The following is a 56545-nucleotide window of genomic DNA, read 5'->3' as shown; positions in this document are numbered from 1 at the left end:
GGGATGGCTGGCCGTTGCCGGTGTGATCGCCTCGGTGATCGGGGCCTTCTACTATATCCGCATCGTTTACTACATGTATTTCGGCGAAGAGGGCGCGAGCCTTGATGCCAATAAATCGCCCGTTCTTTGGGGGATTTTGGTGGCCTGCGCTGCGATCATGTTGATCGGATCGGCGTGGATGTTCGGGGTCGAAGGCGCAGCGGCCGCAGCGGCAGCCACTCTTGTCAACTGACCCGAATGTAGCGGCCCCCGAGGCCGCAGGGCCCGATTGGCCCGAAGGCTACGGGCGGCGTATTTTGGCACAGGTCGATAGCACCAATGCCGAAGCCGCCCGCAGAGCTGCGCAACTGTCCGGTCCCGAATGGATTTTGGCCAAATCGCAAAGCGCCGCGCGCGGGCGGCGCGGGCGCGTATGGGCGATGCCCGAGGGCAATTTCGCCGCCACTTTGGTGATGCGCCCCAATGAGACCCCCGATAAGGTCGCGCTGCGCAGCTTTGTCGCCGCCGTCGCCTTGGACGAGGCCTTTTGCGCCGCCACGGGGCGCAGCGATATTTTCGCGCTCAAATGGCCCAATGACGTTTTGCTCAATGGCGGCAAGGTCGCCGGTATCTTGCTCGAAAGCGCGGGCACGGCGGGCGGGGCGGTGTCGCATATCGCCATCGGCATCGGCGTCAATCTGGCCGCCGCACCCGACGCGGGCCAAGTCGAAGAGGGGGCTTTGCGCCCCGTCAGCCTTGCGGGCGAGAGCGGCACGCGCATCACCCCCGAGGCGTTTTTGACCCTGCTCGCCGCCGCCTATGCCCGCTATGAGCAGCAGTTTCGCGATTATGGCTTCGCCCCGATCCGCGCCGCATGGCTGGCGCGCGCGGCGCGGCTGGGCGAGCAGATCACCGCCAAAACCATGCGTCATACCCAAAAGGGGCGCTTCGAGACGGTGGACGAGAGCGGCAATTTAGTTCTATCCACAGACACCGGCCGCCAAACCATCGCGGCGGCCGAGGTATTCTTCTGACGGAGGGCGCGCGCCCATGCTTTTGGCCATCGACTGCGGCAACACCAATACGGTCTTTTCGATCTGGGACGGGGAGAAGTTCCTATGCACCCTGCGCACCGCGACGGACCAACGCCGCACCGCGGATCAATATTACGTCTGGCTCTCGACGCTCTTGAACCACCACAAAATCCATATGGATATCAACGCGGTGATCATCTCTTCGACGGTGCCGCGGGTGGTGTTCAATTTGCGGGTTCTGTCGGACCGCTACTTTGGCTGCCGCCCCTTGGTGGTGGGCAAACCCGAATGCGCCTTGCCCGTGGGGATGCGCGTCGATGCGGGCACGACCGTCGGGCCCGACCGTTTGGTCAATACGGTGGCGGGCTATGACCGCTATGGCGGCGATTTGATCATCGTTGATTTCGGCACCGCGACGACCTTCGATGTGGCCGATCATGACGGCGCCTATATCGGCGGCGCGATTGCACCGGGTGTTAATCTGTCGCTGCGCGCCTTACATGAAGCCGCAGCGGCGCTGCCACATGTGGATGTGACAAAGCCGCCGCATGTGATAGGAACCAATACAATCGACTGCATGCAGTCGGGGGTGTTTTGGGGCTATGTGGGCCTCGTGAACGGGATCTGCGAGCAGATCAAGGCCGAGTTCGGCCGCCCCATGAAAGTCATCTCAACAGGCGGGCTGGCGCCGCTATTCCAGCAAGGGCACGCTTTGTTCGATGCCTTCGAAGACGATCTCACAATGCACGGGCTGACCGTGATTTATGACTATAACAAGGACAAATAACCGCTAATGAGCAGCGAACGTTTTATCTACCTTCCCCTTGGCGGGGCGGGTGAAATTGGCATGAATGCCTATGTGTACGGCTACGGTAAACCCGATGAGGAACGGCTGATCCTCGTCGATCTGGGCGTGGCTTTCCCCGATATGGACAGCTCTCCGGGTGTGGATATCATCATGCCGGACATCAAATGGCTCGAAGAGCGCAAGGGCCGTTTGGAGGCCGTGTTCATCACCCACGCCCATGAGGACCATATCGGCGCGGTCGGGCATTTGTATGAACGCCTTGGCGCGCCGATCTATGCGCGCCCCTTCACCGCCAATCTGGCGCGCGGCAAATTGGCCGAATATGGCATCACCGAAAAGGCTGTGCGCATTGCGGGCACTTGGCCCGAAACGGTCAAGGCCGGCCCCTTCACGGTGGGGTTTGTGCCGATCTCCCATTCGATCCCCGAAAGCGCCGGTCTGGCGATTGATACCGCCGCGGGTCGCGTGATCCATACGGGCGATTTCAAACTGGACGAGACCCCGATCGTGGGCGAGGCCTTCGATCCCGATCTATGGGCCGAGGTCGCCAAACCCGGCGTCAAGGCGATGATCTGCGATTCCACCAATGTGTTCTCGCCCCACGCGGGGCGCAGCGAAGTCACCGTCGGCCCCGAAATCACCGAAATGGTGGCCAATGCCTCGGGCATGGTTGTGGCGACGACCTTTGCGTCGAATGTGGCGCGGGTCAAAACCTTGGCCGATGCGGGTGTGGCAGCGGGGCGGTCGATCTGCCTGTTGGGCCGCGCCATGCGCCGGATGATCGAAGCTTCGATCGAGACCGGCGTGTTGAAGGATTTTCCCACGGTGATCCCGCCCGAGGACGTCAATTCCATGCCGCGCGAGAATGTGATGCTTTTGGTCACCGGCAGTCAGGGCGAGCGCCGCGCCGCCTCGGCGCAATTGGCCAATGGCAAATATATGGGCATCACCCTCAAAGAGGGCGATACCTTCCTGTTCAGTTCGAAAACCATTCCGGGCAATGAAAAGGGCGTGATCCGCATCATCAACATGCTGTCCGAAAAGGGCGTCGATGTGGTCGATGAAAACAGCGGCGGGCATTATCACGTGTCGGGCCACGCCAACCGCCCCGATCTGGAGCGGATGCAGGAGATCGTCAACCCGCAGGTCGTGATCCCGATGCATGGCGAGCACCGCCATTTGCGCGAACATGTGAAACTGTCGCAAAGCAAGGGCCGCGCGTCTTTGGTGGCGGTCAACGGCATGATGATCGACCTGTCCGGCAATGCGCCCAAAGTGGCCGAATATATCGAAACGGGGCGCACCTATCTGGACGGTTCGGTGCAGATCGGCGCGCTGGACGGCATTGTGCGCGACCGTATCCGCATGGCGCTCAACGGGCATGTGATGGTCAATGTGATCATCGACGAAGACGACCAGCCCTTGGGCGAGGCGTGGGTCGAGATCATGGGATTGGCCGAAACCGGACGCAGCCGCGCGCCGCTGCAGGATGTGCTCGAAGAAGACCTGAGCCAGTTCTTGGGCCGCGCCAATCGCAAAACCCTGCGCGATGACGAGCGTTTGGAAAAAGAGCTGCGCAGCATTGCGCGCAAATCGAGCCAGAGCGAGATCGGCAAAAAGCCCGAGGTGACAGTGGTGATCAGCCGTCTGAGCTGAGCCGTAGGGGATGACTTGGCGCGGGCCGGAGGGGTTAGCTCCCCTCCGGCCTTTTGCGTTCTTGGCGCAGGGCTTCGGCGATGGCCAGATCACGCGCCTCGAAATAATGGCTGATCTGGCGGCGCGCAAAGGGCAGATTGGTGAACATCAGGCCCATCCTGTTGCCCCGTGTCCAGCGCACCTCGGCGGCAAAGCTGCCAATGTCATGGATGCGCACCGCGCTGACGGGCATATTGTGATAATTCTGTATGCCGAAGGGCAATTCGACGCCGACACCGCCAAAGGACAGATCGCAACTCATCGCAGAGACATCATGAGCCGCGAAGCGCACGCTCACGGGAAGGCGCAGGTCGAGCCGGTTCGAACCGCGCAGATCGCTCTCGGGGATATAGATTGAGTGTCGCATCGAATGCCTCGATAAAATTTACGGATACACAACAAACGGGTGCGACTGCGCGCCCGATACCTACCGGATGGTATAGGGTGAGAATCCTAACGTTCCGTGATCTGGCGCTTATGCGCGTCAAAGTATTGCGTGAAAGTTTATTCAATTGAACGGCGCAGCGGGGGCCGTTGCGCGCGGATCTCGCGCGGGTCCCAATAAAAAACCGCCCCGATGCGCGCGGCAGCGGGGCGGTTTTATGTGTATCTTGCAAGGGCCGCTTAAGAGGTGCGGCGCTCGTCAAAGCTGAATTCGATGAAGGAGGGCATGTGATTGCCCATGCCGACGACCTTGTTGTCGCGGCCCCCGTCATTGCGGCCCGCATCGCCGCGTCCGCCGCCATCTTTGTTGCCGGAGCGGCCACGTCCGCCGCGCGAGCGGCGCGGTTTGTCGTCGCTGTTTTGCATCTCTGCGCTGTCAGTAGGGGCGGCGTCGGGCGCGGTGGATGGCTCTTGTGCCTGCGCATCCGCTTGCGCCTCTTGCGGGGCCTCGGTGTCATCCTTGCGTTTGCGTCCGCGTCCTCCGCGCGTGCGGCGGCGCGGTTTGCTCTCCTCATCGCTGCCCGCTTGGGGCGCAGCAGGGGCGTCCGGCGCTTGCGTCTCGGCCACGGTCTCGGCTTCGGGCGCGGCGCTTGGGGCGTCATCGCCAGAGGCTGCGACGATATCCGCCGTGTCCTTTGCCGCTGCGGGTTTGGCCCCCGGAGCATCGAGGCGCGGGATTTGCATTTGCACCAGACGCTCGACATCGTCGAAGTTTTTCTCGTCGCGCGGCACGCAGATCATGATCGCGGTGCCGTCCTTGCCCGCGCGGCCGGTGCGGCCGATGCGGTGCACATAGTCCTCGGCGTGGCTCGGCACGTCGAAGTTGATCACATGGCTGACGTTCGGAATGTCCAGACCGCGCGCGGCCACATCCGAGGCCACCAAGAAGCGCAGGCTGCCATCACGGAAGGCATCGAGCGTGCGCATCCGCGCCGATTGCTCCAGATCGCCATGGATCGGCGCCGCGTCCAGCCCGTATTTTTTCAAGGATTTGGCAACGGTATCCACGTCCATCTTGCGGTTGCAAAAGATGATCGCGTTGCGGCATTTGTCGCCCTCGGCCTCGATGATATCGCGCAACAGCTTGCGCTTTTCGCTGCCTTCGCGGTCCTTGCGCGAGCCTTTGAACATCACTACGCCTTGGGTGATGTTTTCCGATGCGGTCGCTTGGCGCGCCACCTCGATACGGGCAGGGGCCGAGAGGAACGTATTGGTGATCCGCTCGATTTCCGGCGCCATCGTGGCCGAGAAAAACAGCGTCTGGCGCGTGAAGGGCGTCAGCGAGAAGATGCGTTCGATATCGGGGATAAAGCCCATGTCGAGCATCCGGTCGGCTTCGTCCACCACCATGATCTGCACGCCGGTGAGCAGCAGCTTGCCGCGCTCGAAATGGTCCAAAAGACGGCCAGGCGTGGCGATCAAGACATCAACGCCGCGGTCGATCAACTGGTCCTGCTCCTTGAAGGAGACGCCGCCGATCAGCAGGGCTTTGGTCAGTTTGAGGTGTTTGGTGTAGGTGTCGAAGTTTTCGGCGACCTGCGCGGCCAATTCGCGCGTCGGGCACAGAACGAGGCTGCGCGGCATACGGGCGCGGGCGCGCCCGCGCGCCAGAAGCGTGATCATCGGCAGCGTGAAGCTGGCGGTTTTGCCGGTGCCGGTCTGGGCGATGCCGAGGACATCCTTGCCCTCCAGAGCGGGGGGAATCGCACCGGCTTGGATCGGGGTGGGGCTCTCGTAGCCAGCCTCGGCAATGGCTTTGAGGACCTTGGGGTTCAGGTTGAGATCAGTAAATTTTGTCATGCTTATCCGTGGTTTACGGACATAGCTTGGCCCGTACGTCTATTTTGGGGTCAGGCCCCTTTGGCCCGGTGGTTATCCACATCTTGCGACCCACGGCGCAGATGTAGCGAAAAGCGGCGGGAGGGTCAATGATCACAAGGGTTTGGCCGGTTTGGCGGTGCCGGCGTGCGCGGGCGGCGGGATCGGCGCGGGTCAGGCTCGGCCCCTGCGCAGGGCAGTCCGTCATAACGCCTCAGGCCGCAGGCCCGAAATGGCGCGCGCGTTTGGCGGGCAGGTCCAGCGCGATACTGCGCAGGTGGCCTTTGCGTTCAAGCGCGGCGCGCAACTGCGGGGTGGCAAGGCAGACCTCGTTGTAAAAGCTGCGCAATCCGGCTTCGCCCTCGCTCTCCATAATGGTGGCGAACAGCTGGTGCAGGTTGAGACCGGTGCCATCCTTGGCGGTATTGGCCGAGAGTTCGTCGCGGTAGCTGCCTTGGGCGTGGCGATAGCGGAAGGCGGTGATGAAATCCTCCCAGCTTTTGGCATGCAGGTGGCACAATTCGGTCTCGTCCAGCACCACCAATCCGGGGTTGGTCTCCTGTCCCAAGAACACGTTGTGGATGCGGATTTTCAACCCCTCGATGCCGGTGCGGATAAACAGCTTGCCCATGGCGTGGCTCAGGTAGCCGCCGTTGAGATAGCTGCCGTAAGTGGGGTAAAGCTTGGCGGTTTGCTTGAGGCGCAAGGGGCGCTCGCGCGCGCAGGATTTGAACCATGTGATGCCCTCGGGCGGCTCTTGGCCCTCGCTGCTGAGCGCCTCGATGGGCCAGACCCGCGCGCAGGTGGCGCTTTGCGGCAGATCGGCCAGTTGCGCGCCCAGATCGCGGGCGGGATTGAGGAATTCATCGACGTCGATATGGGTGATGAAATCGACCTCATGGCCCTTTTTCTTATAGGCGTGCATCACATTAGCGGTCTGGCGGACCTGATGTTTTTCAGGGCGCGCGCCTGCGCGGGTCCAATAGGCGTCGTCGGTGACGGTGACGCGCACCTTGGGGTGGGCTTTGAGGATCGCCTCGACCTCGGGGTTGGGCGCGTCGAGATAAAGAAACAAGCGGTGCGCGCCCAGATCAAGGTGATGGGCGGCAAAGGCGAGGATGTCTTCGGCCTCGGCCTTGATGGTGGAGACAACGGCCCATTTGGGCAAGGCGGGGGCGTCAGGCATCGGAGCGGGCCTCTATCGTGGATGGGTCTTGGCCGGATGGGTTTTCGCTGGGTCCGGCATCGTCTGTTCGGTTCGTGGGCGGGGCGGGGAAGGCGGCTTCGCGCAGCGCGTCGAGGTGCAGATCGCGGGTGAGCAACATGTCATAGGCGCGCAATCGGGCGAGCAATTCGGGCCGCGCTTCGCAAACCTCGCGAAAGAAGCCGCGCAGCGGATGGTCCAAACGGGCGGCCTCGCTATCCTCTTGTAGAAAATCAATAATATCGGAAAGGCGGAAGTTTTCGGCGCTGCGTTTGCGATAGCTGCCATGGGTCAGGCGAAATTCCATATGGCGCTCGAAGACGGGCCAGCTGGGCGCATGGGCGTGGCCGATAAGCAGATCATTGCTGGATTTGCGGCCCTCGGTGGGGGCTTCGCCCTCGAACAGCATATGAATGCCAAGCCGCGCCTGATCTATGCCCGTGCGGGCAAAGACCTTGCCGCCCAAATGCGAGATAAACCCGCCGCGCAGATGGGCGCCAAAGGTGGGGTAAAGCTCTTCGAGGACGGATTTATTTTGTCCGGCGCTGGCGGGTTTGAGCTTGAAGTGACGCGCACCGGCCAGCCCGCCAAGCCCCTTGGCAGGGGCCTTGCCGCCGCCCTCGGGGGCGAGCATTTCGGCAGGGCGCAGCACCAAGGCGGTGACATCCGCGCCTTGGCGGGCCAGTTCGGCACCGACATCGGGCGCGCGCGCGTCCTCGGCCCCTGCGCCGCGCGAGAGGATGAATTCATCCATATCGATATGGGCGATCCAATCGAGCGGCTGCGCGGCCGCGCCGGTCATCTGCGCCATCGGCAGATGCGCGCGCGCATAGCTGCGGGTGGCGTTATGGGCTTGGCGCAATTGATGTTGCTTGGGGCGGCGGCCAATGGCGCTTTGGCGCCAATAGGCGCTGTCGCAGGCGGTGACATGCAGGCGCGGATGGGCGCGCAGGGCGCGCAGCGTGCTGTCTTTGGGCGCGTCGAGATAGATCTCGATACGGGCCGCGCCAAGGGCAAGGTGATAGGCGGCGAACCGCTGCATATCGCGTAGCGGGCCTTTGAGCGTGGTCACAATGCCCCATCTTGGCGTGGCATCTGGCGCGGCGGGCATCGGGCTATTCCTCGGGTGTCGGCGCAGGGGGGGGCGGTGCGGGCGGGGGCGCGGCTTTGCGGCGGCGGGCCGGTTTTGCAGCGTCACTGGCCAAGGCTTCGGCGGCTTTCGCGGCGATCTGCTCCAGATCGGGCGCGGCGGCGTTCTCGCCGTTTTGCGCGGCTTCCTCGGCCTCCACGGCGGCGTCATAGGCGGCCATCAAGGCGCGGCGTTTGGCGGCGCGGCTGGCGCGTTGGCCGGCCAGTTGGACGCGCATGATCCGCATCCGGCGAAACACATTGCGCGTGTCCGTATTGAGCATTTCCAACAGGTTCTGCGCCAAGGGGCGGATCACCTCGTCTTGCTCCGCGTCGATCCACAAACGGCCCAAAAGCGCCACATCCAGCCCGCCATTGACGATGGAATAGGTGTCCATTTCCATCGGCAAACGGCCACGCACCTGCGTTTTGAGGCTATGGGGCTGTTTGGGCTTGGCTCCCGAATAAAGCCGCTCGGTCTCGTAGAATTTCATCGTGTTGAGCAACACCGACAGCCCAAGGCCGCAGCGGCGTTGCCCCTCGGTCAGGCCGTGTTCGGAAAATGTTGTGATTGCAGACACTTGCCAGCGGGCGTTCAAGTGTTCGAGCAGCAAATCAGCATGCTCGGCCCATAGGCGGGTGAAGAGGGCGGCGCAGTGTTCAGGCTGGCTTTGCTTGCGTAGATGCGCGATCAGCAGCGCGTGCAAATGGCAAATGCGCGGCAGGCCTTTCAACTCGCGCGCAAGGGCGCGGTATTTGACCGCATAGGCGCTGCGGCTTCTCTTGATGTCTTCGGGGATTTTTCCAATGATTTCCGTGCAATAGGGCGTAAGGTTCACGTCAATCGGAGGCAAGGCCTCGCCCGCGCCATAGGTGATCGGCGCGCGGCGTTGCTCGAGCAGTCCGAGCATTGCAAGATAGCCGCCCTCATAGGTGACCTCGGCGGGCATTTGCATTTGCGGCGCGCCTGCGTCCTGCGGTTCCTCCTCCTCGCCCAAGCTTTGCGTGATCAACGCGGTCAGGGCTTTTTGGTCCTCAGCGTGCGCAGGTTGGGCCGCGGGCGGGGCATCCTCGTGCTGCGGTTCGGGCGCGGCGGCGGATTTGTCGCTCTGCGCGGCGTCAGCGGCGGATTTTGCAACAGTATCAGGGAGTTGCGCGGCGGCTTCGGCGGCGATCTTCGCGGCTTTTTCGGCCTTTTTTGCCGCCGCTTCGGCGGCCTCGATCGCGTCCCAACGGGCGCGTTGTTCGGCGCGTTCGGTCAGCGTCTGGTCCATATCGATGCCGCGCTCCATGTGGCGGGCGTCGCGGGCGCTGCGCAAATGGATCGCCAGATCGCGCACCCAAGGCTCCGCGCTTGCGGGGGCGGCGTCATCGGGGGATTTGGGCGGGGTCGCACTCATGCCCCAACGATGCCGATTGCAGAGCCGCGGCGCAAGAGGCAGGTCGGCCTATGGTTGATAAGGCCCCAACGGCGCGGCGCGCAAAGCACACATGCCGCGCCGCGCAGCCAAGATCACACCATCATTTCCTTGGTCGCGGTCAGGCGCACATCGGGATAATCGCGCGCCACGCGGTCGATATCCCATTGCAGGCGCGTCAAATACACCGTGTCGCCATCATTGTCTGTGGCGATGTGCTGTTTGTTGGAATTGACAAATTTATCAACGGCTTGTTGGTCGCCGTTCACCCATCTTGCCGAGGTGAATTGCGAGGATTCGAACCGCACCGGCAGCCCGTATTCAAGCTCGATCCGGCTGGCGAGCACCTCGAATTGCAAGGCGCCGACCACCCCGACGATAAAGCCCGACCCGATGGCGGGTTTGAACACTTTGGCCGCGCCTTCCTCGGCAAATTGCATCAAGGCTTTCTCCAGATGTTTGGCCTTGAGCGGATCGCCCGCGCGCACGGTTTGCAAGAGTTCTGGCGCGAAGGAGGGGATGCCGGCGACGCGGATCGCTTCGCCCTCGGTCAGGGTGTCGCCGATGCGCAACTGGCCGTGGTTGGGGATGCCGATGATGTCACCGGCCCAGCCTTCTTCGGCCAATTCACGGTCGGAGGCCAAGAACAAGACGGGGTTGGAAATCGCCATGGGTTTCTTGCTGCGCACATGGGTCAATTTCATGCCGCGTTTGAAATGTCCCGAGGCCAAGCGCACAAAGGCGACGCGGTCGCGGTGCTTGGGGTCCATATTGGCTTGGACCTTGAAGACAAATCCGGAAACCTTTGATTCCTCTGGCAAAATCTCTCTTGGCAGGGCGCGTTGCGGTTGCGGCTCGGGGCCGTATTCGGCGATGCCATCCATCAATTCCTTGACCCCGAAGCTGTTGATCGCAGAGCCGAACCAGATCGGCGTCATATGGCCTTCGAGCACCGATTGCGGGTCCAGCGCGGGAAGCAATTCGCGCGCCATTTCGACCTCTTCGCGCAGCTTTTCAAGCAGATGCTCAGGCACGTGTTTGTCCAGCAAAGGATCGTCCAAGCCCTTGATTTCAATGCTATCTGCAACGCGGTTGCGGTCCGCGCGATTCATCAGTTCAAGCCGGTCATGGAGCATATCATAACAGCCCATGAAGTCTTGGCCGACGCCGATGGGCCAAGAGGCGGGGGTCACGTCGATGGCAAGGTTCTCTTGGATTTCGTCAATAATATCAAAGGTATCGCGGCTTTCTCGGTCCATCTTGTTACAAAAGGTCAAGATCGGCAGGTCGCGCAAACGGCAGACCTCGAAAAGCTTTTGCGTCTGGCTTTCCACGCCTTTGGCGCCGTCGATCACCATGACCGCCGCATCCACCGCCGTCAGGGTGCGGTAGGTGTCTTCGGAGAAATCCGAGTGGCCGGGCGTGTCGACAAGATTGAAGCGGAAGGCTTTGAAATCAAAGGACATTGCCGAGGCCGAGACCGAGATGCCGCGGTCTTTTTCCATCTGCATGAAGTCCGAGCGCGTGCGCCGCGCCTCGCCCTTGGCGCGGACCTGACCGGCCATCTGGATCGCGCCGCCGAAGAGCAAAAACTTCTCGGTCAAAGTGGTTTTGCCCGCATCAGGATGCGAGATGATCGCAAAGGTGCGACGGCGCGCGATCTCGGGCGGCAAGGCGGGGCGGTTGGAGGCGATATCTAGCATGAGGCGCATATAACGGCGCGCGCAGGGCGGCGCAATATGGCCCGTTCAGCCGCGTCGGTAAAACGTCGGTATTGCGTCGGTATCGCGTCGGTGGGGTTTTGGCTATTTCAGCATGGCTTCGACATAGCGCAGCCAAGGCAAAATCCATTCCAGCTCTGCGGGCAAGATGCCTGCGAGTTTGGCCAATGCCCCGCCGATTTGGACATGGATGGTCAGGGCCACCGCCGTATAGACCTGTTTTTCGCTTTCCTCTGCCACGCCTTTGACGACGCGGCGCAGACCGTTGAAAGTGGTATAGGCGATATTGTTGAGCAGCCCGACAGCGGCAAAATAGGCCTCCATGGATTTCGTATCGACATATTCTCGCATCCTTGCCGCAAGTGTGGGGGCAAAATGCTCGGGGTGGTTTTCAAGCTGTTCGGCGGCGCGTTGCAATTCGGCGTCGACCTGCGTTTGATGTACATCCATCTCGGGCCGCTCGGGTGCGGTCTCGCTCAGAAACTCCAACCAGTCGGGCAAGCGCGACGAGATCAGCTCTGCCGATAGCAAGGCCGCCTCCAGCGCGGCGGATTTGTCCGGCGCGTAGTCTTGCAACTCTGCGCGCGTGGCCTCGAATTGCAGGCGCAGGGCTTTGGATTGCACGCCAAAGCGGATTTGATCCATGTCGCCGTAGGGCACATCGCAGATGCTCAAGAAGCGGTCAAATGCCGTATGGAGCAGGGTGGAAATATTGCCGAAATTCCCGCTCGTTTTGAGCGCGCGCAGGTCTTCGGTGAGGTCATGGAATATCTGTTCGAGATCATCGCGCGAGGGCAGGGCAGAGGCGCTGACCGCCAGCCTGCCATCCACAAGCGTGACCGCATCGCCGTAGGGCTCTTGGTCCAATGTGTCGGGGAGCGTGTCGAACTCCGGCCAACGGGCGGGGCGGGTGAGGTTTGAAGGGATGATCGTGCCGCTGTCGCCATCCATGCTGCTAAGCTGTGTTTGTGTCAAACCCTTCACGTCTTTGAGGTCGGCGCGATGGGCGGCTTCGCCGATCTGTTCGTTTGCTCGGGTTCTTAATTTCGCCCCCTTAAGCCGTGCTCCGTTCAAATTGGCCCCCGACAGGATCGCCCCGCTCAGGTCGGCGCCCTGCAAAAGGGCTTTTTCCAAGTTCGCGCCATCGAGGTCCGCGCATTCGAGCCGCGAGTTGCGCAGGTCAGTTGCCGCGAAATTCACTTGCCGCAGGTCGAAACGGCCTTTGGTGTCGATCTTTGATTTCTGCTCGAAGCTGGCGCGAATATCGGAATCGGACAAATCCGGCCGAAATTTGAGTTTCAGCCGCCTGCGCTGCAGGTTCCACGCCGCGACGCCTTCCAAAAGCCATTCGATATGTTGGGGGTTCGCCATTGCCTTACTCTTTACGCCGCCTCATGGGCCATCATGGCGGGCGGGGTGGAAAAGTAAAGCTTGGGGCGGGCTTAGCGCGTTGAGGCGCGGCGCAAAATCTCGGCGGCGTCGGGGCGGTCGAGCAGGGTTTCGCTGACCTCAAGCCCGCTGAGCCCCGAGGCGGCATGGTTCGGGCCGAGCAGCTTGTCGGTCAATCCTTCGGGCAATGCGGGGCGGGTGCGCATATCGACCAAAAGCGTTTCGGCGGCGATGCCTTCGGCATAGACGATCTGGTGGCGGTCAAAGAGCAGTTGAAAATAATCGACAAAACCGCCGTCTTGGCGGATCACGCTGTCGCCATTGACCAGATGGCGCGCCTTGACCAAAAGCTCGCTGCGCCCTGCGCCAAGCTGGTCGGAGCGTTGATAGATGAACAGGCGGTGATCGGGGCTGAGCGTGAGGTCGTTTTCATTGTTGAGCGTGCCTGCGGCGATGACGATGGGGGCAAATTCGCCCACGGCGCGCACGGTGGTTTGCCCGATCCAGCGGATCGGCTGCGGCCCGTCATCGCGGGTCAGGACCATATCGCCGACCGTCAGCGCCTCGATCGGGACCTGCGCGCCGGAGGCCAGCGTGATATGGGTGCCGCGCGCAAAGGAGGAGCAGGCCACTTCGGCAAATTTGGCGCGGGTGTTGTCGGTGTTGATGCCCACAAGGCGGTAGTCGCGTTTGGCGGCCAAAGGCGCGAGGGGCAGGGCGTAGATCTCGTTGATATCGCCCGCCTCGTCGACCTCGACCAGAACGATGACCTCGGTGGTGGAGCCGTCGAAATCCATCAAGGTGATGCAGCAATCAAGATGCAGCGCCGCCCCCTCGGCGCCCAAGACCGTGCCCGAGGCGATGCGAAACGGCCCCTCGTCGGAGGCGATGATCGACAGGCGCTCCAATGCGGCGGCCTCGGCGATCTGATAGGTGTCGTCGAGCATCAATTCGGCGGCAAAGGAGATGCCTTCGCCCATATTCACCCCATGGCTGACGCACAGCGCGCCCGAGCGGAACACGGGAAGCGATTGGGCCGGTTTGGCAATGTCGGGCGCGGTTTGGGTCATGGCGGGTTCGATATGCTCTGGTTTGCCGGTCTTGTCTTGATCACTCTCGATCGCGGCTTGACGAGAAGCCTATGGTAGAATTGTGGCGACATCGGGTCAACGGGCCGGTCTTTTGCTGGCGCGCGCGGCGGGGCTGGTGCAAGCTGGCGCCTGAAATTGCGGCAGATGCGCCGCGCGAGCATGAGGAGATGCGCGATGGATTTGGGACTTCAAGGCAAACGGGCGCTGGTTTGCGCCTCCTCCAAGGGGCTGGGCCTTGGCTGCGCCGAGGCTTTGGCCGAAGCGGGGGTGGATTTGGTGATGAACGCGCGCGGGGCCGAGGCGCTGGAGGCGTCGGCCGATGCGATTCGCAAGAGCTACGGCGTAAATGTGGTGACCGTCGCCGCCGATTTGACCACGCCCGAGGGGCAGGCGGCGGTTCTGGAGGCGGCGCAAGGAGTTGATATTCTTGTGACAAATGCGGGCGGCCCGCCTCCGGGGATGTGGTCGGATTGGGAGCGCGCCGATTTTATCAAGGCGCTCGATGCCAATATGCTCGCCCCGATTGCCTTGATGAAAGCGCTGCTGCCGTCGATGATGGACAAAGGATGGGGCCGCGTCGTCAACATCACCTCGCAATCGGTCAAAGCGCCGATTGCGGTGCTGGGCCTGTCCAATTCGGCGCGGGCGGGGTTGACCGGATATGTGGCGGGCACGGCGCGTCAAGTGGCCGGATCGGGCGTGACGATCAACAACCTCTTGCCGGGGATCCATGCGACCGACCGCGCGGTGTCTTTGGATGCGGGCGTGGCCAAGGCGCAAGGCATCACCGCGCAAGAGGCCAAGGCACAGCGCGAAGCCTCGATCCCCGCGCGGCGCTATGGCACGCGCCAGGAATTCGGCGCGACCTGCGCGTTTTTATGCTCGCAGCACGCGGGATTTATCATCGGTCAGAATGTGTTGCTTGATGGCGGGGCGACCAACGCCACGCTTTAGGCGGCGTCTCGGCACTGGCAGGTTTGATGGCAGGGTCGGCGGCAGGGTTGGTGGCGGGGGTCGGCGGCAGGGCGGGCGCGGTTTGCAAAGCCGTTGCAAATCTGCTTTGCAAAGCCGCCGCCCTGCGCCTTTGCGCCGCGCGCGCGCCGTGATCACGCGCGCCGCAGCGCCCATCACAAACGCGTGGGGCGGCGATTTTTTCATGGGCATGGGGCCGCGCGCTTGCTAGCGCAGTCAAAACCCGATTTCGCGGGAAAGACAGGAGAGGACCCCCATGCAAGCCATTGCCATTGTTTCGATATTTGCCGCCATCATCGCGGCGAGCCTTTTGGCCGCGCCGCGCCGCGCCAGCATCGAGGGGTTTTTCGGCGGGGCCAATACGGACGGGCGCGCGCCGCAGTTGTGGGTTCTGGTTCTGAGCCAAGTGACCACGTGGATTTTTGCCCGTTCGCTGATGAATGCGGCGATTTTGGGCTATTACTACGGGATCGCGGGCACCTTGGCCTATGCGGCCTATTACGGCTCGTTTCTGACCGGCGGGTTTATCGTCGGGCGGCTGCGCGACAGCGGCGCGATGTCGGTGCAAGACTGGCTTGGCGCGCGGTTCGGGCGCATCGGCACGGGCGGCTATAATGCGGTGATCGGATTGCGGCTTTTGTCGGAGGTGTTCGCCAATCTGATCGTTGTCGGATTGATCTTTGCCGCCGTATTGCCCGGCTCGCAAACATGGGCGATTGTCTTGGTGGCGCTGGTCGGTCTGGCCTATTCCGCATGGGGCGGGTTGAGCGCGGCGCTGCGCACGGATGTGGTGCAGATGCTTGTTTTCCTTGTGGTTTTCATCCTCGCTTTCGGTTTTTTGATCACCGATAGCAGGTTTTCCTTGGGCGCGGTTTTGAGCGCGCAGGGCACGTCGGGGTCTTATAACGGCTGGGTGCTGATGGCGGTGGCCTTGCTACAGGTCTTCTCATATCCGGCCCATGATCCGGTGATGATGGACCGCGGATTTATCGCAGATCGCGCCACGACGCGGGCCTCCTTTGTGCATGCATTCTGGATTTCGACGCTGTTGATCATCGGATTTGGGTTTTTCGGCATTCAGGCGGGGATCGAGGGCGCGGCTTATGAGGGGCAATTGCTTGGCACATGGGCGCAAATCCTGCCGGTTTGGGTCTTTGCCGCCTTGATGCTGTCTTTGCTGGTCTCGGCGCTCAGCACGCTGGATTCGGCGCTGGCTTCGGCGGCGCGGCTGGTGGTCGAGGAATGGAAGCTCGCCCCGCGCAGCCTCGGCGGCGGGCGCAGTGCGATGGCGGTGTTCATGGCGGCGGGGGCGGTTTTGACGCTTTGGGGCAACCAGACCTTGTTCGACGCCGTGGCGGTCAGCGGCACGGCCTCGATGTTCCTCACGCCCGTGTTGATCGTCGGGCTGGTCATCGGGCGGCCGGTCAGCCGCGCGGGGTTCGCGGGGGCGTTTATGGCGGCGATCTTGGGCGCTTTGGCCTATTTCTTTCGCGCCGTGCCTGCGGTGGCGCAGATGCTGCCCGAGGGGCATAAATACGAGCAGCTTTTGGCGATTTGCATCGCGGTCTTGATCGCGGGATTTGCCAGCGTGCTGCTGGGGATGCGTCGCGCGCCGTGAAGGCGCGCGCATAAATGGGGGCCGCGCCGTGAAGGCGCGCGCATTTTAGGGGAGCTGCGCCGTGCAGCCTACACGCTGCGCCCTAGGGTCGCGCGGCGGCGGGGCAGGCTTGCGCAGTTTTGAGCAGGCTGATAGCAACGGCGAAAACCCGATGGTTTTCATCGGATACCGGAGCAATATGTGACCCAAGCCCCCGCCGCCACAGCAAAACCCGCCCTTCCGCCGCGCCTCGAAGTGCGCGGATTGGTGCGCCGTTTCGATGGCAAAGCGGTGGTAGATCATGTCTCGCTCAGCGTGCCGCGCGGGCAGGTGACCTGCCTTTTGGGGCCGTCGGGCTGCGGCAAATCCACGACGTTGCGGATGATCGCGGGCGTCGAGATGCAAGACGAGGGCGAGATCTACGTCGATGGCGCGCTGATCTGCGATACCAAGTATCGCGTGCCGCCCGAACGGCGCCATATCGGGTTGATGTTTCAGGATTTCGCGCTCTTCCCGCATTTGAGCGTCGCCGATAACGTCGCCTTTGGCCTGACCGGCGCAAAGGAGCAAAAACGCGCGCGGGTCGAGGAATTGCTCACCCGTGTGGGGTTGATGCGGTTTATCGACGGGTTTCCGCATGAATTGTCGGGCGGCGAGCAACAGCGCGTGGCGCTGGCGCGCGCCTTGGCCCCGCGTCCGCGCATCATGTTGATGGACGAGCCGTTTTCGGGCCTCGACAACCGGCTGCGCGACGACATCCGCGACGAGACTTTGGCGGTGCTCAAAGAGGAGGATGCGGCGGTTTTGCTGGTCACCCACGAGCCCGAAGAGGCGATGCGCATGGCCGACGAGATCGCCTTGATGCGCGACGGCAAGATCATCCAGCAAGGCGCGCCCTATAATATCTATAACGCCCCGCGCGACAAAGAGGCGGTGGCATTTTTTAGCGATATCAACGTGATACGCGGCACAGTTCAAGGTTCTCTCACCGAAACTCCCTTTGGTCAATTCCTCGCTCCTGGCGTGCCGGACGGCGGCGCGGTGGAGATTGTCATTCGCCCGCAGCACCTCAAGATCGATTTCGACCGTGCAGGGCGCGGGCCGCTGTCGACGGTGCAGGACGGCACGCCCGCGCGCGGCGTGGTGATGCGCGCGCGGTTCATGGGGTCCGAAAGCCTCGTGGAATTTCGCATGGATCACGACGGATCGATCCTCAAGGCGACGGTGCCCAATGTGTTTTTGCCCAAGGTCGGGCAGGCGCTTTGGCTGATGATCCGGCGCGACCGCTGTTTCGTTTTCCCGCTGCGCGGCTGACCCGCCCGCCGCGCGCGCTGCGCGGCATAAAATCGCGGCGCTTTGGCGCTTTGGTGCTTTAAACTGCGCGGGCTTGGGATTAGATAGATGGGATGGATTTACGGGGCGTTTCAATATGCCCCCACCGAGGGAGAGACTACTCATGCTTAACAATATCGGCCTTCCGGGCCTTCTGCTCATCGCCGTTGTGGTTTTGGTCCTGTTCGGACGCGGCAAGATCTCGTCCTTGATGGGCGAAGTGGGCAAGGGCATCACCGCGTTCAAAAAAGGCGTCAGCGACGGCACCAAAGAGCTTGAAGAGGCCTCCGCCGAGGAAAGCACTGCCGAGACGACGGCCGAAAAAGACAAGGCCTAAACGCTTATGTTCGATCTGGGCTGGACCGAGCTTTTGCTCATCGGCATCGTGGCGTTGATCGTCGTGGGGCCGAAGGATTTGCCAATGCTGTTTCGCAATGTCGGACGGTTTGTCGGCAAGGCCAAGGGCATGGCGCGCGAGTTCACCCGTGCGATGGATGATGCGGCGGACCAGTCGGGCATGAAAGAGGCCGCGACGAGTTTTCGCAACATCGCGGACCCCAAATCCATGGGCCTTGATAAGATCAAGGAGGTCACCGACGATGTGACCAAGGATTTCAAAGCATGGGATCCGATGTCGCCCGATGGGTCGCTCGACGAGGAGCGCGCGGCAACAGCGCGCAAAATCCACGAGGCCACGGCCAAGGCGGCCACAGATCGCAAAGCCGCCGAAGCCGTCGCAGAGGCGGCGCAAACCGATGCGCCCGCGGCACCGGTCGCTAAATCGGCCGCCAAACCGGCGGCCAAAGCGGCCGCAAAGACGTCAGCGGCGAAAAAGCCCGCAGCGAAAAAACCCGCAGCGGCCAAGACGGCGACGAAAACGGCGACGAAAACCGCAGCGAAACCTGCGGCGAAAACGGCGGCCAAACCTGCCGCCAAAACCGCCGCTAAGAAACCGGCCGCCAAAAAGAGCGCCGCGAAAACGGCCTCCACGGCCTCCAAGGACTAACCCATGAGCCATTCCGACGAGATCGAAGACAGCTCCGCGCCGTTGATCGAACATCTGGCCGAGCTGCGCAACCGGCTGATCCATTCGGTCGTCGCCTTCATCATCGGCATGGTGATCTGCTTCACCGTCTGGAACCCGATTTTCAATTTCCTCACCCATCCTTTGTGCTCGGCCATGGCCGAACGCGGGCAGGGCGATTGCGGGCTGATCCTGATCAAGCTGCAAGAGGGTTTTTTCGTCGCGATCTCGATCTCGCTTCTGGGCGGGTTGATGCTGTCCTTCCCTTATATCGCGCTGCAAATGTGGCGCTTTGTGGCGCCGGGGCTTTATAAAAACGAGCGCGGGGCGTTTTTGCCTTTCCTGATTTCCTCGCCGGTCATGTTCTTTTTGGGCGCCGCCTTTGCCTTTTATGTGGTCACGCCGCTCGCCTTTGATTTCTTCCTCGGATTTCAACAGGCTGGCACCGTGATGAGCGATGAGGTCACCAATGCGACGGCGGGCATCGCCTTTCAGGGCTCGGCGCAAGAATACCTCTCCTTGACGATCAAATTTATCGTCGCCTTTGGCCTGTGCTTCCAATTGCCGGTCTTGCTGACCTTGATGGGCAAGGCGGGGCTGGTCTCGGCCGAGGGGCTGGGCGGGGTGCGCAAATATGCCGTGGTGGCGATCCTTGTCTTGGCCGCTCTGGTCACGCCCCCCGATGTGATCACGCAGGTGATTTTGTTCGTTGTGGTCTACGGGCTTTACGAGGTGTCGATCCTCTTGGTGCGCCGCGTCGAGAGAAAGCGCGAAGAGCGTTTGCGCGCCGAGGGTTATTATGACGACGAGGACGAAGAAGAGTTCGATGATCCGTTGATGGCCGAGTTCGACGAGGACGAGGATGATCAGGGCGATGATCTGGACGGCGCGGACGCCGGAGGGGACAAGCGTGACTGACCCGCTGGAGCGGATCGCGGCGGCGCTGGAGCGGATGCACCCCGCGCCGCAGCCCGCCCCCGATTTTAGCGAAGCTGAGGCCTTTGTCTGGCATGTCGATCCCGACCGTTTGGCCCCCGTTCCCGATGTTAGCCGTGTGGATTTGAGCCTTTTGGTCGGGGTGGACCGCGCGCGCGATACGCTTTTGGACAACAGCCTGCGCTTTGCCCGCGGCCTGCCCGCCAATAACGCGCTTTTGTGGGGCGCGCGGGGGATGGGCAAATCCTCGCTGGTCAAGGCTGTGCATGCCGAGGTTCTGGCGCGCGGCGAGGCGCTCAAGATCGTTGAATTGCAGCGCGAGGACCTGCCCTCGGTGACACGGCTTTTGGCGCTCTTGCGCGGGGCGGATGCGCGGTTCATCCTGTTTTGCGACGATCTGTCCTTCAGCCATGACGACCAGCATTACAAGAGCCTCAAGGCGGTTCTGGATGGCGGGATCGAGGGGCGGCCCGAGAATGTGGTGTTCTATGCCACCTCGAACCGCCGCCATTTGATGCCCCGCGACATGATCGAGAACGAGCGCAGTTCGGCCATCAACCCCGGCGAGGCGGTCGAGGAAAAGGTCTCTTTATCGGATCGCTTTGGGCTGTGGCTGGGCTTTCATCCGTGTGATCAGGACGAATACCTGTCGATGATTGACGGCTATTGCGCCGCCTACGGGATCGAGGTGGCGCCAGACGAATTGCGCGCCGAGGCGATCGAATGGCAAGCGACGCGCGGGGCGCGTTCGGGCCGCGTGGCATGGCAATTCGTCACCGATCTGGCAGGGCGCAAGGGCGTGGCGATCCGCCGCTAGGGGCGGGGCGCCAGACGCTTTGGCCAGACCCTTTGGTCAGACCCATTTGACCGGACCCCCTCGAAACACTTGCGCGCCGCAGTGGAGGACCGCGACGCGCATAAGGGCAAGAGGCCCCTCGTGGGAGGAAGCGTCCGGCGCGAGAGAGCACGCCGACCACTGATCCTGACTTTATGCGGGCATGTTCGGGGGGATGCTCCGAGACACACCCATTGCGTAGACACTTCAAAAGGGGGGATGAGAGGCACCACAGTGGTGGGGGCGCTTCTAACCTGTCGAAGGGCGCTTTACGCAACGGAAACACTGTGTTTATCGATCAGAAACATGGCGAAAATGTGGCAAAAAGGTTAACGCGGGGCGGATTTCTTGCCCCTAGGTCAACTTGAGCCATTTTCCGCCGATGGCCCCGCGCGCGGATCTTTGCCGATTTCGCCGTGATTTCAAGGGCTTGCCGCCCTATTGCAGGTAGGGCAGCGGATCGACGCTTTCAAAGCCCTTGCGCACTTCGAAATGCACATAGTTGGCCGGATCGGCGCGCAGGCTGGCGATCTTCTGGCCTCGGCTGACGCTATCGCCTTTTTTGACGGTGATATTGCCCGCATTGGCATAGACGGTCAAAAGCCCGCCCGCGTGTTTGATCACGATGATCGGCACTTGGTCCGCATCCGATGTGATGGCGGCGACGGTGCCCGCATCGGCGGCTTTGATCGGCGTGCCCGCGGCGGCCGAGAGGTCGATGCCGTCGGATTTGCCCTTGGTATATTCGCGGATGATCTTGCCGCTGACCGGATAGGTGAGCCGCGCGCTGGTGGCGGCTTTGGTTTGGGTCTTGCCCAGATCGGGCGCGGCTTTGGCGGCCTCGGCGGCGGCCTGCGCGGCGGGCAGGGTTTTCTCCTCCGGCAAGGGTTTGACGGCGCTTGGCGGGGTCGGTGTCGGCGAGGGGTTGCCAAATCCGGGTTTGGCGACTTTTTGTGCCTGCGGGGCGGATTGCTCGGCCACGGGGATCAACAGGTATTGCCCCTCGCGCACGGTGAATTTGCTGTCCAGCCCGTTCCATTCCGACAGGCTGCGCACCGAGACGCCATAGAGCCGCGAGATGGTAAAGGCGGTTTCGCCGCGTTTGACTTTGTGGCGGGTCGGCTCGACGGCGCTCTCGTTCGGGGCGACGACGGGGGGCGGCGCGGAGGGCGCGGAGGCGGCGGAGGGCAGGGTCGAGGTTTGCACCTGCGCGGCGCCCGCGCGGTCGATGGCCCCGCCCGCAAGCGCCGAGATGTCCACCGCAGGGCGCAAGGGTCCGGTGCCGCTGGCGCCGGTGGCGGGCGAGGGTTCGGCCACACGGCTGGGCAGGGCGACGATCTCGCCCTCGCGCAGCTTGTCGCCGGTCTGGATGCCGTTGAATTTGGCCAGCGCCCCCGCATCCGTGCCGATGCGCGCCGCGAGGCTGGCCAGCGTATCGCCGCGTTTGGCCACGGCGACTTGGTAATTGGGATAGGAGAGGATGCCGCGATCATCGGGGCGCGGGCGCTGTGCGGTGGCGGTTTTGGCCGCCTCTGCGGTGCTCATCGCATTGCCGAAATTGCCGCGCAGGTCGAGGTCCAGCCCGCCTTCGCAAGCGGCCAAAGAAAAGGCCGCCCCGAGCAGCGCGGCAGCGCGCAAAGATTTTCGCGGATCGGGCCACGATTGGGGCACATGGGTCATCTCGATATCCTCACTCACCGGCCATTTTGGCCTTTGCTTGCCCCTTATTGACGTTTGCGGGGCTTTCACTGTCTGCGGCCCGTATGGGATCGGGCTGTCTGTTTGTGCGGCGCTCAGCCGTCGCGCCCCAGCCCTTCGAGCAGGGGCACAAAGCGCACGGGGCGCAATTCGTCATAGTCAAACCCGCCCTCGTGGCGGCGCACGCGGATCAGGCTTTGCACCGTGTCCGATTGGCCCACGGGCACCACCATGATACCGCCGATCTTGAGCTGCGCCAAGAGGGGGCCGGGGGGGTCCTCGGCGGCGGCGGTGACGATGATGCGGTCAAAGGGGGCCTGATCGGGCAGGCCAAAGCTGCCATCGGCGGTAAAGGCGGTGATATTGACCAGATCCATCGCCTCGAAGACGGCGCGCGCCTCGGCGACCAACCGCTTGTGGCGGTCCACCGTATAGACGCGGCGGGCAAGCTGGCTGAGGATCGCGGCCTGATAGCCCGATCCGGTGCCGACCTCGAGCACCTTGTCGCGCGGGCTGACCTCGAGCGCTTGGGTCATCAGGCCGACGACCGAAGGCTGGCTGATCGTCTGGCCGCATGCGATGGGCAGGGGCATATCCTCATAGGCGCGTTCGGCAAAGATGCCGCGAATGAAGGGGCCGCGGTCGATTTTCTCCATCGCGCCCAGAACCGCGCTGTCGGTGACGCCCTTGGAGCGCAGCGCATAGAGAAACTGCATCTTGCGCTCGGCCTCGGAGGCGGGGGCATCTTCGGATTGCAGCGGCAAGCTATGGGCGACGGTGCCCGCGCCGGGCGCTTGGTGATGTTCGGCGCGCCCTGCGTGCATCTGCGCCGAAGACAAAGGCAGGGGCGGGCGGCTCATAGCGCCGCGCCGAAATGGTCAAGCGCGTCATGGGCGGTCAGATCGGCGCGCATCGGCGTGACCGAAATGAACCCCTCCAGATTGAGCGCGGCGTCGGTGCCCGCATGGGTCGGGATTTGTTGGTCGCCGCCCTTGATCCACAGGAACTTGCGCCCCGAAGGCGACATATGCGGCTCGACCCCGAAATGGGTGTGACGGCGAAACCCTTGGGCGCCGATGCGGGTGCCTTTGACATCCTTGGCGGCGACGGGGGGGAAATTGATGTTGAAGAACAGGCGGTAATCGGCGTTTTCATCGGCCTTGGGGATCGCGGCGAGCAATTTGCGCACCACATCCGCGCCGTGCTGTTCGGCGGCTTCAAAGGGGTTTTTGGCCTCGAAATTCTTGGGGCCGTAATATTGCGAGAGGGCGAAAGAGGGAATGCCTTGCAGCGCGCCTTCCATCGCCGCGCCCAAGGTGCCCGAATAGAGCGCGTTCTCGGCGGAGTTATTGCCGCGGTTGACCCCCGACAGGATCAGATCGGGCTTTTGCCCGCGCAACACCTCATGCAGCCCCGCCAAAACGCAATCGGCGGGCGAGCCTTCGGCGGCAAAGCGGCGCGGGCCCATTTGCGCCAGCATCATCGGATGGGTGTAGCTGATCTTATGGGCGACGCCGGATTGTTCAAAGGCGGGCGCCACGGTCCAGACCTCGCCCTGCGGCCCCGCCAGTTCCTCGGCGATTTTCGCCATGGTCTTGAGGCCCGGTGCGTTGATGCCGTCGTCGTTGGTGATGAGAATGCGCATGTTGTGCCCTGATGCCCCGATTGCCCTGTTGTGATCCGCGGCGCGCGGCGGCGGTTTGCCTTTTTATCACTGTCTAAGGGAGCGGCGCGCGCGGGGCAAGCATTGCGCGGCGCGCGGCGAAAAATGCGCCCGCGCTGTGGGGCAAAAGCACCGCCCCTTTGGGGCGAAAGCACCGCCCCTTTGGTGATTGGCTATGCGGCGCGCGGCGCGGCGGGCGCGCGTGGCTTACAGCCCCAGCTGCGCCAAAAGCCGCGCGGCCTCGTCGATGGGTTTGGCCAAGGGCGCGCGATCCTCGCCCGGAAAGAACCTTGCGCGGGTGGCGGTGGCCAAAGGCGCGGGGGTGAGGATTTCGACCCGCGGGCCGGTCTTGACGCTTTCGGCCTGCCAGCTTTTGGCCAAGGCGATTTGCGCCGCCTTGCTGGCCCCATAGGCCGAAAAGAATTTACTGCCGCCGCGCGCATCGTCAAAGAAAAGCGCGGTGCCGTCCTCGCCCAGAAGCGGCGCGATAAAGGGGATCAGTTGCCCCGTCGCGGTGACATTGCAGGCGACGGATTTCTCCCAATCCTTGGCGTCGAGAAACTGCGCAGGGGCCAAAGGCGCGGCATGGACCGCCGTATGCGCCCAAAGCGCGACCGAGCCCCAGCGGTCATAGATCGAGCGGCAAAGCTGCGCCATCGCGTCGGGATTGGTGATATCCATCGGGGCCAGCGTGGCGCTGCCGCCCTTGGCTTGGATACGGTCGTCCAATTCCTCAAGCGCGCCCGTGGTGCGGCCCACGGCGACGATATGGTATTTGGTGCAAAGCGCTTCGGCCAATGCGGCGCCAAGGCCGCGCGAGGCGCCGGTGATGAGGGCGATTTGATCTGTCATATGCGCGGTTTGGCGCGGCGCGGCGCGATTGTCAACGCGCCCTTTGCGGCGCGCGGGCGCGCCGCGGCAATCCGCCCTGCCGCGCGGCGATCAATCCTGCGTCAGATGCGGGCGAATGTCGCGGCCCGCCTCGGCGTAGATGTCCAAAAGCCGGTCAAAGCTGATGCCTTGGGTCTGCGCCTCATGCAAGGCGCCGGCCTCGGCCATGACCAAGGGGCGCGTGGCCTCATCGCCGCTCACCGGCGCGAGGACCAAAGGCACCATGTCTTCGTCGGTAAATCCGGGCAGGACATTGGCCAAAAGCCCGTTGCCGCCGCGAAAATCTGCGGGCGGGTCGTCATAGGTGCCCAGATAGTTGCGAAACACCTCTTCGGAGACCTGCGCCCAAAGGCCAAAGCCGAAATGTTCGTCGCTGCCCTGCACGGGGATCATCATCACGCAGCGCAAGAAATAGCGCCCCGCATGGCGGCACAGATCGGCATTGAGCCGGTCCTCGCCCTCGACCACTTCGCCGCCCTCATCGGGGCCTGCGTGCGGCCAATCGGACGGATGGGCATAGCCCAGATCGAAAATGCCCGAAAACGTCTCGCCGCAGCAGGGGCAGGCGCGCCCCGTGTCGTTGAACCGTTTCCAGCGGCTATCGAGGTCCAGAAGGCTCATTCGGCGGCCGTCTTTGTTTCGAAACCCTTTTCGATCATATCGGAGGGGGCCACGGGGTATTCGCCCGAGAAACAGGCATCGCAATATTGCGGGCTGGCATTGTCGCGCCCGTCCGGCGCACCGGCCGCGCGGTAAAGCCCGTCCAGCGAGATAAAGCGCAAGCTGTCGACGCCCAGATGGTCGCGCATCTCGTCCTCGTTCATCGTCGCGGCCAGAAGCTTTTCGCGCTCGGGCGTGTCGACGCCGTAAAAGCACGGCCATGCGGTGGGCGGCGAGGCGATGCGGAAATGCACCTCGGCGGCGCCCGCGTCCAAAATCATATCCTTGATCTTGCGGCTGGTGGTGCCGCGCACGACGCTGTCATCGACCAAAATCACCCGCTTGCCCTTGATCAGTGCGCGGTTGACGTTGAGCTTGAGGCGCACGCCCATGTTGCGGATCTGTTCGGTCGGCTCGATGAAGGTGCGGCCCATATATTGGTTGCGGATGATGCCCATCGCATAGGGAATGCCGCTCTCTTGGCTGAACCCGATGGCCGCGGGGGTGCCGCTGTCAGGCACGGGGCACACAAGGTCCGCCTCGACGGGGGCCTCTTTGGCCAGCTCCACGCCGATCTGGCGGCGGGTTTCATAAACGCTGCGCCCGCCGATCACGCTGTCGGGGCGCGAGAAATAGACATGTTCGAAAATGCAAAACCGCGATTTGCGGCGCCGGAAGGGAAAGGCGCTTTCGACCCCGCCTTGCTCCGAGATCACCACCATCTCGCCCGGCTCGATGTCGCGCACATATTCGGCGCCGATGATGTCGAGCGCGCAGGTCTCCGATGACAAAACCCATCCTTCCGCAACTTTGCCCAAAACCAAAGGCCGCACGCCCAGAGGGTCGCGCACGCCGATCAACTTGGTGCGGGTCATGGCGACAACGGAGAACGCGCCTTCAACGCGGCGCAAGGCGTCTTCCATCCGCTCGGGAATGTTGCGCTGCAAGCTGCGCGCCATCAGGTGGATGATGCATTCGCTGTCCGAGGAGGATTGGAAGATCGACCCGCGTTCAATGAGTTCGCGGCGCAGCGCATTGGCATTGGTGATATTGCCGTTATGGGCAATCGCCGCGCCGCCCATGGAAAACTCGCCGAAAAACGGCTGCACATCGCGGATCACGGCGGCCTTCGATCCGGCGGTGGAGTAGCGCACATGCCCGATGGCCAGCGGCCCGGGCAGGGTTTGCATCAGGCTTTGCGAGGTAAAATTATCGCGCACATAGCCAAAGCGGCGCACAGAATTGAACCCCTCGGCGGGATCGTGGCTGACAATGCCGCCCGCCTCTTGTCCGCGGTGCTGCAGGGCATGCAGGCCAAGCGCCACGAAATTCGCCGCATCGCTCACCCCCACAACGCCAAAGACGCCGCATTCCTCATGCAGCTTGTCGTCGTCGAAAGGATGGGCGGGGGGCATCTGCTTGAGCATGGCGGCGGGTCGGGTGGGGGTGGTCCGTTTGGGGTGGGACAAGGCGAGCGCTCCGAATCCGTTTATAGCAGGGTCGCCCCCTCTTAAGCGCTCATGGCCCCAGTGTCACGAAAGGATCACAAATCGCGCGCCCTTTGCGCGTGCGCGCCGCGGGTTCGGGCGGGCGCGCAGGCAAGATGCAAAAAAACGCGCCGCCATCTGGCCGCGCGTTTTCGCTTTGCAGGTTCTAAAAATATCCCCGCCGGAGGCATCCGCCCTCGCCGAAGGGGGCGCCGCTTATTGCGGCGCGTCGCATTTGCCGACAAGCTGTTCATATTGGGCGGTGATCCATCCCATGGCGCGCTCGGGGTCGGAGTTTTCGATCTTGCCGGACATGCGGCCAAAGACCTGCGCCGAGCGGCTGTCGTCGATCATGGTGATATTTTGCGAGGTGATCACAGTCTCGTAGACGAAAAACGCGATGGCGACGAGCAAGATGCCGCGCGCCACGCCGAACAAAAAGCCAAGCCCCTGATCAAGCCCGCCAAGCGCCGAGCGCTGCACCAGCGAGGCCAGCATCGGCGTGAACAAGGAGGCCACCACCAAAGCAATCGCAAAGACCACGGCAAAGCCTGCGATCATCGACAATTCGCAGCTGTCGGAGATGAAATCGCCCACCACGGGGATTTCCTTGACCAAAGGCTCGACTTGCGGGGCGAACATAAAGGCCAAAAGCCCCGCCACGATCCAACCGGCGATGGCCAATCCTTCGCGCACAAATCCGCGCGTATAGGCCAAAAGCGCCGAGAGCACGATCACGAGCGCCACAACGCCGTCGATGATGGTAAAGCCTTCCATGGGGTATCTTGTCCCTTACTTGCGTGCCGCGCCGATCGGGCGGTCTTCGTGAATGCGCCTAGCCTGCGCCAAAGATATCGCCGACAAAAGCGGTCAGATCGCCCATCTGTGTGAGCTTCAATCCCATATCGGCCAGCGCCTTGCCTCCCGAGGGGGTTATCGCCGCTGTGAAACCAAGTTTTTGCGCTTCTTTCAACCTGTTTTCGCTTTGCGGGGCGGGGCGCAGGGCGCCCGAGAGGCTGATTTCGCCAAAAACAACGGTATCTGCGGGCAGGGCGCTATCCTCGCGCGCGCTCACCAAAGCCGCCGCAACGGCCAGATCGGCGGCAGGTTCGGAAATTTTCATCCCCCCCGCCACATTGAGATAGACATCAAGGCCGGTGAACGGAATGCCGCAGCGCGCTTCGAGCACCGCAAGGATCATCGCCAGACGCCCGCCGTCCCATCCCACGACGGTGCGGCGCGGCTGGCTGTGCGGGCTGGGCGCGACGAGGGCCTGAAACTCGACCAGAACCGGCCGCGTGCCCTCGACCCCCGCAAAGACCACCGATCCGGGGGAGGGCGTGCCGCGTTCGGAGAGAAACAGCGCCGAAGGGTTCATCACCTGCGCCAATCCCGCGCCGGTCATCTCGAACACCCCGATCTCGTCGGCGGGGCCAAAGCGGTTTTTCACCGCGCGCAGGATGCGGAATTGATGCCCGCGCTCGCCTTCGAAATAGAGCACGGTGTCGACCATATGTTCGACCACGCGCGGGCCCGCGATCTGCCCCTCTTTGGTGACATGGCCGACCAAGATCACCGACACGCCCTTGCGTTTGGCAAAAGTGGTCAATTCATGGGCGGCGGCGCGCACTTGGCTGACGCTGCCCGGGGCGCTTTCGACATTGTCGGCCCACATGGTTTGAATGGAATCGATGATCGCCAGATGCGGGCGCTCTTCTTCGAGGGTGGTCAGGATATCGCGCAGGTTGGTCGCGGCGGCCAGTTGCACCGGCGCATCGGCCAATCCGAGGCGGCGCGCGCGCATGCGCACTTGGGCCGAGGCTTCCTCGCCCGAAATATACATGACCTTGAGGCCGGAGCGGGCAAATTCCGCCGCCGCCTGCAGCAACAAAGTGGATTTGCCGATGCCCGGATCACCGCCGACCAGAATGGCCGAGGAGGCCACCAATCCGCCGCCCAAGACGCGGTCCAATTCGCCGATGCCCGAGGTGGTGCGCGGCGGTGGGGCCTCTTCGGTCGACAGATCCGACAGATCCAGCGCCGCGCCGCGTTTCGCGCCAAGGCTTTTGGAGGCAGGACCGGCCGAAAGCGGGGCCTCTTCGACAATGGTGTTCCAATCGCCGCAGCCGTCGCAACGGCCCGACCATTTGGTGAAATTGGCTCCGCAGGCGGAGCACCGGAAAGATTTGGTTTTTGCCATAGGCTCTGATGTGCCTCACGGCGCGGGCGCGGTCAATTGCTTCGCAAGGCTGTGGCGCGGCGGCGACGCTTAGTGTGGCTTGCCGGTCGGTTTGGCAGGGCTGATCTCATGTCCCATATCGGGGCTGATCTCGGCGCGCAGATCGACGATCTGCGCCTCTTTGCGCGGCGCGGAGCGCGCGCCGACGACGCGCATTTTCTTGCGCGGGGCGGGATTGGCATCGAGCGCCGCCAATTCCTCGTTCAGATCGGGCAAAAGCGCCGACAGCTCGGCGCTCAATTGCTCGAGCTTATCGGCAATCAGCTCTTCTTCTTGCTCTATGTCATTGAGCCAGAACCGCAATTCCTGTGTCACCGTGAGGGCGCGGTCGAGGCGGGTTTTCATGTCGTCGGCCTCGGTTTGGCGGGTTTTGAGAAAGGCGCGGGCGCGGGCGACATTGTCTGTCGAATAGGTTTGCGCCAGTTCCTTGCTGGTCTGGCTCATCTGCGAGGCGACCTCCAGAAGCTGCGGCTCCAGCGCGCCCAGATCGGGATGATCGCGCAAAAAGGCAAGGCGCTCGCGCACTTCGTCAAATTCGGAGGAGAGTTTGAAACTGCCCTCGCGGTCGGCGGCATGGGCCAAAGCATAGGCGCGCGTCACATCGCGCATCGACATGTGAAAGGCGCGGTGCGAGGTTTCGAGTTTCATGATGCGGGCATTTGCGGGCAGATAGGCGCAAAGCGCCAGCAAAAACACCGTGACAGCGATTTGCGCCGACATGCCGGCCAAAGGATAGGTTTGATCGCCGATCTGCGCGGCAAAAGCGAGCCACGGCGCTGCGCCAAAGAGCGCCATCGCGGTCCACAGCGTCATGATCAGCGCGCTGAGCGCCATAAGCGTAACGGCGGCGCGATGGGCCACGGTCAGGCCGAGCTGCAAGGCAGCGGATTGATGTGCGCTCATAACTCATCCCCCGAGAGTGCGACACCGGCCGCAACGCGATTACTACCGGCGAATTTACGCCGAAAGGTGAACAAAAGGTAAAGGGGAATTTCGTGATTTCGGCGCCATTGAGTGGGCAGGGGGAAACAGCGATGCGAATCGCGCGCCATTGTTTCGCAGCGCGCAACATTGCTGCTCAATCGCGCGTCAGCTTTGGCCGCGGGCGGCGCGCTTTGCCGCGAGGCTGAGCGCGAGGGAGGCGAGAATACAGGCGGTGAACAGGTAAAGCCCCCAAGCAGTTTCCACCCGCCCGAGGCCGACGCCTTTGGCCAGCACGATATAGACCGCAATGAGGAAAATATCGGCCATGGCCAGTTTGCCCAAGGCGGTCAAAGCGGGCAGGGCGCGGGTGTCCAAGAGGCCGAAATGGACCAGCGCGAGGCCGAGGGTTTTGAGATAGGGGGCAAAAAGCGCAAAAAGCGTGACGATGAGCGCAAGGAAGATATCGCTTTGCCAAAGCGATTGCAGGCCGGAGATCACGCTGATCTCGGAGAGCGAGAAGAAGGGCAGCACGCCCGCACGCATCAGGGGGGCGAACCAAGCTATGGGAAAGAGCACCAGCAAGGCGAGGTTGGCATATTTGTGCAAAGCGGTCATGGCTTAAAGGTAGGGCGCATGGGCGCGCGGCGCTAGGGGGAGATTGGCGCGCGGCGCATCAAGGATGCGGGCGGCGGCACAGGGGGGCAGATGCGGGAGCCTCCGGCGGGGATATTTGCAGAACCTGCAAAGGGGGGCGGGCGCCGCTGGCGGGCAGGGCGCGGCGGGGCGCGTAAAGGCGCGGCGCGCGGCGGTTCTAGCGCACCGCTTCGATGGGGCCTGTGGCGCGGCCATGGATGAATTGGTCGAGGTAGGGATCGTTCGAGGCATCCATATCGGCGACGGGTCCGGTCCATTTGATCACCCCGTCGTGGAGCATCGCGACCTTATCGGCGATGGCGCGCACCGAGGTCATGTCATGGGTGATGGTCATGGCGGTGGCGCCCATTTCCACCACGATCTCGCGGATCAGATCGTTGATCACGCCGGACATGATCGGGTCGAGGCCGGTGGTCGGCTCGTCGAAAAAGATGATCTCGGGTTCGGCGGCGATGGCGCGGGCGAGGCCGACGCGTTTTTGCATGCCGCCCGAAAGTTCGGCCGGAAAGCGGTCGGCGACATCGGGTTTGAGGCCGACGCGGCGCAGTTTTTCGATGGCGATCTCGCGCGCCTCGGCTTTGGGGCGCTTCAGCGTGCCGCGCATCAGGCGAAAGGCGACGTTTTGCCAGACGGGAAGGGAATCGAACAATGCGCCGCCTTGGAAGAGCATGCCAAAGCGGGCCAAAAACGCATCGCGGTCGGTTTTGAGCACGTCCTGCCCGCCGACGAGAATCTGGCCCTTGTCGGGTTTGACGAGGCCGAGCACGGATTTGAGCGCCACGGATTTGCCGGTGCCCGAACCGCCGATGATCACCATGCTCTCGCCCTTGGGGATGGTCAGGTTGACCCCTTGCAGCACGCGGTTGGCGCCGAAGGCTTTATGGACATCGCGCATCTCGATCATGCCGAAAAGAACACTTCTGTAAGCAGGTAATTGGCGGCGAGGATCATCACCGAGGCGGCGACAACGGCGGCTTTGGTGGCGCGGCCGACGCCTTGGGCGCCGCGGGCCGAATTCATCCCGTAGTAGCAGCCCATCAGGGCGATGATAAAGCCGAAGGCCGCGCCTTTGAGCAGGCCCGAGGTGACATCCCAGACTTCGAGGAAATCCACCGTGTTGCGCAGGTAGGCGGCGGAATTGAAATCGAGCCGCGCCACGCCCACCAGATAGCCGCCCATGATACCGATCGCATCGCCCACGGCGACGAGCACCGGCACCGCGAGGGTGGCGGCGAGGACGCGCGGCAAGGTGAGGTATTTCATCGGATGGGTCGACAGGGTGGTCAGCGCGTCAAGCTGCTCGGTCACTTTCATCGTGCCGATCTCGGCGGCAATCGAGGAGGCGACGCGCGCCGCCACCATCAGCCCGCCCAAGACGGGGCCAAGTTCGCGCACCATGCCGATGGCGACAATCGAGGGCACCACGGCTTCGGCATTGAAACGCGCGCCGCCTGCGTAGATTTGCAAGGCCAATGCGCCGCCGGTGAAGAGCGCGGTCAGGCCCACGACGGGCAGCGACAGCCAGCCGATTTGAAACAGCGCGTGGAGAAACTCGCGGCCATAAAATGGCGGGCGGGCGAGGTGGCTGACGGTTTGGGCGGCGAAAAGCGCGATGCGCCCCGTGGCGGCGCAAAGGCCCAGCACCGCCGCGCCGAGGCGCTGGATCGGGCCGAGAAGAAGGGAGATCGCGGACATGGCGCGCCCTTAGCCGCCGGTATAGCGGCGCGCGTAGCGCAGCCCGAGCGAGGTGAGGATTTCATAGCCGATGGTGCCTGCGGCGTCGGCCAATTGATCGACGCCTTGGTTTGGTCCCAAGAGCGAGAGGCTCTTGGGCGCCTCTTCAAGGGCGGTGATATCGGCGCAGATCAGGTCCATCGACACGCGGCCAAGGATTTTGCAGGCGCTGCGGCCGGAAAACAGCATGCCTTTTGGCCCCATGGCGCGGATCAGCCCGTCGGCATATCCGGCGGCGACGGTGGCGACATGGGTGTCGGCGGGGGCGGTCCAGCTGTTGCCATAGCCGACGCTTTCGCCCTTGGCGACAAGCCGCGTCTGGATCACCGGCACCTCCAGTTCGACCACCGGTTTGGCGGCCTCGAAGGGCGCGCCGCCGTAAAGCCCGATGCCGGGGCGGGTGATGTCGAAATGGAAGGCGCGGCCCAAAAGAATGCCGCCTGTCGCCGAAAGCGAGCGCGGCACGGGGCCGCAATCGTCGGTCATCTGGCGAAAGGCGCGCAACTGGCGCGCGTTCATCGCGTGGTTCGGCTCGTCGGCGCAGGCCAGATGCGACATGATCAAAACCGGCCCCTGCGCCAGCGCGATGTCGCGCACGGCGGCCCATTCGGCAGGCTCCATGCCGAGGCGGTTCATGCCGGTGTCAAGCTGGATGCCGAAGGGATGGTCGGGCAGGCTTTCGAAGTGGCGCAAAAGCTGTTCAAGCGAGTTGATCATCGGAATGAGGCCAAGATCGGCAATCGTATCGGTGTCGCCTGCCATATGGCCCGAGAACACATAGATCGCCACATCGGGGCCGAGCGCATCGCGGATCGCGGCGCCTTCTTCGGCGAGGGCGACGAAGAATTTGCGCGCACCGGCGCGGGCAAGGGCGCGCGCGACGCGGGCCGCCCCGAGGCCATAGCCGTTGGCCTTGACCACAGCCGCGGTTTCGACGCCGCCCTCCGAGGCCGCGTCAAGCGCACGCCAGTTGGCCACCAGCGCATCCAGATCGATTTTCAAACTCGCAGTAGACATGGGGGAGGGTTTTGACAGTCTTATGGCTCAGGTCAAGAGAAAAGGGTTAAAGGGCGCGCGGATCGGCGCTGATGCGGCGCAGGGCGGGGGGCGCGGCGCAGGGCGGATGCCTCCGGCGGGGATATTTTTGGAACCTGCAAGGGGCGGCGGCGCGTCGTTTTGCCTGCGCTCCGGCTTGGGCATGGCTTGCGCAGGGGCGGGGCCGAGTGGGGGAGCCGCGCGGGCCACAGAGCGAGCAGTGGGCGGGCGCGGCGGTTAGTATTGATCCTCGCGCTCGCCTTGTTGCCATTGTTTGGCGAGGTTGCCAAAGCGGGTGAACTGGCCTTCGAAGCTCAGCTCGACCGTGCCGATCGGGCCGTGGCGCTGTTTGCCGATGATCACTTCGGCCTTGCCGTGCAGGCGTTCCATGTCCTCTTGCCATGCGGCCATTTTATCAAGCTCGTGATCGCCGGGTTTTTCGCGCTCTTTGTAATATTCTTCGCGGAACACGAACATCACCACATCGGCATCCTGTTCGATCGAGCCGGATTCGCGCAGGTCCGACAATTGCGGGCGTTTGTCTTCGCGGCTTTCGACCTGACGCGAAAGCTGTGAGAGGGCGATGACGGGGATGTTAAGCTCTTTGGCGATGGCTTTCATGCCCATGGAAATCTCGCCGATTTCCTGCACGCGGTTGCCTGCGGTGGCGGGCGTGCCGCGCACCAGTTGCAGGTAGTCGATGATCAGCACATCAAGCCCTTTGGTGCGTTTGAGGCGGCGCGCGCGGGCGGCCAGTTGCGAGATCGGCAAGGCGGGCGTGTCGTCGATATAAAGCGGGCAGCTTTCGAGGCTTTTGGCGGCTTCGACAAAGCGGCGAAATTCGGTTTCGGTCATATCGCCCGAGCGGATCTGGTGGCTGGGCACTTCGGCGGCCTCCGACAGGATCCGGCCCGCCAATTGCTCGGCGCTCATCTCGAGGCTGTAAAAGCCGACAACGCCGCCCTCAACCGTGCCTTCGGTGCCATCGGGGCGGATGCCGCGTTTGTAGGCTTTGGCGATGTTGAAGGCCATATTGGTCGCCAGCGAGGTTTTGCCCATCGACGGGCGCCCCGCGAGGATCAAGAGGTCGGATTTATGCAATCCGCCCAGTTTGCGATCCATATCGATCAATCCGGTCGAGACCCCCGCCAGACCGCCATCGCGTTGATAGGCGGCATTGGCCGAGTTCACCGCTTCGGTCACCGCATGCAAGAACGATTGAAATCCGGTTTCGGTTTTGCCCTGTTCGGAGAGGGCATAAAGCTTTTGCTCGGCCTCGACGATCTGCTCTTTGGGTTCGGAATGCACCTCGACCTTGGAGGCTTTGCTGGCGATTTCCTGACCCAGTTCGATCAACTCGCGCCGGATCGCCAGATCATAGATCATCTGCGCATAATCGCGCACCGCATAGGCCGAAATCGCCGCCCCCGCGAGACGCGCCAGATAGGCCGGACCGCCCAGCTCCTTGAGGCCTTCGTCGTCGTCAAAGAAGGATTTGAGCGTGACGGGCGAGGCAAGGTTGTTCTTGGCGATGCGCGCGGCGGCGGTCTCATAGATGCGCGCATGGACCGGATCGTAGAAATGCTCGGCGGTGATGATCGAGGCGACGCGGTCAAACACATCGTTATTGGTCAGGATCGCGCCAAGAAGCTGCTGCTCGGCCTCGATGGAATGGGGCATGGTATCGGGCGATTGCACATCGGCGCCCGCCGTTTTTCCGGTCGCATTGAAAGCCGCAATTTCGTTCATCTTTGTCCCCACTCACATCCCTGAGGCGGGTTCTTAACGGGCAAGGCCCATGGCGCGCAACTTGTATGTTTTTGTGGATAAATCGGGCGCGCGGCGGAACGGTCAGGGATGCGCCTATCTTGGCAGAGCACCGCGCCGCAGGTCAACATATAGTGGCGCCGCCCTCTGATTTGGCGATATACGGCCTGTTTTTGCCTTTGGTTGACGTTGCGTTACCTCGCGCGGCGCGCCTGATGTCGCCGGTGCCGCGACGGGCCGGATCGAGAATCAAACGCACCGGATCGCACTCCCTCTCGGGGGGCTTTTAAGCCTTGCGCGCCTCTTGCCATGCGCGCGGATCCTTGAGGAAGGTTTCGACCTCGGCAAGGGTGGCGGCGTCAAAGGCGCCTTGCGCTTTGGCCTCGGCCAACACGTCCCACCATGTGCACAGGTGATGCAACTGCACGCCGTGATCGCCCAAAGTTTTGACCGTCTCGGGGAAGATGTCGTAATAGAAAATCACCGCCGTATGGCCGCAGGTCGCGCCGGTCTCGCGGATCGCATCGACAAAGCTGAGCTTGGAGCCGCCATCGGTGGTCAGATCCTCGACCAAAAGCACCCGCTCGCCCTCGCTCATCGCGCCCTCGATGCGGGCGTTTTTGCCATAGCCTTTGGGCTTCTTGCGCACATAGGTCATCGGAAGCGCCATGCGCTCGGCCACCAGCGCGGCAAAGGGAATGCCCGCCGTCTCACCGCCCGCGATATTGTCAAAGGCCTCGAAGCCCGCGTTGCGCATCACAGTGACGGTGAGAAAATCCATCAAGGTGCTGCGGATGCGCGGGAAAGAGATCAGCTTGCGGCAATCGATATAGGAGGGCGAGGGCAGGCCGGAGGCCAGAATGTAAGGCTCCTCGGTGTTGAAATTCACCGCTTTGATTTCAAGCAGCATCCGCGCGGTCAGGCGGGCAATTTCTTCGGCGGTGGGATAGGCAGCAGGGATCATGGCAGGTCCTTATGTTCGGTCTCTTGCAATCAAGGCGGCAGGTCGCGCGGCGCGGCTTGCAGGTTCTTCAAATATCCTCGCCGAAGGCATGAAGCTCTTTGGCGCGAACGCTTGCGGCATCTGTGCGCCTCCGGCGGGGATATTTGAAGAACCTGCAAAGATCAGGCGGACGCGACCTCCCATGTCAACGGGTAGCCGGGATCGAAGACGGTGACTTCGCCTTCGCCGGTGAGGATCTTTTTGGGGTAGCTGGGCGGCGCTTTGCGCAAGGTGAGCGTGCCGGTGTTTTGCGGCAACCCGTAGAAGGCGGGGCCGTTTTTGGAGGTGAAGGCTTCGAGGTTTGGCAGAGCGCCGTCCTCTTCGAAGACCTGCGCGAGCAGCGACATGGTGTTGGTGGCGGTAAAGCACCCCGCGCAGCCGCAGGCCTGTTCTTTGTTGGAGTCGGTATGGGGGGCGCTGTCGGTGCCGAGGAAGAAGGTGGCCTCGCCCGATGTGGCGGCGGCGCGCAGGGCGAGGCGGTGCTCTTCGCGTTTGGCAACCGGCAGGCAATAGTAATGCGGTTTGATCCCGCCCACGAGGATGTGGTTGCGGTTGATGATCAGGTGGTGCGTGGTGATTGTCGCGCCGAGGGTCTCGCCGCCCGCGCGGGCGTAATCGACGCCGTGGCTGGTGGTGATATGTTCCATCACCACGCGCAGCTCGGGCGTGGTGCGGCGCAGCGGGTCGAGCACCGTGTCGATGAACACCGCTTCGCGGTCGAAGATGTCGACATCGGCGCGGGTGACTTCGCCGTGCACGCAAAGCGGCAATCCGATCTCGGCCATCTTCTCCAAAACCGCGCGGACCTTGGTGAAATCACTCACGCCCGAGGCGGAATTGGTTGTCGCCCCTGCGGGGTAGAGCTTCACCGCTTTGACCAATCCGCTGGCATGGGCGGCGGCGACGTCTTCGGGATCGGTGTCTTCGGTCAGGTAGAGGGTCATCAGCGGCTCGAAGCTCATGCCCTCGGGCAGGGCCGCCATGATCCGTTCGCGGTAGGCGGCCGCCTGCGCGCCGGTGACCACGGGGGGCACGAGATTGGGCATGATGATGGCGCGGGCGAAATGGCGCGCGGTTTCGGGCAGGACGGCGCGCAGCATGGCGCCATCGCGCAGATGCAGGTGCCAGTCGTCGGGGCGGATGATGGTCAATGTATCGCTCATGGCAGAGCGATTACACAATTGCGCGCCTCAAGGCCAGTGGGGAAACGGCACGCGCTGTGCGCGCCCGCTTGCTCAGGCCTTTACCTCGGCCTCGGGGGTGTTTTCGCCCTCGGCATCCTCGCTGTCTGCCTCGCCGTGCGGCGGCGGCAGTTTGACGCCGGTGCGTTCGGCCATGGCGCGCAGGTCTTCGAGTTTCTTGCGAAACCGCGGGCCATGCATGCGCGAGAGCACGTTTTCACATACCAGAGCGGTCAGATAGGGGCGCTCGGCATTGTCGGTGATGGACATCAGTCGGCGCAGGTAAGGCCCGTAGGTGCGCCGCGCGCGCATCGCCTCGCCGAAATAGACATCATCCAGCGCGCCTTGCCCGACCGCATTGATCAGATCGGGCAAAACGCCCATCTCCAGCATATGGCTCTGGATCGCCTCGCCCAGATTGCGGCAGCGCAGTTTGCTGACATTGGGGCGGGTGAAAAGCGCGGCATGCATCGCGTCGAGGTCTTGGGTCGGATCATAGACCACAAAGGCCTCTTCGGCGGCGTCGAGCATATCGGGCGCATAGCCATAGCGGTCGGTAAAGGAGGTGCGGCGCATATGGGCGAAACGGTCGTCCCATTCGGTCATGCCGCTTTCGAGCGTCGCTTGCGGCTGGATCGCCAGAACCGCCGCGCCGGGGGCGGCGACGGAATAGGCGGCGGCGGCATAGCCGCAAGGGCCGGTGCCGTAAAACACGACCTTTTCGAAATCCTCGAAAAACCCGTCGTCGATCAGACGGTCGAAATAGCCGTAGATGCGCGCATCGCGAAACCATGTATCGCCGTCCGAGACCACCGCCAGATGCGACCAGCCCTCCGATTGCACGAGGTTCCAGCCGATGGGATGGGCATGTTCGGAGAGGGTCTGGATGCCTTGGATGGTTTCGAAGGTCACCAAAAGAATCGGGCCTTCATCGACAAAACCGGCCAGATGGCGTTTGCCCAAAGGCTGCACATAGCCCGCCTCATCCGCAATGCGCGCGAATTGCTCAAGCCACTCGCCCTTCTTTAGCCCTGCCAAAGAGGTCTCGGTGATATGTCGGCCATCCTGCATGCCAAAGGTCCTTACAACTGCTCCACCGCTTTATCTGCGGTGTGTTGGCGTGGTTTATGCCAAGGGAATGGGGCAAAATTGCGGAGCAATGCCGAGAATTCAAGGGCAGGGCGCGCGCAATGACGGGGGCGATGCGGGCGCGCACGGGGCGCGCACGGGGCGAGTCGCGGCGCATCTCGCGCGGCATGGCACTTTAGGCGAGGTTGCACTTGGCGCGGGGCCATTGCACGGTGACGGGCGCGCCATTCGCGCGGCGCAGCAAGTCGGGGGAGAGACCATGGGCGAGATGACATCGATTGAGAACGTGCAAGAAAGCTTGGGCGCGCAAAACTATGTGTGCAGCCGCGCTTTGGCCACGGTGGTGTTTTTGTCGCTGCGCCTCGGGCGGCCGCTGTTTTTGGAGGGCGAGGCGGGGGTCGGCAAGACCGAGATCGCCAAGGCCATCGCGGCGGCCATGGGGCGCAAATTGATCCGGTTGCAATGCTACGAGGGGCTTGATGCCGCCTCGGCGGTCTATGAGTGGAACTTTGCCGAGCAGATGATCGCCATTCGCACGGCAGAGGCCTCGGGCGGCGCGGATCGCGACAGCCTCAAGACCGAGCTTTTCACCGAAGACTATCTGATCGAGCGGCCTTTGTTGCAGGCGATGCGCCCGCAAGACGGCGGCGCGCCTGTGCTGCTTATCGACGAGCTTGACCGCACCGACGAGCCCTTCGAGGCGTTCTTGCTCGAAGCCCTGTCGGATTTTCAGGTCACCATTCCCGAGCTTGGCACCATCAAGGCCCCCGAGCCGCCGATCGTGATCCTGACCTCGAACCGCACCCGCGAGGTGCATGATGCGCTCAAGCGCCGCTGCCTTTATCATTGGGTCGATTATCCCGCCTTCGAGCGCGAGATCGAGATTTTGCACGCCCGCGCGCCGGAAGCCTCCGAGGCGCTGAGCCGCGAGGTCGTGGCCTTTGTGCAAAAGCTGCGCACCGAGGATTTGTTCAAAAAACCCGGTGTGGCGGAAACGATTGACTGGGCCAAATGCCTCTTGGCGCTCGATGTGATCAACCTCAGCCCCGAGGTCATCGCCGATACAATCGGGGCGATTTTGAAATACCAAGATGACATTTCCAAGCTGCAAGGTTCGGAAGCCAAACGCATTTTGGACGAGGTCACGGCGCAGTTGGAGCCGGTGTGATGGCGCCGCGCGCGGCCAGATTGCCCGCCGCTGTGGCGCGGATCGCGGCGGTTTTGGGCGTGCGCGCGCCCTGCACTGCGGATGCGGGGCTGTTGATCGTGCCCTGCCGGATGCGGCGGGGGTGAGCGATGGCCGAATATCTGCCGCTGGAATTGCCCGAAAACCCCAAGCTTATCCATAATATCACCCATTTCGCCCGCGCCCTGCGCAAGGCGGGGATCGGCGTCGGGCCGGGGTCGGTTCTGGATGCGGTGCGCGCGGTGCAGGCGGCGGGCTTCACCGAAAAACGCGATTTTTATTGGGTTTTACATGCTTGTTTCGTCTCCAAACCCGAACAGCGGCGCGTGTTTGATCAGGTCTTCCGGCTCTATTGGCGCGACCCGCGGTTCATGGAACATATGATGGCGATGATGTTGCCCGCCATTCGCGGCGTGCAAGAGGACCGCCCCGCGCAGGCCGCCGAAAAACGCGCCGCCGAGGCCTTGCTTGGCGATGCCAACCGCGACATGCCTGATGCGCAAGACAGCCCCGAAGAAGAGGTGCAGATCGAGATCGACGCCTCTCTGACCATGTCCTCCGAGGAGCGGCTGCGCAGTCTGGATTTCGAGCAGATGAGCACCGAGGAAGTGGCCGAGGCCAAGCGGATGCTGGCGCGGCTGACACTGCCGGTCAAACCGATCAAATCGCGCCGCGCGGCGGCCTCCACGATGGGGCGGCTGATGGATTGGCGCGCCACCATGCGCCGCGCCATGCGCCAAGGCGGCGAGATCCGCAGCCTCGCGCGCAAAAAGCCGCGCGAGCGCTATCCCAATCTGGTGGTGATTTGCGATATTTCCGGATCGATGAGCCAATACAGCCGGATGGTTTTGCATTTCCTCCATGCGGTGGCCAATGAAAAAGGCGCGGGATGGGCCAAGGTGCACGGGTTTACCTTTGGCACGCGGCTCACCAATATCACCCGCCATCTGGCGCAGCGCGATGTCGATGCGGCATTGGCCGCAGCGGGGGCGGAGGCGCAAGATTGGGAAGGCGGCACGCGGATCGGATCGTGCCTGCACGCCTTCAACCGCGACTGGTCGCGCCGCGTGATGGGGCAGGGCGCGGTGGTGCTTTTGATCACCGACGGGCTTGACCGCGATGCGCCCGATGATCTGGCGCGCGAGATGCAACGGCTGCACCTGTCGTGCAAACGGCTGATCTGGCTCAATCCCTTGCTGCGTTGGGAGGGATTTGCGCCCAAAGCGCGCGGCATTGCGGCGATGTTGCCGCATGTGGATGCCTTTCGCGCCGGTCACTCGATTGCCTCGCTCGAAGATCTGGCAGCGGTGATCTCGCGCCAGACCGACAGCGGCGAAAAGGACCGGTTGATGCGCATGATCGGGGCATAGATTTTGGCCATTGCGCCGCGCCTTGGGGGGAGACAAGCGCGCGGGGCAAGGTCATACTGCGCGGTGAGATGAGGGGACATGATGGATCGTTTTGACAATATACCCGAGGTGGCTTTGGCGTGGCACAAGGCGGGCAAAGGCGCGGCTTTGGCCACGGTGGTCGAAACATGGGGCAGCGCCCCGCGCCGCATCGGCAGCCAGTTGGCGATCAACAGCGCGGGCGAGATCGAAGGCTCGGTGTCGGGCGGCTGTGTCGAGGGGGCGGTGATCTTGGAAGCCATCGAGGCGATCGAGAGCGGCAAGCAGATGCTGCTCGAATATGGCGTCTCGGACGGGGATGCCTTTGCCGTCGGGCTGGCTTGCGGCGGCACGATCCGCATTTTGGTCGAACCGGTGGGATCGGTCCTGCCCGTGGCGGTTCTGGAGGATCTCGTCGCGGCGCGCGCGGCGCGCGCGGCCGTGGCGGTGGTCAGCGATCTTAACACCGGCGCGCGCGAATTGGTCCGCGGAGGGTTTGACGAGCGTTTTCGCATGGACCGCTCGGGCTTTGAGGCGGGCGAGCAGGTTTTCGTCGCCATCCACAACCCGCCCTTGCGGATGATCGTGGTCGGCGCGGTCCATATTGCGCAGGCTTTGGTGCCCATGGCGCGGATTGCAGGGTTTGATCCGGTGCTGATCGAGCCGCGCGGCGCTTTTGGCTCGCAGGCGCGGTTTCCAGGCGAGCAGATTTTGGACGACTGGCCCGACGAGGCGGTGGCCAAGCTGGGTCTGGATGCGCGCACGGCGCTGGTTTTGCTGACCCATGATCCCAAACTCGACGATCCGGCGCTGGAGCAAGCCTTGGCCGCCGATTGCTTTTATATCGGCGCTTTGGGGTCGACGCGCACCCATGCCAAACGGGTGGAGCGTTTGGGCGCGGCGGGCTTTACTGCCGCGCAGATCGGGCGCATTCACGGCCCCGTCGGCCTCGATATCGGCGCGGCCAATCCGGCGGAAATCGCCGTGTCGATCCTGTCGCAGGTGGTGGGCGTTTTGCGCGGAGCGACGCCGTGAAGTTCGGATATGTCGCGCTTGCTGACGCCGAGGGCGCGATTTTGGCGCATTCGCTGGATTTGGGGCCAAAGGCTTCGGCCAAGCGCATCGCCAAGGGCACGGTTTTGGGCGCTGCGCATCTGGCCGATCTGGCCGCATCGGGGATAATGCAGGTCGTGGCGGCGAGCTTGGAGGCGGGCGATCTGGGCGAGGATGCGACGGCGCTGCGTCTGGCGCAGGCTTTGGTGCCGGACCCCGAGGCGCAATGTATCCGCATCACCGGCGCGGGGGCGGGGCGGGTCAATCTTTATGCCGCCTCTTGCGGGATCGTGAAGCTGGACGCCGCGCGCATCCATGCGCTCAATGCGATTGACCCGATGATTTCGGTTGCCACCGTGGCCGATCATGCGCGCGTGGACGAAGGCGGCATGATCGCCACGATCAAGATCATCGCCTATGCCGTGCCCGAGACAAAGGTGCAGCAGGCCGAGGCGGGGGCGGCGGGGGCGATCCGCGTTTTGCCGCCCTACTATAGCACCGCGACCTTGATCGAAACCGTGACCCAAGAGACCGGCGGCGCAGAGCCGTCCGATAAGGGACGCGCCGCCACGGCGGGGCGATTGGCGCGGTTCAACGCATCGCTCACCGCGCGCGTCATCACCGCCCACCGCGAGGCGCCCTTGGCCGAGGCGATCAAGGCGGCGACGGGCGAGATGATCTTGATCCTCACCGGATCGGCCACATCCGACGCCTATGACGTCGCGCCGCAGGCGCTGCGCATGGCGGGCGGCGAGGTGATCCGATTTGGCATGCCCGTCGATCCGGGCAATTTGCTGTTTGTCGGGCGGCTGGGCGAAAAGCCGGTGATCGGCTTGCCAGGATGTGCGCGCTCGATTGCGTTGAACGGGGCCGATTGGGTGCTGGAGCGGCTGATGGGCGGGCTTTGCGTCGGCTCGGCGGATATCGCGATGATGGGGGTCGGGGGGCTGCTCAAGGAAATTCCGACCCGCCCGCGCCCGCGCCGCGACGCGGATGCGTGAGGATTGCGCGTTTTTTGCAGCGTCCTGATGTCGAATTTAATTAATTAAAGTCAATGTATTGCGCGCCGTTCTTCGCGCGAATTTATGTGCGGGCGCTGGCGCGGCGCGGCTATATCCTCCTTTGGTCTAAGTTGGGAATTATCCCTTACACATCGGCCCGCGAGGTGGTTATCATCCTCTCATAACCACATTAACTCTGGGAGGAGCCACATGTCTCAGGTCACCATGACCGTGAATGGCAAGACAGCCACCGGCGACGTAGAAGGCCGGACACTTCTTGTTCATTTCTTGCGCGACCAATTGCAACTGACGGGCACACATGTCGGGTGCGACACATCGCAATGCGGCGCTTGCGTTGTGCATGTTGACGGCAAGGCCGTGAAATCATGCACGATGCTGGCCCTCGAAGCCGAAGGCGCATCGGTTGAAACCATCGAAGCACAGGCCGCCGCTGACGGCACGCTCAACACCGTGCAGCAAGCCTTCCAAGATTACCACGGGCTTCAGTGCGGGTTCTGCACTCCCGGCATGGTGATGAGCGCGACGGCGCTGCTCAAGGAAAACCCCAAGCCGACCGAGGCGGAGATCCGCCATCACCTTGAGGGCAATATCTGCCGCTGCACCGGTTACCACAATATCGTGAAATCGATCATGGCCGCTTCGGGTCAGGACGTGAGCAATATCGCAGCCGAGGTTGCCGCCGAATAAGGCGCGCTGTGGGGCGTATTGCCCCCGCATAAGAGGGATCAGCGTGCCGCAGTCCAGCGGCCCGTTTCATTCGACACATCCAAAGCCTGCGCGCAGCGCGGCTTTTTAGGGAGGATACACCATGCCCAAAGATGGAGGCATCGGCGCCAGCACCAAGCGGCGCGAAGACGTCCGCTTTTTGAGCGGAACCGGCAATTACACCGACGATATCAATCTGCAAAACCAGACCTATGTGCATTTTCTGCGCTCTGATATCGCCCATGGCCGGATCAACAACATCGACACATCCGCCGCATCCGCGATGCCAGGCGTGGTGCGCATCTTCACCGGTGCGGATTTCGAAGGCGTTGGCGGCATTCCGTGCGGTTGGGAAATCACCGACCGTTTCGGCGAGAAAATGCAAGAGCCCGCGCACCCCGTTCTGGCCCAAGGCAAGGTTCGCCATGTGGGCGATCCGATCTGCGCCGTGGTGGCCGAAAGCCTTGAGCAAGCGCGCGATGCGGCCGAGGCAATCGAGCTGGATATCGAAGAGCTTCCCGCCGTTGTGGACATGAAAAAAGCGCTCGAAGAGGGCGCGCCCAAGGTGCATGACGATCTGACCAGCAACCTGTGCTATGACTGGGGCTTTGTTGAAGAGAACAAAGCCGCCGTGGAAGAGGCTTTTGCCAATGCCGCGCATGTCACCACATTGGAATTGGTCAACAACCGCCTGATCGCCAACCCGATGGAGCCGCGCGTGGCCGTTGGCGATTTCAATCGCGGCACGGGCGATCACACGCTTTATACCACTTCGCAAAACCCCCATGTGATCCGCCTGTTGATGGGCGCATTCGTTTTGGGCATCCCCGAGCATAAGCTGCGCGTTGTGGCCCCCGATGTGGGCGGCGGTTTCGGCACGAAAATCTTCCACTATGCCGAAGAGGCTTTTTGCACCTTCGCGGCCAAGGCGGTGAACCGTCCGGTCAAATGGACCTCGACCCGCTCCGAAGCCTTTATGTCGGACGCACACGGCCGTGACCACGTCAGCACCATTCAACTGGCGCTGGATGCGGACAATAACTTTACCGCGCTGCGCACCGATACCTATGCCAATATGGGCGCCTATCTGTCGACATTTGCACCCTCGGTGCCGACATGGCTGCACGGCACATTGATGGCGGGCAACTACAAAACTCCGCTGGTCTATGTGAACGTCAAAGCGGTGTTTACCAATACGGTTCCGGTCGATGCCTACCGCGGCGCGGGCCGTCCCGAGGCGACCTACCAACTGGAGCGCGTGGTGGACAAAGCCGCGTTGGAGCTTGGTGTTGATCCGGTGGCCCTGCGCCGTCAGAACTTCATCACCGAATTCCCCTATGCAACGCCTGTCGCGGTGGAATATGACACTGGCGATTATCACGCCACGATGGACAAGCTCACGCAAGTCGCTGATTTTGCTGGGTTCGAGGCGCGCCGCGCGGCGAGCAAAGCCAAAGGCAAGCTGCGCGGATTTGGCGTCAATTGCTATATCGAGGCTTGCGGCATCGCGCCGTCGAACCTTGTGGGGCAACTTGGGGCGCGTGCGGGTCTTTATGAATCGGCCACTGTGCGGGTGAATGCGACCGGCGGCCTTGTTGTGATGACCGGATCGCACAGCCACGGCCAAGGCCACGAAACCGCCTTCCCGCAGGTGATCGCCGATATGATCGGGATCGACGCCTCGATGGTGGAAATCGAACATGGCGACACCGACAAAGCGCCGATGGGCATGGGCACCTACGGCTCGCGCTCGCTCGCGGTTGGCGGGTCGGCCATGGTTCGCGCCACAGAGAAAATCATCAACAAAGCCAAGAAGATCGCGGCCCACCTGATGGAAGCCTCCGAGGGCGATATCGAGCTCAAAGACGGGCAGTTCTCTGTTGCGGGCACCGATAAATCGGTGGCTTGGGGCGATGTGACCCTCGCGGCCTATGTGCCCCATAACTACCCGCTCGAAGACATCGAGCCGGGCCTTGAGGAAACCGCCTTCTACGATCCGGCGAACTTCACCTATCCGTCGGGCGCCTATTGCTGCGAGGTCGAGGTCGACCCCGATACCGGCAAGGTCACGATCGAACGTTTCGCGGCGGCGGATGACTTTGGCAACATCGTCAACCCGATGATCGTCTCCGGTCAGGTCCACGGCGGCATCGCCCAAGGCATCGGGCAGGCCTTGCTCGAAGGTGCAGCCTATGACGAGAACGGCCAGCTTCTGACCGGTTCGTATATGGATTACGCCATGCCGCGGGCCTCGGATGTGCCGTTCTACACGGTGGATCACTCGTGCCAGACGCCTTGCACACACAACCCGCTTGGTGTGAAGGGCTGCGGCGAGGCCGGTGCCATCGGATCGCCCCCCGCGGTGGTCAATGCTGTGGTTGACGCTCTGCGCTCTGCGGGCAAAGATATCACCCATATCGACATGCCGCTTTCGCCCGCCCGTGTTTGGGCCGCGATGAACAACGCTTAAGGAGATCGGAAATGTATAACTTCGAGTTCGAAAAACCCACCACGGTGGCGGACGCGGTTGCTGCGCTCTCCTCTGACGAGGCGCAAGCATTGGGCGGCGGTCAAACGCTTTTGCCCACCATGAAGCAACGTCTGGCCATGCCTGAAAAGCTGGTCTCGCTGAGCGGGATTGCCGAAATGAAAGGGGTCTCCGCTAGCGGGGGCACCTTGACCATCGGCGGCGCCACCACCCACAAAACCGTGGCTGACGAGGCCTCGGCCTATCCGGCGCTGGCGGCTTTGGCCTCCAACATCGGCGATCCGGCAGTGCGCAACCGCGGCACCATTGGCGGCAGCCTTGCCAACAATGACCCTTCGGCCTGCTACCCTTCGGCGGCTTTGGCATCGGGCGCGACCATCGTCACCAATGCGCGCGAGATTGCGGCGGATGACTATTTCCAAGGCATGTTCACCACCGCATTGGACGAGGGCGAAATCATCACGTCGGTCAAACTCCCGATCCCCGAGAAGGCCAACTACCAAAAGTTCGAGCAACCTGCCTCGCGCTTTGCTTTGGTCGGTGTCTTTGTTGCCAAATACGCCGACGGCGTGCGCGTGGCGGTGACCGGCGCCTCCGAAGAAGGTGTGTTCCGCTGGAGCGAGGCCGAAGCGGCCTTGTCGTCGAACTTCTCGGCGTCGGCTCTGGATGGCTTGTCGGTTCCGGCCGATGGCATGATCGCGGATTTGCATGGCACGGCGGAATACCGTGCGCATCTGGTCGGTGTTTTGACCAAACGTGCGGTTACTGCGGCGGCGTGATCGGCGCGCATAAACGAAAGAAAGCCCTCGCATCCAATGCGGGGGCTTTTGTATGTCCGCTGTCCGCTGCGGCGGGCGAGGTCGGCAGGGGCCTAGGCCGCGCCTTCCATTTCAACGCGGTCGCGGCCCTTTTTCTTGGCCAGATACATCGCCGTATCGGCGCGCACCAAAGCATCGGCCATATCGTCACCATCGCGCAGCAGGCTGATCCCGATGGAGACGGTCAGGGCGATGGAGCCTTCGCTGGTTTCCAGCGGCCTTTTGGCGAGGGTCTTGCGGATGCGTTTGGCGATCAATGCGGCGGCGCTGAGGTCTGAGTCCTTGAGAACAATAACAAATTCCTCACCGCCATAGCGGCTGATCACATCTTCGGTGCGGCAGCAATCGGCAAAGATGCGCGCCATATGTTGCAAGGCGCGGTCACCGGCTTGGTGCCCATGGGTGTCGTTGAGCGCTTTGAAATGATCGACGTCGATCATCATCACCACGGTGTTTTCTTGCGCCGCGACTTTGACGTTATTGAGCAGATATTGCCGCGATTTGAGTTGGGTCAGCCCGTCATGATCAACCATATCTTGCAAGGTGCAGTTGAGCCGGTAGATGCGCCGCCTTTGCCGTGCGGCGATGACGGCGACGGGCACGGCCAGCAAGATCGGCACCAAGGTTTCCGGCACGATATAGGTTTTCAGATAATCCAACCCGACGAAAACCACGCTAAAGGCATAATTCGCCGCCACCACGAACACCGAAATGATCACGGAGTAGAGCACGGGACGCGTTGCAATGGGGCGTCGGGACATGGCGAAAATACCTGTTAGAGCCGTTCTCGCCCGACGGGTCGGGCGGACGAATATCGGCACGTATGAGAAGACCTAGGGCGACCCTAGCCAGATTTAAGCACCTATTCGTTAATATGTCTCAAAGTGACGCTACGTCAGGCGCAACTTGTGAAATGATCTTTCGAAAAGTTTTATCATTTTGAACGCGTCCCTTGCCCCGACGGCCCCCCGCGCGCAAAGAAAAAGCCTCCCCCAACGTCAGCGGGGGGAGGCCGGACGGGCGGGCAAAACTGCCGCGCCGGTGAGGCTGAGCGCTGCAGCCTACTTGGGCAGCGGGCCGATCAGCATGATCATCTGGCGGCCTTCCATTTTGGGCATGTTTTCCACGCGCCCGCAGTCTTTGGTGTCCTCGGCCACACGTTCAAGCAACTCGCGGCCAAGGTTCTGGTGCGCCATTTCGCGCCCGCGGAACCGCAAGGTGACTTTGACTTTATCGCCGTTTTCCAAGAACTTATACACGTTGCGCATTTTGACTTCATAGTCATGCGTATCGGTATTGGGCCGGAATTTGACCTCTTTGATCTCGATGATCTTTTGCTTTTTGCGCGCTTCGGATTCGCGCTTTTGCGTCTCGTATTTATACTTGCCGAAGTCCATGATCTTGACGACGGGCGGCTCGGCATTGGGGGAAATTTCCACCAGATCAAGACCCGCTTCTTCGGCCAGTTCCATGCCCCTCGCGGGTGTCACCACACCTACGTTTTCGCCGTCCGCACCAATCAGGCGGATTTCGGGGCAACGGATGCGGTCGTTGATTCTGGGTCCGGTTTCGCGCGTGGGTGGCGCGTTATGAGGTCTGCGGGCTATGGTTTTGATCCTTCAATGGTTTGATAGCTTTCGATTGTGCAAGGTAAACCCGCAGCCACGCTCTTTCAAGCGGCAAAATAGGCAGGTTCGGGCCGAAATCGCCTGCTTTTCCCCTTGAACCTTTTGTTAACTCTCGGCATCTGCAACATCTGTTTGAAGTGGGCGCCAGGATGGCGGCCCGCCTATGTTAAGGGGATGAAGAACCATGAAAAATCTGCTTTGGGTCGTGATTGCGCTGGTGATTGTTGGCGGCGGATACCTGCTGATGTCCGGCAAATCGGTGCAAGAGGTTGTGCAAGACGCCACAGATGCGACCAGCGGGGCCGCTGATGCGGCCAAAGAGGCGGCCAGTGATGCCGCCGCAGCGGCCGGTGATGCGGTCGACGCGGCCACGGACGCGGCTACGGATGCGGCGACTGCGGCGGCAGATGCTGCCAGCGACGCGGCAACCGCAGCGGCGGACGCAGCAGGCGACGCTGTGGATGCCGCCGGTGATGCGGCCGCGAGCGCAGCGGATGCGGCCAAAGACATGACCACCGATGCGGCAGATGCGGCTAAAGAGGTTGCGAGCGAGGCTGCTGAAGTGGCCACCGAGGCGGCGCAAACCGCCAGCGACGCCGCGACACAGGCCGTTGATGCGGCCACGGACGCCGCCGAAGGCGCAGCCGAAGTCGTGAGCGATGCAGCCACGGGCGCCGTTGATGCGGGCACTGCCGCCGCCGCAGACGCCGCCGATGCCGCCGCTGGTGTGGCCAAGGACGCAGCAGAGGCCGCAACCGATGCTGCCGCCGCTGCCGAAACCGCCGCCAGCACCGCAGTTGACGCCGCCGCCGATACCGCTTCGGCCGCTGCGGATGCCGCTGCAAACACCGCCGAAGCCGCCGCTGACACCGCAGCCGATGCGGCGCAAACCGCGAGCGATGCGGCCGCTGATGCCGCCGAAGCGGCCGGTGATGCGGGCAGTTCGATGATGGAGGGCATGAAGGAATTGCTCACCGTCGACGGCTTTAACTTCGACAAAGTCTCCGAAATGATCGACGGCTCGTCGATTGGCGATATGCAAAAAACCATGCTCAAGACCGGATTGGACAAAGCCAAAGACAATCCCGAGATGCTTCAAAATGTTCTGGAGCAGATCAAATCCGCAATTGGCATGTAAGCTCTTGGCGCGGCTCGGTTCGGGCCGCGCCGCTTTGAATTTCGAGACCCCGCGTGGAGCGATCCGCGCGGGTTTTTTTTTGGGCAGCGACCTGCCGCTATGGCGTCTTGGGGCCTGTCACGCAGGCACGGCCCGGAGCATCTCGATATGGGTCTGCGTGCGCGCGACCTCGCAAAACCCCAAGCGCGCGTAAAGCCGGCCCACAGGGTTCCAGCGCAGATATTCAAGCCCGACCGGCAATGCCATGCCGTCCGCGAGACCAAGGCAATGGGTCAGGATCCGCGTGCCGATCCCTTGGTTTTGCCATTCGGGTAGCAGGTAGAATTCGCCGATGCGGATATCGGCGCTGCGCAGGTGGAAGGACAGGGTGCCGATGCTTTTCCCGTTGCGCAGGGTCCGGTAAAACGGTTTGGCGGCGTAATGGGCGCGGTGGATGTCTTGCTGCACCGCCTCGTCCCATCCCCAATGCGGCGTGACATGGGGCGACATGGCGGCGCGTTTGACCTCAAAGGAATAGGAAAAATCGCTTTGGCTCGGGCCAAGGCGTTCAAAATCGATATCGGGCAGGAGCGGCGGCAACAGCATGACCCGATCCTAGCAAGGCCCGCAAAGCACACCAAAGGCTTTGCGGGCTATGCTCCGCTTTGAGCGGGAGATGGCGCGAAATTAATCGACGAAGGCCTTTTCGACCACGTAATGCTTGGGATCGGAATTGGCGCCTTCTTCAAGACCAAAGCCTTCGAGCACCGCCATGATGTCTTTGTTAAAGGCCAGATTGCCGCAAACCATGCCGCGATCATGCTGCGCGCCCATCGGCGGCAGGCCTAGGTCGGCAAAGACCTTGCCCGAGCTGAGGTTGTCGGTGATGCGGCCCATCTGGGCGCTCTCTTCTTGGGTGGTGGTCGGGTAATAGCGCAGCTTGCCGCCGACCAATTCGCCGATGAGCGGATCATCGGGCAGGCTTTCGACCAATTGGCGACCATATTCCAGCTCCGACACCTCGCGGCAGGTGTGCATGAGGATCACCTCGTCATATTGCTCATAGGTCTCCGGATCGCGCATCAAGGAGGCGAAGGGCGCAATGCCGGTGCCGGTGGCGAACATCCACAAACGTTTGCCAGGCAACAGCGCATCCAGAACCAGCGTGCCAACGGGTTTGGGGCGCAAGATGATCTCGTCGCCCACTTCGATGTGTTGCAGGCGGGAGGTCAGCGGGCCGTCGGGGACCTTGATCGAATAAAACTCCAATTCCTCGTCCCACGAGGGCGAGGCGATGGAATAGGCGCGCAAAAGCGGCTTTTGCTTGCCGGTTTTCGGATCGGGATCATTCATCAAACCGATCATGACAAATTCGCCCGAGCGGAAGCGCAAGCTTTGCGGGCGGGTCACGCGGAAGGAAAACAGCCGCTCATTCCAATGTTTGACCGAAGTCACGGTTTGGGCGTCGGGCAGGGTGGGGACTTTGGGAATGGTTTGGGTCTCGGTCACGGGGATGCTCTCGCTCATGTAAATCGTGGTCGATAAAGGCGCGTTTGCGCCGCGTTCTAACGACATATTGCAGATGTTGAAAGTGTTCAGCGCGCCCGCAGCCGCGACTGATAGTCATGCTCTTGCCAGTTGGCGCGCGCAAGCCATTGCGGCGCGGGCTGGCGGGCGGCGAGACTGTCGTCGATTTCCACCTCGTCAAACCCCGACCGGCGCGCCATGGCGTATTGGTCGGCGATGATATGGCCCGCCGCGCGCAACCGGCCCGTATAGCCCATCAGCCGCAAGGAGCGCGCATGGGTAAACCCGCGCCCGTCGGAAAAAGCCGGAAAGGCCACGCGGATCATCGTCACGCCTTCGAGTTGTCCGGCCAAGGCGGCAACATCATCGGCGGGATTGATGTCAATCGCGCTGGTGTCGGGCAATGTGCCATCCTCGTTGAGGGGGGCGAAATTGCCGGTGAAATCATCTTGCGCAAAGCCTGCGTCGGTTACGATTACGCTCATGTATTTGCTCCTGTCCGGACCATTTTGCCATCCACGAAATGGATGCCGCATTCGGTTTTTTCTTCGCCGCGCCAACGGCCTGCACGCGGGTCTTCGCCCTCTTTGACGGGCGATGTGCAAGGCGCGCAGCCGATCGACGGGTAGCCCTTGGCGACCAAAGGATGGCGCGGCAGGCGGTTTTCCACCATATAGTTTTGAATGTCCTCGGGCGTCCAATGGGCTAAAGGGTTGACCTTGATCTGATCGCCGTCGGCCTCGAAAAATTCGAGGCTGGCGCGGGTGGCGCCCTGAAACCGTTTGCGTCCGGTGATCCAGCCGTCAAAACCGCTCAGCGACAGTTGCAAGGGCCGCGTTTTGCGCAGGTCGCAGCAAGCATCGGTCGAGCGTTGATGCAGCGTGCCATCGGGGTCTTCGGCGGCCAGCATCACCTCGGAGGCGCGCACAACGCGCAGGTCCTCAAGGCCGAGGCGTTCGCTCAGCTCGCGTTGATATTCAAGGGTTTCCTCAAACAGCATCTGCGTGTCGATAAACAGGACCGGCGTGTGTTTGTTGATCACCGACACGAGGTGCAACAAAACCACCGATTCCGCCCCAAAGGAGGAGACAAGCGCCAAGCGCCCGACATCGGGATCGCTCAGAGCGCGTTTGAGAACGGCGGTGGCGCTGTGATGCTCATAGGCGGCATTGAGCGCGGCCACGCGGGCGGCAAAGCCGTCGGCGTTTTCGCTGCCATAGCTGCGGCCCGCATCACGCGCGTGGGCGAGGCTGGCATCAGGCGGCATTGGCTTTATCCTCCGGATAGAGCGCGGCCTTGAACGGGGCCATGCCGAGGCGGCGGTAGGTCATCAAGAAGGTCTCCTCCGGCCCTTGGCGCAGTTTCAGATAGGCATGAATGACCCGCTCGACCGCGGGCACGATCTCGTCATAGGCAAATCCCGGCCCTGCGCGTTCGCCCAGCGAGGCGGTTTCGGTGCCGTCGCCGCCAAGGGTGACTTGGTAGTTTTCCACCCCCGCGCGGTCGAGACCCAAGATGCCGATATGGCCGACATGGTGGTGCCCGCAGGCATTGATGCAGCCGGAGATTTTGAGCTTCAACTCGCCAATATCATGCTCCAGCTTCAATTCGTTGAAACGGGTGCTGATTTGCTGCCCGATCGGGATCGAGCGGGCGGTGGCCAGCGCGCAATAATCCATGCCGGGGCAGACGATCATATCGGAAATCAGCCCGATATTCGCCGCCGCCAGACGCGCCTGTTTGAGCGCGGCGTGCAGCGCAGGCAGATCGCCGCGATGCACATGGGGCAAGATCACGTTTTGCTCGTGGCTGATGCGCAATTCGTCATGGGCATATTGCTCGGCCAGATCGGCCATGGTCGCCATCTGCTCTGCCGTTGCATCCCCTGGCGTTTCGCCGTGGTTCTTGATCGAGATCGACACAATCGCGTAATCGGCGTTGCGATGCGCGGTGATATTGGTATCGACCCATGCGCGGAACACCGGATCATTGGCATAGGCCGCATCATAGGCGTCGGTGGGCGCGGTTTTGAACTGCGGCAAGGTGAATTGCGCTTCGATGCTTTTGAGCATCTCTTGGTCGATGCCGCCAAACTGCGGGCGCAATTCGGCAAACCGCGCCTCGACCAATTCTTGCATCTTTTCAAGGCCGTTTTCATGCACGGTGATCTTGATGCGGGCTTTGTATTTGTTGTCGCGGCGGCCAAGGATGTTCCACACCGAAACGCAGGCCTCTAGATAGGGCAGCAAATCCGCCTTGGGCAGGAACTCGCGGATCACCTTGCCGATCATCGGGGTGCGGCCCAAGCCGCCGCCGATGATGACTTCGAAACCCTCTTTGCCGTCCTGCTCGACCATGCGCAGCCCGATGTCATGGGCGCGGGTGACGGCGCGGTCATTGGGGCTGCCGGTGATGGCGATTTTGAATTTGCGCGGCAGGAACTGGAATTCGGGGTGATCGGTGGACCATTGGCGGATCAATTCGGCCACAGGGCGCGGATCGGCGATCTCGTCGGCGGCGGCGCCAGCGAAATGATCGGCGGTGGTGTTGCGGATCGTGTTGCCCGAGGTCTGGATCGCGTGCAGACCAACCTCGCCAAGCGCATCCAAGATGTCCGGCACATCGTTCAGCTTGGGCCAGTTATACTGGATGTTCTGGCGGGTGGTGAAATGGCCGTAGCCCTTATCCCACTTGGCCGCGATCATGCCCAATTGGCGCATTTGCGCGCTCGACAAGGTGCCGTAGGGCACGCAGACCCGCAACATGTAGGCATGCAATTGCAGATACAGCCCGTTCATCAGGCGCAGCGGGCGGAACTCTTCTTCGGTCAGCGATCCGTCGATCCGGCGCTCGACCTGCGCGCGAAACTGCGCATTGCGTTCGGCCAAAAAGGCTTTGTCGAATTCGTTATAGCTATACATCAGTTCAGCTCCACCTGTTTGCCGTGGGCATAGTTCGAGGGGCCGGTGCGGCGGAAGTCTTCGCGAAAATGCACCGGTTCGGGGCCGTTCTCGCCCGCTTTCATATCGGTCAGATAGGCGCCTACAACGCTCGATTGCTGCGCCTCGGCCACGGCAAGGCGGGCGGCGGCCAGATCGGCGTCGGTCAAAAGCTCGGCCTCGGCCAGATCGCGGCTCCAGCGGCCATCGGCGCATTGATAGATCACATCGCCCTCAAGGAGCGCATTGGCGGTGACGACTTTTGGCGTGAAGGGGCGGGCCATTGTGGACCTCCTGCTTTGGCGATTGGCTTGGCATTGGGCCCCGAGGGTTCGGGGCGTTTGACCTTTGCTGCAATATAGGAAATATTCCCACCTTAGCGCCAGATGGGCGGGGAATTAAGAACGTGGTTCCGGCTTACTGCAGCCGCAGGGGCCAAGTTCCACGGATAGAGGGAAAAGCGTGATGACAGTCCGCCTAGACGACACAGACCGGAAAATCCTTTCGCAGTTGCAGCGCGACGCGGGGCAGTCTTTGGACGAAATCGCGCGTCAAGTGGGGTCGAGCAAGACCCCCGTGTGGAACCGGATTCGCAAGATGCGCGACGCGGGGATCATCGGCCAGCAGACGTTTTTGCTCGATGCCGAGGCGCTTGGATTTGAGGCCTGTTTCTTTGTGCTGATCCGCACCTCCGAGCATGAGGCAGAATGGCAGGCGGCGTTTCTCAAGGCGCTCAACGAGCGGCCCGAGGTGCAAGAGGCGCACCGTTTGGCAGGCGATATCGATTATATCCTCAAGGTGCGGGTGCAAAATGCGCGCGCCTATGACGCCTTTTATCAGGCGCTGATTTCCGAGGTGAAAGTGCATAATGTGACCGCGCTTTTGTCGATGGAAGAGATCAAATCCACGACGATGTTGCCGCTCTGATCAGCCGCAGCATCGGCCCGTGACCTCGGCCCGTGACCTCAGGCCGTGACCTCAGGCCGAAACCATCACGCGCTCAAGCCCGTGGAAATGATAGGCGTCGCGGTAGCGCGGCACCTCGCGCAGGCGCAAATCGGGGCAGCGCTCCAGCAAGACCCGCAGCGCGATTTGCATCTCGAGCCGCGCCAGCGGAGCGCCGAGGCAAAAATGCAAACCGCCGCCAAATGCGCTGTTCATTTGCACCTTGCGGTTCGGGATAAAACATTCGCCATCGGGCCAGATCTCTTCGTCGCGCCCCGCAGAGCCGAGGATCAAGGCGACCTGATCGCCGCGGCCGAAGCGATGCCCGAAAACCTCCATGTCTTCATAGGCATAGCGGGTGAATTTATGCAGCGGCGGATCATAGCGCAGCAGCTCTTCGACGCTGGCCTCAATGGCCTGTGCGCTGCAATGGGCGCGGGCGCCTTGGTGCTGCAACAGCACCGAAACCGCATTGCCAAGGCTGTGCACCGTGGCCTCATGGCCCGCGTTCAACAGCAAGATGCAGGTCGAAATCAACTCGGCGCGGCTGAGCTTTTCGCCCGCCTCTTCGGCGGCAATCAGGGCGGTGATCAAATCGGGCCGCGGATCGCCGCGCCGTGCGTCGATGTAATCGCTCAGATAGGCGGAAAATGCCTGCGCGGCGGCGACGGCTTCGGCTTCCATTCGGGCGCTGCGGCCCGCGATATACATTTGCACCATGGCGTTGGACCACGCCAAGAGCCTGTCGGCATCGCGCTCGGGCACGCCCAAAAGTCGCGCGATGATGATCACGGGGATCGGCGTGGCATAGGCGGGCAGCAGATCAAAGCTGCCGGCGGGAAACCCGTCGATCAAGCGGTGGCACAGGGCCTCGATCTCGCCAGCCATCCCAGCGATGCGCCGCGAGGTGAAGGCACGCAGCACTTGGGCGCGCAGGCGCGTGTGGCGCGGCGGCTCCAGTTCCAGCATCGAATGCGCCTCGATCTCATAGAAGGGCGCAAGGGCGGCGGGGATCGGCGGCGCAAATCCTTGCGGCGGGGTGCGGCCAAAGCGGCGGTCGCGCAAAATCGACTGCACGGCCTCATGGGTGAAGGCCGCCGCCATGCCGTAGTCGTGCCAAAGCGGCAATCCGCCTTGCCGCTCTGCGGCGCGGGCACGGGCGTAAAAGCCGTAGGGGTTTTGCACAAAGGCGGGATCGGTGGGGGATTGGTGCAGCACGGTCATGGATGTTTTTCGCGCGGCCCGCTGGTCAAGGCAAGGGGGCTTGCGATAGTTTGGG

General features: G+C 62.5%; 55 protein-coding genes (1 of these 55 running past the window's edge). 21 read left to right on the top strand and 34 right to left on the bottom strand.

Going from position 1 to position 56545, the window contains the following annotated elements; genetic code table 11:
* The 4 genes in view from nuoN to ABWV64_RS02415 are tightly spaced (at most 16 nt apart) and all read left to right on the top strand, a layout consistent with a single transcriptional unit that may run on beyond the window.
* A protein-coding gene (gene nuoN / locus ABWV64_RS02430; protein ID WP_353342684.1) for an NADH-quinone oxidoreductase subunit NuoN crosses the window boundary here: on the top strand, positions 1-232 show its final stretch. Its footprint begins 1205 nt before the window's first position; only the last 232 of its 1437 coding nucleotides appear in the window; the start codon falls outside the window, past its left edge; its stop codon occupies positions 230-232.
* Entirely contained in the window at positions 222-1013 is a 792-nt protein-coding gene (locus tag ABWV64_RS02425) for a biotin--[acetyl-CoA-carboxylase] ligase (RefSeq protein ID WP_353342683.1), read from the top strand. The genes nuoN and ABWV64_RS02425 overlap by 11 nt, the downstream gene beginning before the upstream one ends.
* Before the next feature lie 16 nt (positions 1014-1029).
* Positions 1030-1800: a type III pantothenate kinase gene (locus ABWV64_RS02420; RefSeq protein ID WP_353342682.1), complete on the top strand. Its 771-nt coding sequence runs from the start codon at positions 1030-1032 to the stop codon at positions 1798-1800.
* A gap of 6 nt (positions 1801-1806) precedes the next feature.
* On the top strand, positions 1807-3477 hold the full coding sequence (locus ABWV64_RS02415; RefSeq protein ID WP_353342681.1) for a ribonuclease J: 1671 nt from the start codon (positions 1807-1809) through the stop codon (positions 3475-3477).
* A 34-nt stretch (positions 3478-3511) separates the two neighbouring features.
* Here the strand turns inward: ABWV64_RS02415 and ABWV64_RS02410 are convergent, their stop codons facing one another.
* From ABWV64_RS02410 to ABWV64_RS02375, 8 genes are all read right to left on the bottom strand, one after another.
* Positions 3512-3883, bottom strand: coding sequence for a PilZ domain-containing protein (locus ABWV64_RS02410; RefSeq protein ID WP_353342680.1), 372 nt, complete (start codon positions 3881-3883; stop codon positions 3512-3514).
* A 257-nt stretch (positions 3884-4140) separates the two neighbouring features.
* The gene (locus tag ABWV64_RS02405; RefSeq protein ID WP_353342679.1) at positions 4141-5760 is read right to left on the bottom strand and encodes a DEAD/DEAH box helicase; all 1620 of its coding nucleotides are present in this window, start codon (positions 5758-5760) and stop codon (positions 4141-4143) included.
* A 232-nt stretch (positions 5761-5992) separates the two neighbouring features.
* Positions 5993-6964: a glycosyltransferase family 2 protein gene (locus tag ABWV64_RS02400; protein ID WP_353342678.1), complete on the bottom strand. Its 972-nt coding sequence runs from the start codon at positions 6962-6964 to the stop codon at positions 5993-5995.
* Positions 6957-8093: a glycosyltransferase family 2 protein gene (locus ABWV64_RS02395; RefSeq protein WP_353342677.1), complete on the bottom strand. Its 1137-nt coding sequence runs from the start codon at positions 8091-8093 to the stop codon at positions 6957-6959. Before ABWV64_RS02395 ends, ABWV64_RS02400 begins: the two co-directional genes overlap by 8 nt.
* A gap of 4 nt (positions 8094-8097) precedes the next feature.
* Positions 8098-9510 carry a hypothetical protein gene (locus ABWV64_RS02390; RefSeq protein ID WP_353342676.1) on the bottom strand — a complete coding sequence of 471 codons (1413 nt, stop codon included), beginning with the start codon at positions 9508-9510 and terminating at the stop codon, positions 8098-8100.
* Positions 9511-9623: 113 nt separating this feature from the next.
* Positions 9624-11231 (bottom strand): peptide chain release factor 3, encoded by a 1608-nt coding sequence (locus ABWV64_RS02385; protein WP_353342675.1) that lies wholly within the window; start codon positions 11229-11231, stop codon positions 9624-9626.
* 102 nt (positions 11232-11333) lie between these two features.
* Positions 11334-12620: a pentapeptide repeat-containing protein gene (locus tag ABWV64_RS02380; protein ID WP_353342674.1), complete on the bottom strand. Its 1287-nt coding sequence runs from the start codon at positions 12618-12620 to the stop codon at positions 11334-11336.
* A gap of 71 nt (positions 12621-12691) precedes the next feature.
* The gene (locus ABWV64_RS02375; RefSeq protein WP_353342673.1) at positions 12692-13708 is read right to left on the bottom strand and encodes a Hint domain-containing protein; all 1017 of its coding nucleotides are present in this window, start codon (positions 13706-13708) and stop codon (positions 12692-12694) included.
* Between the two features lie 195 nt (positions 13709-13903).
* Between ABWV64_RS02375 and ABWV64_RS02370 the strand changes: the two genes are divergently transcribed.
* The 7 genes from ABWV64_RS02370 to ABWV64_RS02340 all read left to right on the top strand — a co-directional run bounded on the left by ABWV64_RS02370 (position 13904) and on the right by ABWV64_RS02340 (position 20407).
* Positions 13904-14683 (top strand): SDR family oxidoreductase, encoded by a 780-nt coding sequence (locus ABWV64_RS02370; RefSeq protein WP_353342672.1) that lies wholly within the window; start codon positions 13904-13906, stop codon positions 14681-14683.
* A gap of 274 nt (positions 14684-14957) precedes the next feature.
* Positions 14958-16319, top strand: a complete 1362-nt coding sequence (locus ABWV64_RS02365) for a sodium:proline symporter (protein ID WP_353342671.1) — start codon at positions 14958-14960, stop codon at positions 16317-16319.
* Between the two features lie 180 nt (positions 16320-16499).
* Positions 16500-17612, top strand: a complete 1113-nt coding sequence (locus tag ABWV64_RS02360) for an ABC transporter ATP-binding protein (protein WP_353342670.1) — start codon at positions 16500-16502, stop codon at positions 17610-17612.
* 142 nt (positions 17613-17754) lie between these two features.
* The gene (locus ABWV64_RS02355) at positions 17755-17967 is read left to right on the top strand and encodes a twin-arginine translocase TatA/TatE family subunit (protein ID WP_353342669.1); all 213 of its coding nucleotides are present in this window, start codon (positions 17755-17757) and stop codon (positions 17965-17967) included.
* Between the two features lie 6 nt (positions 17968-17973).
* Positions 17974-18636, top strand: a complete 663-nt coding sequence (tatB, locus tag ABWV64_RS02350; protein ID WP_353342668.1) for a Sec-independent protein translocase protein TatB — start codon at positions 17974-17976, stop codon at positions 18634-18636.
* Positions 18637-18639: 3 nt separating this feature from the next.
* Positions 18640-19572 (top strand): twin-arginine translocase subunit TatC, encoded by a 933-nt coding sequence (tatC, locus tag ABWV64_RS02345; protein WP_353342667.1) that lies wholly within the window; start codon positions 18640-18642, stop codon positions 19570-19572.
* Positions 19573-19606: 34 nt separating this feature from the next.
* The gene (locus ABWV64_RS02340; protein ID WP_502902634.1) at positions 19607-20407 is read left to right on the top strand and encodes an ATP-binding protein; all 801 of its coding nucleotides are present in this window, start codon (positions 19607-19609) and stop codon (positions 20405-20407) included.
* Positions 20408-20863: 456 nt separating this feature from the next.
* On the opposite strand, the gene ABWV64_RS02335 is transcribed toward ABWV64_RS02340, so the two are convergent.
* From ABWV64_RS02335 to ABWV64_RS02255, 17 genes are all read right to left on the bottom strand, one after another.
* Positions 20864-22105: a LysM peptidoglycan-binding domain-containing protein gene (locus tag ABWV64_RS02335; RefSeq protein ID WP_353342665.1), complete on the bottom strand. Its 1242-nt coding sequence runs from the start codon at positions 22103-22105 to the stop codon at positions 20864-20866.
* A 113-nt stretch (positions 22106-22218) separates the two neighbouring features.
* On the bottom strand, positions 22219-22983 hold the full coding sequence (locus ABWV64_RS02330; protein ID WP_353342664.1) for a protein-L-isoaspartate(D-aspartate) O-methyltransferase: 765 nt from the start codon (positions 22981-22983) through the stop codon (positions 22219-22221).
* Positions 22980-23768, bottom strand: a complete 789-nt coding sequence (gene surE / locus ABWV64_RS02325; RefSeq protein WP_353342663.1) for a 5'/3'-nucleotidase SurE — start codon at positions 23766-23768, stop codon at positions 22980-22982. Before surE ends, ABWV64_RS02330 begins: the two co-directional genes overlap by 4 nt.
* A 225-nt stretch (positions 23769-23993) precedes the next feature.
* Positions 23994-24638 (bottom strand): SDR family oxidoreductase, encoded by a 645-nt coding sequence (locus ABWV64_RS02320; protein ID WP_353342662.1) that lies wholly within the window; start codon positions 24636-24638, stop codon positions 23994-23996.
* A gap of 90 nt (positions 24639-24728) precedes the next feature.
* Positions 24729-25298 (bottom strand): DUF2199 domain-containing protein, encoded by a 570-nt coding sequence (locus tag ABWV64_RS02315; protein ID WP_353342661.1) that lies wholly within the window; start codon positions 25296-25298, stop codon positions 24729-24731.
* The gene (gene purF, locus ABWV64_RS02310) at positions 25295-26752 is read right to left on the bottom strand and encodes an amidophosphoribosyltransferase (protein WP_353344466.1); all 1458 of its coding nucleotides are present in this window, start codon (positions 26750-26752) and stop codon (positions 25295-25297) included. Before purF ends, ABWV64_RS02315 begins: the two co-directional genes overlap by 4 nt.
* 288 nt (positions 26753-27040) lie before the next feature.
* Positions 27041-27601: a CvpA family protein gene (locus ABWV64_RS02305; protein WP_353342660.1), complete on the bottom strand. Its 561-nt coding sequence runs from the start codon at positions 27599-27601 to the stop codon at positions 27041-27043.
* Between the two features lie 58 nt (positions 27602-27659).
* Positions 27660-29024, bottom strand: a complete 1365-nt coding sequence (gene radA / locus ABWV64_RS02300) for a DNA repair protein RadA (protein WP_353342659.1) — start codon at positions 29022-29024, stop codon at positions 27660-27662.
* 69 nt (positions 29025-29093) lie between these two features.
* Entirely contained in the window at positions 29094-29966 is an 873-nt protein-coding gene (locus tag ABWV64_RS02295) for a DNA repair protein (RefSeq protein ID WP_353342658.1), read from the bottom strand.
* Between the two features lie 186 nt (positions 29967-30152).
* The gene (locus ABWV64_RS02290) at positions 30153-30602 is read right to left on the bottom strand and encodes a paraquat-inducible protein A (protein WP_353342657.1); all 450 of its coding nucleotides are present in this window, start codon (positions 30600-30602) and stop codon (positions 30153-30155) included.
* 196 nt (positions 30603-30798) lie between these two features.
* Complete coding sequence (locus ABWV64_RS02285) at positions 30799-31545, bottom strand: ABC transporter ATP-binding protein (RefSeq protein WP_353342656.1); 747 nt, start codon at positions 31543-31545, stop codon at positions 30799-30801.
* Positions 31542-32336: an MlaE family ABC transporter permease gene (locus tag ABWV64_RS02280; protein WP_353342655.1), complete on the bottom strand. Its 795-nt coding sequence runs from the start codon at positions 32334-32336 to the stop codon at positions 31542-31544. The genes ABWV64_RS02285 and ABWV64_RS02280 overlap by 4 nt, the downstream gene beginning before the upstream one ends.
* A 9-nt stretch (positions 32337-32345) precedes the next feature.
* Entirely contained in the window at positions 32346-33392 is a 1047-nt protein-coding gene (alr, locus tag ABWV64_RS02275) for an alanine racemase (protein WP_353342654.1), read from the bottom strand.
* Positions 33393-33647: 255 nt separating this feature from the next.
* The gene (locus tag ABWV64_RS02270) at positions 33648-35159 is read right to left on the bottom strand and encodes a replicative DNA helicase (protein WP_353342653.1); all 1512 of its coding nucleotides are present in this window, start codon (positions 35157-35159) and stop codon (positions 33648-33650) included.
* A gap of 304 nt (positions 35160-35463) precedes the next feature.
* Complete coding sequence (locus ABWV64_RS02265) at positions 35464-36141, bottom strand: orotate phosphoribosyltransferase (RefSeq protein WP_353342652.1); 678 nt, start codon at positions 36139-36141, stop codon at positions 35464-35466.
* A gap of 161 nt (positions 36142-36302) precedes the next feature.
* Positions 36303-37343 carry a dihydroorotase gene (gene pyrC / locus ABWV64_RS02260; protein ID WP_353342651.1) on the bottom strand — a complete coding sequence of 347 codons (1041 nt, stop codon included), beginning with the start codon at positions 37341-37343 and terminating at the stop codon, positions 36303-36305.
* Positions 37344-37415: 72 nt separating this feature from the next.
* The gene (locus ABWV64_RS02255) at positions 37416-38432 is read right to left on the bottom strand and encodes a phosphoadenosine phosphosulfate reductase (RefSeq protein ID WP_353342650.1); all 1017 of its coding nucleotides are present in this window, start codon (positions 38430-38432) and stop codon (positions 37416-37418) included.
* A gap of 277 nt (positions 38433-38709) precedes the next feature.
* On the opposite strand from ABWV64_RS02255, the gene ABWV64_RS02250 reads away from it, so the two are divergent.
* The 8 genes from ABWV64_RS02250 to ABWV64_RS02215 all read left to right on the top strand — a co-directional run bounded on the left by ABWV64_RS02250 (position 38710) and on the right by ABWV64_RS02215 (position 47071).
* A complete protein-coding gene (locus tag ABWV64_RS02250; RefSeq protein ID WP_353344464.1) occupies positions 38710-39618 on the top strand; it encodes an AAA family ATPase in 909 nt (302 codons plus the stop codon).
* Entirely contained in the window at positions 39615-39743 is a 129-nt protein-coding gene (locus ABWV64_RS02245) for a hypothetical protein (protein WP_353342649.1), read from the top strand. The genes ABWV64_RS02250 and ABWV64_RS02245 overlap by 4 nt, the downstream gene beginning before the upstream one ends.
* A gap of 3 nt (positions 39744-39746) precedes the next feature.
* A complete protein-coding gene (locus ABWV64_RS02240; protein WP_353342648.1) occupies positions 39747-41006 on the top strand; it encodes a vWA domain-containing protein in 1260 nt (419 codons plus the stop codon).
* Positions 41007-41087: 81 nt separating this feature from the next.
* The gene (locus tag ABWV64_RS02235; protein WP_353344462.1) at positions 41088-42059 is read left to right on the top strand and encodes an XdhC family protein; all 972 of its coding nucleotides are present in this window, start codon (positions 41088-41090) and stop codon (positions 42057-42059) included.
* Positions 42056-43078 carry a molybdopterin-binding protein gene (locus ABWV64_RS02230; protein ID WP_353342647.1) on the top strand — a complete coding sequence of 341 codons (1023 nt, stop codon included), beginning with the start codon at positions 42056-42058 and terminating at the stop codon, positions 43076-43078. Before ABWV64_RS02235 ends, ABWV64_RS02230 begins: the two co-directional genes overlap by 4 nt.
* A gap of 210 nt (positions 43079-43288) precedes the next feature.
* Positions 43289-43786 carry a (2Fe-2S)-binding protein gene (locus ABWV64_RS02225; protein WP_353342646.1) on the top strand — a complete coding sequence of 166 codons (498 nt, stop codon included), beginning with the start codon at positions 43289-43291 and terminating at the stop codon, positions 43784-43786.
* A gap of 121 nt (positions 43787-43907) precedes the next feature.
* On the top strand, positions 43908-46274 hold the full coding sequence (locus ABWV64_RS02220) for a xanthine dehydrogenase family protein molybdopterin-binding subunit (protein ID WP_353342645.1): 2367 nt from the start codon (positions 43908-43910) through the stop codon (positions 46272-46274).
* Between the two features lie 11 nt (positions 46275-46285).
* A complete protein-coding gene (locus ABWV64_RS02215; RefSeq protein WP_353342644.1) occupies positions 46286-47071 on the top strand; it encodes an FAD binding domain-containing protein in 786 nt (261 codons plus the stop codon).
* A gap of 92 nt (positions 47072-47163) precedes the next feature.
* Here ABWV64_RS02215 and ABWV64_RS02210 read toward each other — a convergent pair whose 3' ends face one another.
* Both ABWV64_RS02210 and infC read right to left on the bottom strand, forming a co-directional pair.
* Complete coding sequence (locus ABWV64_RS02210) at positions 47164-47871, bottom strand: GGDEF domain-containing protein (protein ID WP_353342642.1); 708 nt, start codon at positions 47869-47871, stop codon at positions 47164-47166.
* A gap of 300 nt (positions 47872-48171) precedes the next feature.
* Positions 48172-48630, bottom strand: a complete 459-nt coding sequence (gene infC, locus ABWV64_RS02205; protein ID WP_502902633.1) for a translation initiation factor IF-3 — start codon at positions 48628-48630, stop codon at positions 48172-48174.
* Between the two features lie 292 nt (positions 48631-48922).
* Here infC and ABWV64_RS02200 point away from each other — a divergent pair, with 292 nt between their 5' ends.
* Positions 48923-49876: a translation initiation factor 3 gene (locus ABWV64_RS02200; RefSeq protein ID WP_353342641.1), complete on the top strand. Its 954-nt coding sequence runs from the start codon at positions 48923-48925 to the stop codon at positions 49874-49876.
* Positions 49877-49993: 117 nt separating this feature from the next.
* On the opposite strand, the gene ABWV64_RS02195 is transcribed toward ABWV64_RS02200, so the two are convergent.
* The 6 genes from ABWV64_RS02195 to ABWV64_RS02170 all read right to left on the bottom strand — a co-directional run bounded on the left by ABWV64_RS02195 (position 49994) and on the right by ABWV64_RS02170 (position 54605).
* Positions 49994-50461: a GNAT family N-acetyltransferase gene (locus ABWV64_RS02195; protein WP_353342640.1), complete on the bottom strand. Its 468-nt coding sequence runs from the start codon at positions 50459-50461 to the stop codon at positions 49994-49996.
* A gap of 81 nt (positions 50462-50542) precedes the next feature.
* A complete protein-coding gene (locus tag ABWV64_RS02190) occupies positions 50543-51382 on the bottom strand; it encodes a ferredoxin--NADP reductase (protein ID WP_353342639.1) in 840 nt (279 codons plus the stop codon).
* Positions 51383-51450: 68 nt separating this feature from the next.
* A complete protein-coding gene (locus tag ABWV64_RS02185) occupies positions 51451-51867 on the bottom strand; it encodes a DUF934 domain-containing protein (RefSeq protein WP_353342638.1) in 417 nt (138 codons plus the stop codon).
* The gene (locus ABWV64_RS02180; RefSeq protein ID WP_353342637.1) at positions 51864-52649 is read right to left on the bottom strand and encodes a phosphoadenylyl-sulfate reductase; all 786 of its coding nucleotides are present in this window, start codon (positions 52647-52649) and stop codon (positions 51864-51866) included. Before ABWV64_RS02180 ends, ABWV64_RS02185 begins: the two co-directional genes overlap by 4 nt.
* Positions 52639-54303 carry a nitrite/sulfite reductase gene (locus ABWV64_RS02175; protein WP_353342636.1) on the bottom strand — a complete coding sequence of 555 codons (1665 nt, stop codon included), beginning with the start codon at positions 54301-54303 and terminating at the stop codon, positions 52639-52641. The genes ABWV64_RS02180 and ABWV64_RS02175 overlap by 11 nt, the downstream gene beginning before the upstream one ends.
* Positions 54303-54605 carry a DUF2849 domain-containing protein gene (locus ABWV64_RS02170; protein WP_353342635.1) on the bottom strand — a complete coding sequence of 101 codons (303 nt, stop codon included), beginning with the start codon at positions 54603-54605 and terminating at the stop codon, positions 54303-54305. The genes ABWV64_RS02175 and ABWV64_RS02170 overlap by 1 nt, the downstream gene beginning before the upstream one ends.
* Positions 54606-54786: 181 nt before the next feature.
* Between ABWV64_RS02170 and ABWV64_RS02165 the strand changes: the two genes are divergently transcribed.
* The gene (locus ABWV64_RS02165; protein WP_353342634.1) at positions 54787-55248 is read left to right on the top strand and encodes an Lrp/AsnC family transcriptional regulator; all 462 of its coding nucleotides are present in this window, start codon (positions 54787-54789) and stop codon (positions 55246-55248) included.
* Between the two features lie 51 nt (positions 55249-55299).
* Here ABWV64_RS02165 and ABWV64_RS02160 read toward each other — a convergent pair whose 3' ends face one another.
* Positions 55300-56490 carry a cytochrome P450 gene (locus tag ABWV64_RS02160; RefSeq protein WP_353342633.1) on the bottom strand — a complete coding sequence of 397 codons (1191 nt, stop codon included), beginning with the start codon at positions 56488-56490 and terminating at the stop codon, positions 55300-55302.
* Positions 56491-56545 lie beyond the last annotated feature (55 nt).

Source organism: Litorivita sp. NS0012-18 (genome assembly GCF_040371945.1).
GTDB lineage: Bacteria > Pseudomonadota > Alphaproteobacteria > Rhodobacterales > Rhodobacteraceae > Litorivita.
Note: the sequence above shows the minus strand (reverse complement) of the source record. Positions and strands in the feature narration are given on the sequence as shown.

Coding starts and splice junctions, on each gene's coding strand:
- ABWV64_RS02380 (WP_353342674.1), bottom strand. CDS start 12,620: ATGGCGAACCCCCAACATATCGAATGGCTTTTGGAAGGCGTCGCGGCG.
- ABWV64_RS02285 (WP_353342656.1), bottom strand. CDS start 31,545: ATGATCGAGATGCGCGATGTCCATAAAGCCTTCGGCGCCAACCGCGTG.
- ABWV64_RS02400 (WP_353342678.1), bottom strand. CDS start 6,964: ATGCCTGACGCCCCCGCCTTGCCCAAATGGGCCGTTGTCTCCACCATC.
- ABWV64_RS02195 (WP_353342640.1), bottom strand. CDS start 50,461: ATGCTGTTGCCGCCGCTCCTGCCCGATATCGATTTTGAACGCCTTGGC.
- ABWV64_RS02415 (WP_353342681.1), top strand. CDS start 1,807: ATGAGCAGCGAACGTTTTATCTACCTTCCCCTTGGCGGGGCGGGTGAA.
- ABWV64_RS02160 (WP_353342633.1), bottom strand. CDS start 56,490: ATGACCGTGCTGCACCAATCCCCCACCGATCCCGCCTTTGTGCAAAAC.
- ABWV64_RS02330 (WP_353342664.1), bottom strand. CDS start 22,983: ATGAGCCGCCCGCCCCTGCCTTTGTCTTCGGCGCAGATGCACGCAGGG.
- ABWV64_RS02255 (WP_353342650.1), bottom strand. CDS start 38,432: ATGCAGGATGGCCGACATATCACCGAGACCTCTTTGGCAGGGCTAAAG.
- ABWV64_RS02365 (WP_353342671.1), top strand. CDS start 14,958: ATGCAAGCCATTGCCATTGTTTCGATATTTGCCGCCATCATCGCGGCG.
- ABWV64_RS02295 (WP_353342658.1), bottom strand. CDS start 29,966: ATGAGCGCACATCAATCCGCTGCCTTGCAGCTCGGCCTGACCGTGGCC.
- ABWV64_RS02170 (WP_353342635.1), bottom strand. CDS start 54,605: ATGGCCCGCCCCTTCACGCCAAAAGTCGTCACCGCCAATGCGCTCCTT.
- ABWV64_RS02270 (WP_353342653.1), bottom strand. CDS start 35,159: ATGAACGAAATTGCGGCTTTCAATGCGACCGGAAAAACGGCGGGCGCC.
- ABWV64_RS02175 (WP_353342636.1), bottom strand. CDS start 54,303: ATGTATAGCTATAACGAATTCGACAAAGCCTTTTTGGCCGAACGCAAT.
- ABWV64_RS02385 (WP_353342675.1), bottom strand. CDS start 11,231: ATGCTAGATATCGCCTCCAACCGCCCCGCCTTGCCGCCCGAGATCGCG.
- ABWV64_RS02225 (WP_353342646.1), top strand. CDS start 43,289: ATGTCTCAGGTCACCATGACCGTGAATGGCAAGACAGCCACCGGCGAC.
- ABWV64_RS02405 (WP_353342679.1), bottom strand. CDS start 5,760: ATGACAAAATTTACTGATCTCAACCTGAACCCCAAGGTCCTCAAAGCC.
- radA (WP_353342659.1), bottom strand. CDS start 29,024: ATGGCAAAAACCAAATCTTTCCGGTGCTCCGCCTGCGGAGCCAATTTC.
- ABWV64_RS02220 (WP_353342645.1), top strand. CDS start 43,908: ATGCCCAAAGATGGAGGCATCGGCGCCAGCACCAAGCGGCGCGAAGAC.
- ABWV64_RS02420 (WP_353342682.1), top strand. CDS start 1,030: ATGCTTTTGGCCATCGACTGCGGCAACACCAATACGGTCTTTTCGATC.
- pyrC (WP_353342651.1), bottom strand. CDS start 37,343: ATGAGCGATACATTGACCATCATCCGCCCCGACGACTGGCACCTGCAT.
- surE (WP_353342663.1), bottom strand. CDS start 23,768: ATGCGCATTCTCATCACCAACGACGACGGCATCAACGCACCGGGCCTC.
- tatB (WP_353342668.1), top strand. CDS start 17,974: ATGTTCGATCTGGGCTGGACCGAGCTTTTGCTCATCGGCATCGTGGCG.
- purF (WP_353344466.1), bottom strand. CDS start 26,752: ATGCCCCCCGCCCATCCTTTCGACGACGACAAGCTGCATGAGGAATGC.
- ABWV64_RS02335 (WP_353342665.1), bottom strand. CDS start 22,105: ATGACCCATGTGCCCCAATCGTGGCCCGATCCGCGAAAATCTTTGCGC.
- ABWV64_RS02375 (WP_353342673.1), bottom strand. CDS start 13,708: ATGACCCAAACCGCGCCCGACATTGCCAAACCGGCCCAATCGCTTCCC.
- ABWV64_RS02305 (WP_353342660.1), bottom strand. CDS start 27,601: ATGGAAGGCTTTACCATCATCGACGGCGTTGTGGCGCTCGTGATCGTG.
- ABWV64_RS02240 (WP_353342648.1), top strand. CDS start 39,747: ATGGCCGAATATCTGCCGCTGGAATTGCCCGAAAACCCCAAGCTTATC.
- ABWV64_RS02320 (WP_353342662.1), bottom strand. CDS start 24,638: ATGACAGATCAAATCGCCCTCATCACCGGCGCCTCGCGCGGCCTTGGC.
- ABWV64_RS02200 (WP_353342641.1), top strand. CDS start 48,923: ATGAAAAATCTGCTTTGGGTCGTGATTGCGCTGGTGATTGTTGGCGGC.
- ABWV64_RS02265 (WP_353342652.1), bottom strand. CDS start 36,141: ATGATCCCTGCTGCCTATCCCACCGCCGAAGAAATTGCCCGCCTGACC.
- ABWV64_RS02280 (WP_353342655.1), bottom strand. CDS start 32,336: ATGTCCGCGATCTCCCTTCTTCTCGGCCCGATCCAGCGCCTCGGCGCG.
- ABWV64_RS02180 (WP_353342637.1), bottom strand. CDS start 52,649: ATGCCGCCTGATGCCAGCCTCGCCCACGCGCGTGATGCGGGCCGCAGC.
- ABWV64_RS02340 (WP_502902634.1), top strand. CDS start 19,607: ATGCACCCCGCGCCGCAGCCCGCCCCCGATTTTAGCGAAGCTGAGGCC.
- ABWV64_RS02250 (WP_353344464.1), top strand. CDS start 38,710: ATGGGCGAGATGACATCGATTGAGAACGTGCAAGAAAGCTTGGGCGCG.
- ABWV64_RS02165 (WP_353342634.1), top strand. CDS start 54,787: ATGACAGTCCGCCTAGACGACACAGACCGGAAAATCCTTTCGCAGTTG.
- ABWV64_RS02190 (WP_353342639.1), bottom strand. CDS start 51,382: ATGAGCGAGAGCATCCCCGTGACCGAGACCCAAACCATTCCCAAAGTC.
- ABWV64_RS02315 (WP_353342661.1), bottom strand. CDS start 25,298: ATGAGCCTTCTGGACCTCGATAGCCGCTGGAAACGGTTCAACGACACG.
- ABWV64_RS02370 (WP_353342672.1), top strand. CDS start 13,904: ATGGATTTGGGACTTCAAGGCAAACGGGCGCTGGTTTGCGCCTCCTCC.
- ABWV64_RS02410 (WP_353342680.1), bottom strand. CDS start 3,883: ATGCGACACTCAATCTATATCCCCGAGAGCGATCTGCGCGGTTCGAAC.
- ABWV64_RS02390 (WP_353342676.1), bottom strand. CDS start 9,510: ATGAGTGCGACCCCGCCCAAATCCCCCGATGACGCCGCCCCCGCAAGC.
- ABWV64_RS02355 (WP_353342669.1), top strand. CDS start 17,755: ATGCTTAACAATATCGGCCTTCCGGGCCTTCTGCTCATCGCCGTTGTG.
- ABWV64_RS02210 (WP_353342642.1), bottom strand. CDS start 47,871: ATGTCCCGACGCCCCATTGCAACGCGTCCCGTGCTCTACTCCGTGATC.
- tatC (WP_353342667.1), top strand. CDS start 18,640: ATGAGCCATTCCGACGAGATCGAAGACAGCTCCGCGCCGTTGATCGAA.
- ABWV64_RS02185 (WP_353342638.1), bottom strand. CDS start 51,867: ATGAGCGTAATCGTAACCGACGCAGGCTTTGCGCAAGATGATTTCACC.
- ABWV64_RS02215 (WP_353342644.1), top strand. CDS start 46,286: ATGTATAACTTCGAGTTCGAAAAACCCACCACGGTGGCGGACGCGGTT.
- alr (WP_353342654.1), bottom strand. CDS start 33,392: ATGTCTACTGCGAGTTTGAAAATCGATCTGGATGCGCTGGTGGCCAAC.
- ABWV64_RS02290 (WP_353342657.1), bottom strand. CDS start 30,602: ATGACCGCTTTGCACAAATATGCCAACCTCGCCTTGCTGGTGCTCTTT.
- ABWV64_RS02395 (WP_353342677.1), bottom strand. CDS start 8,093: ATGCCCGCCGCGCCAGATGCCACGCCAAGATGGGGCATTGTGACCACG.
- ABWV64_RS02235 (WP_353344462.1), top strand. CDS start 41,088: ATGGATCGTTTTGACAATATACCCGAGGTGGCTTTGGCGTGGCACAAG.